At 64.6% G+C, this 57671-nt stretch carries 51 protein-coding genes and 1 riboswitch (2 of these 52 cut by a window edge); of the genes, 23 read left to right on the top strand and 28 right to left on the bottom strand.

Annotation, left to right across the window (positions count from 1 at the left end; all coding sequences use genetic code 11):
• The 4 genes from HHA01_RS06965 to HHA01_RS06945 form a co-directional block, all read right to left on the bottom strand.
• Positions 1-437, bottom strand: partial view of a sensor histidine kinase gene (locus HHA01_RS06965; RefSeq protein ID WP_141319080.1) — the 5' portion only. The gene continues 1042 nt to the left of window position 1, outside the view; only the first 437 of its 1479 coding nucleotides appear in the window; it begins with the start codon at positions 435-437; the stop codon falls past the left edge of the window.
• A 911-nt stretch (positions 438-1348) separates the two neighbouring features.
• Positions 1349-2662, bottom strand: coding sequence for an amino-acid N-acetyltransferase (argA, locus tag HHA01_RS06960; protein WP_141319078.1), 1314 nt, complete (start codon positions 2660-2662; stop codon positions 1349-1351).
• Between the two features lie 247 nt (positions 2663-2909).
• The gene (locus tag HHA01_RS06950; protein WP_141319076.1) at positions 2910-4175 is read right to left on the bottom strand and encodes an inorganic phosphate transporter; all 1266 of its coding nucleotides are present in this window, start codon (positions 4173-4175) and stop codon (positions 2910-2912) included.
• Between the two features lie 46 nt (positions 4176-4221).
• The gene (locus tag HHA01_RS06945) at positions 4222-4902 is read right to left on the bottom strand and encodes a TIGR00153 family protein (RefSeq protein ID WP_141319074.1); all 681 of its coding nucleotides are present in this window, start codon (positions 4900-4902) and stop codon (positions 4222-4224) included.
• A 117-nt stretch (positions 4903-5019) separates the two neighbouring features.
• Between HHA01_RS06945 and HHA01_RS06940 the strand changes: the two genes are divergently transcribed.
• Both HHA01_RS06940 and HHA01_RS06935 read left to right on the top strand, forming a co-directional pair.
• Positions 5020-5886 (top strand): CYTH domain-containing protein, encoded by an 867-nt coding sequence (locus HHA01_RS06940; protein ID WP_141319072.1) that lies wholly within the window; start codon positions 5020-5022, stop codon positions 5884-5886.
• Positions 5870-6787 (top strand): ion transporter, encoded by a 918-nt coding sequence (locus HHA01_RS06935; protein ID WP_373862938.1) that lies wholly within the window; start codon positions 5870-5872, stop codon positions 6785-6787. The genes HHA01_RS06940 and HHA01_RS06935 overlap by 17 nt, the downstream gene beginning before the upstream one ends.
• Positions 6788-6813: 26 nt before the next feature.
• Here the strand turns inward: HHA01_RS06935 and HHA01_RS06930 are convergent, their stop codons facing one another.
• The 4 genes from HHA01_RS06930 to HHA01_RS06915 all read right to left on the bottom strand — a co-directional run bounded on the left by HHA01_RS06930 (position 6814) and on the right by HHA01_RS06915 (position 10938).
• Positions 6814-7374 (bottom strand): DUF192 domain-containing protein, encoded by a 561-nt coding sequence (locus tag HHA01_RS06930; protein WP_307725345.1) that lies wholly within the window; start codon positions 7372-7374, stop codon positions 6814-6816.
• A complete protein-coding gene (gene pyk / locus HHA01_RS06925) occupies positions 7346-8833 on the bottom strand; it encodes a pyruvate kinase (protein ID WP_141319068.1) in 1488 nt (495 codons plus the stop codon). The genes HHA01_RS06930 and pyk overlap by 29 nt, the downstream gene beginning before the upstream one ends.
• Complete coding sequence (locus HHA01_RS06920) at positions 8830-10155, bottom strand: glycerate kinase type-2 family protein (protein ID WP_141319066.1); 1326 nt, start codon at positions 10153-10155, stop codon at positions 8830-8832. The genes pyk and HHA01_RS06920 overlap by 4 nt, the downstream gene beginning before the upstream one ends.
• Positions 10156-10230: 75 nt before the next feature.
• Complete coding sequence (locus HHA01_RS06915; protein ID WP_141319064.1) at positions 10231-10938, bottom strand: glutathione S-transferase N-terminal domain-containing protein; 708 nt, start codon at positions 10936-10938, stop codon at positions 10231-10233.
• 127 nt (positions 10939-11065) lie between these two features.
• On the opposite strand from HHA01_RS06915, the gene HHA01_RS06910 reads away from it, so the two are divergent.
• From HHA01_RS06910 to HHA01_RS06885, 6 genes are all read left to right on the top strand, one after another.
• Positions 11066-11467, top strand: a complete 402-nt coding sequence (locus HHA01_RS06910) for a GlcG/HbpS family heme-binding protein (RefSeq protein ID WP_141319062.1) — start codon at positions 11066-11068, stop codon at positions 11465-11467.
• Positions 11468-11548: 81 nt separating this feature from the next.
• Positions 11549-11815, top strand: coding sequence for a DksA/TraR family C4-type zinc finger protein (locus HHA01_RS06905; protein WP_141319060.1), 267 nt, complete (start codon positions 11549-11551; stop codon positions 11813-11815).
• A gap of 223 nt (positions 11816-12038) precedes the next feature.
• On the top strand, positions 12039-13682 hold the full coding sequence (locus tag HHA01_RS06900; protein ID WP_170214842.1) for a BCCT family transporter: 1644 nt from the start codon (positions 12039-12041) through the stop codon (positions 13680-13682).
• Positions 13683-13769: 87 nt separating this feature from the next.
• On the top strand, positions 13770-14678 hold the full coding sequence (locus HHA01_RS06895) for a DMT family transporter (protein ID WP_141319058.1): 909 nt from the start codon (positions 13770-13772) through the stop codon (positions 14676-14678).
• A gap of 77 nt (positions 14679-14755) precedes the next feature.
• Positions 14756-16333, top strand: coding sequence for a bifunctional GNAT family N-acetyltransferase/carbon-nitrogen hydrolase family protein (locus tag HHA01_RS06890; RefSeq protein WP_141319056.1), 1578 nt, complete (start codon positions 14756-14758; stop codon positions 16331-16333).
• Positions 16334-16337: 4 nt separating this feature from the next.
• Positions 16338-17144 (top strand): M90 family metallopeptidase, encoded by an 807-nt coding sequence (locus HHA01_RS06885; RefSeq protein ID WP_141319054.1) that lies wholly within the window; start codon positions 16338-16340, stop codon positions 17142-17144.
• 12 nt (positions 17145-17156) lie between these two features.
• Here HHA01_RS06885 and HHA01_RS06880 read toward each other — a convergent pair whose 3' ends face one another.
• The gene (locus tag HHA01_RS06880; RefSeq protein ID WP_141319052.1) at positions 17157-18023 is read right to left on the bottom strand and encodes a LysR substrate-binding domain-containing protein; all 867 of its coding nucleotides are present in this window, start codon (positions 18021-18023) and stop codon (positions 17157-17159) included.
• Positions 18024-18148: 125 nt separating this feature from the next.
• Between HHA01_RS06880 and HHA01_RS06875 the strand changes: the two genes are divergently transcribed.
• From HHA01_RS06875 to HHA01_RS06865, 3 genes are all read left to right on the top strand, one after another.
• Positions 18149-19330, top strand: a complete 1182-nt coding sequence (locus HHA01_RS06875) for a TauD/TfdA family dioxygenase (RefSeq protein ID WP_246053837.1) — start codon at positions 18149-18151, stop codon at positions 19328-19330.
• A 91-nt stretch (positions 19331-19421) separates the two neighbouring features.
• Positions 19422-20369, top strand: a complete 948-nt coding sequence (locus tag HHA01_RS06870) for an ABC transporter substrate-binding protein (RefSeq protein WP_141319050.1) — start codon at positions 19422-19424, stop codon at positions 20367-20369.
• An 89-nt stretch (positions 20370-20458) separates the two neighbouring features.
• Complete coding sequence (locus HHA01_RS06865) at positions 20459-21139, top strand: TVP38/TMEM64 family protein (protein ID WP_141319048.1); 681 nt, start codon at positions 20459-20461, stop codon at positions 21137-21139.
• Here the strand turns inward: HHA01_RS06865 and HHA01_RS06860 are convergent, their stop codons facing one another.
• Positions 21140-22462 carry a glycosyltransferase gene (locus HHA01_RS06860; RefSeq protein ID WP_141319046.1) on the bottom strand — a complete coding sequence of 441 codons (1323 nt, stop codon included), beginning with the start codon at positions 22460-22462 and terminating at the stop codon, positions 21140-21142.
• Positions 22463-22745: 283 nt separating this feature from the next.
• Between HHA01_RS06860 and HHA01_RS06855 the strand changes: the two genes are divergently transcribed.
• The 6 genes from HHA01_RS06855 (at position 22746) to HHA01_RS06830 (ending at position 27855) form a co-directional block, all read left to right on the top strand.
• The gene (locus tag HHA01_RS06855; protein WP_141319044.1) at positions 22746-23297 is read left to right on the top strand and encodes a lipocalin family protein; all 552 of its coding nucleotides are present in this window, start codon (positions 22746-22748) and stop codon (positions 23295-23297) included.
• Between the two features lie 195 nt (positions 23298-23492).
• Entirely contained in the window at positions 23493-24485 is a 993-nt protein-coding gene (locus tag HHA01_RS06850) for a succinylglutamate desuccinylase (RefSeq protein WP_141319041.1), read from the top strand.
• 225 nt (positions 24486-24710) lie between these two features.
• Entirely contained in the window at positions 24711-25481 is a 771-nt protein-coding gene (locus tag HHA01_RS06845) for an ABC transporter ATP-binding protein (protein WP_141319040.1), read from the top strand.
• Between the two features lie 24 nt (positions 25482-25505).
• Positions 25506-26210 (top strand): ABC transporter permease, encoded by a 705-nt coding sequence (locus HHA01_RS06840; RefSeq protein WP_141319038.1) that lies wholly within the window; start codon positions 25506-25508, stop codon positions 26208-26210.
• Positions 26210-26941, top strand: coding sequence for an ABC transporter permease (locus HHA01_RS06835; RefSeq protein ID WP_141319036.1), 732 nt, complete (start codon positions 26210-26212; stop codon positions 26939-26941). The genes HHA01_RS06840 and HHA01_RS06835 overlap by 1 nt, the downstream gene beginning before the upstream one ends.
• A gap of 146 nt (positions 26942-27087) precedes the next feature.
• Positions 27088-27855, top strand: a complete 768-nt coding sequence (locus HHA01_RS06830) for a transporter substrate-binding domain-containing protein (protein WP_141319034.1) — start codon at positions 27088-27090, stop codon at positions 27853-27855.
• Positions 27856-27980: 125 nt separating this feature from the next.
• On the opposite strand, the gene cadR is transcribed toward HHA01_RS06830, so the two are convergent.
• The gene (gene cadR / locus HHA01_RS06825; protein WP_141319132.1) at positions 27981-28433 is read right to left on the bottom strand and encodes a Cd(II)/Pb(II)-responsive transcriptional regulator; all 453 of its coding nucleotides are present in this window, start codon (positions 28431-28433) and stop codon (positions 27981-27983) included.
• Positions 28434-28529: 96 nt separating this feature from the next.
• On the opposite strand from cadR, the gene HHA01_RS06820 reads away from it, so the two are divergent.
• A complete protein-coding gene (locus HHA01_RS06820; RefSeq protein ID WP_141319032.1) occupies positions 28530-30734 on the top strand; it encodes a heavy metal translocating P-type ATPase in 2205 nt (734 codons plus the stop codon).
• A 31-nt stretch (positions 30735-30765) separates the two neighbouring features.
• Here HHA01_RS06820 and HHA01_RS06815 read toward each other — a convergent pair whose 3' ends face one another.
• Both HHA01_RS06815 and purE read right to left on the bottom strand, forming a co-directional pair.
• Complete coding sequence (locus HHA01_RS06815; RefSeq protein WP_141319030.1) at positions 30766-31878, bottom strand: 5-(carboxyamino)imidazole ribonucleotide synthase; 1113 nt, start codon at positions 31876-31878, stop codon at positions 30766-30768.
• Positions 31879-31899: 21 nt separating this feature from the next.
• Positions 31900-32409: a 5-(carboxyamino)imidazole ribonucleotide mutase gene (gene purE / locus HHA01_RS06810; protein ID WP_141319028.1), complete on the bottom strand. Its 510-nt coding sequence runs from the start codon at positions 32407-32409 to the stop codon at positions 31900-31902.
• 264 nt (positions 32410-32673) lie between these two features.
• Here purE and HHA01_RS06805 point away from each other — a divergent pair, with 264 nt between their 5' ends.
• Positions 32674-33372: a YbaY family lipoprotein gene (locus tag HHA01_RS06805; RefSeq protein WP_218023785.1), complete on the top strand. Its 699-nt coding sequence runs from the start codon at positions 32674-32676 to the stop codon at positions 33370-33372.
• A 113-nt stretch (positions 33373-33485) separates the two neighbouring features.
• On the opposite strand, the gene HHA01_RS06800 is transcribed toward HHA01_RS06805, so the two are convergent.
• From HHA01_RS06800 to HHA01_RS06790, 3 genes are all read right to left on the bottom strand, one after another.
• Positions 33486-35489, bottom strand: coding sequence for a TRAP transporter permease (locus HHA01_RS06800; RefSeq protein ID WP_141319026.1), 2004 nt, complete (start codon positions 35487-35489; stop codon positions 33486-33488).
• Positions 35490-35554: 65 nt separating this feature from the next.
• Positions 35555-36160: a DUF1850 domain-containing protein gene (locus HHA01_RS06795; RefSeq protein ID WP_141319024.1), complete on the bottom strand. Its 606-nt coding sequence runs from the start codon at positions 36158-36160 to the stop codon at positions 35555-35557.
• Positions 36160-37122, bottom strand: a complete 963-nt coding sequence (locus tag HHA01_RS06790) for a TAXI family TRAP transporter solute-binding subunit (protein ID WP_141319022.1) — start codon at positions 37120-37122, stop codon at positions 36160-36162. Before HHA01_RS06790 ends, HHA01_RS06795 begins: the two co-directional genes overlap by 1 nt.
• Before the next feature lie 275 nt (positions 37123-37397).
• Between HHA01_RS06790 and HHA01_RS15000 the strand changes: the two genes are divergently transcribed.
• Both HHA01_RS15000 and HHA01_RS06780 read left to right on the top strand, forming a co-directional pair.
• Positions 37398-37679: an XRE family transcriptional regulator gene (locus tag HHA01_RS15000; RefSeq protein ID WP_141319020.1), complete on the top strand. Its 282-nt coding sequence runs from the start codon at positions 37398-37400 to the stop codon at positions 37677-37679.
• A gap of 70 nt (positions 37680-37749) precedes the next feature.
• Positions 37750-38433: a hypothetical protein gene (locus HHA01_RS06780; protein ID WP_141319018.1), complete on the top strand. Its 684-nt coding sequence runs from the start codon at positions 37750-37752 to the stop codon at positions 38431-38433.
• Between the two features lie 88 nt (positions 38434-38521).
• Here the strand turns inward: HHA01_RS06780 and ilvD are convergent, their stop codons facing one another.
• The 3 genes from ilvD to HHA01_RS06765 form a co-directional block, all read right to left on the bottom strand.
• Entirely contained in the window at positions 38522-40210 is a 1689-nt protein-coding gene (gene ilvD / locus HHA01_RS06775; protein ID WP_141319016.1) for a dihydroxy-acid dehydratase, read from the bottom strand.
• Positions 40211-40339: 129 nt separating this feature from the next.
• Positions 40340-41044 (bottom strand): TenA family protein, encoded by a 705-nt coding sequence (locus tag HHA01_RS06770; protein ID WP_141319014.1) that lies wholly within the window; start codon positions 41042-41044, stop codon positions 40340-40342.
• Positions 41041-42447: an SLC5/6 family protein gene (locus HHA01_RS06765; protein ID WP_141319012.1), complete on the bottom strand. Its 1407-nt coding sequence runs from the start codon at positions 42445-42447 to the stop codon at positions 41041-41043. Before HHA01_RS06765 ends, HHA01_RS06770 begins: the two co-directional genes overlap by 4 nt.
• A riboswitch (TPP riboswitch) is annotated at positions 42437-42549 on the bottom strand. Its footprint overlaps the gene before it by 11 nt.
• 357 nt (positions 42550-42906) lie before the next feature.
• Between HHA01_RS06765 and HHA01_RS06760 the strand changes: the two genes are divergently transcribed.
• Positions 42907-43344 carry a hypothetical protein gene (locus tag HHA01_RS06760; protein ID WP_141319010.1) on the top strand — a complete coding sequence of 146 codons (438 nt, stop codon included), beginning with the start codon at positions 42907-42909 and terminating at the stop codon, positions 43342-43344.
• Between the two features lie 190 nt (positions 43345-43534).
• Here the strand turns inward: HHA01_RS06760 and HHA01_RS06755 are convergent, their stop codons facing one another.
• Positions 43535-44746 (bottom strand): amino acid deaminase, encoded by a 1212-nt coding sequence (locus HHA01_RS06755; RefSeq protein WP_141319008.1) that lies wholly within the window; start codon positions 44744-44746, stop codon positions 43535-43537.
• A gap of 37 nt (positions 44747-44783) precedes the next feature.
• Positions 44784-46283, bottom strand: coding sequence for a CoA-acylating methylmalonate-semialdehyde dehydrogenase (locus tag HHA01_RS06750; protein ID WP_141319006.1), 1500 nt, complete (start codon positions 46281-46283; stop codon positions 44784-44786).
• 371 nt (positions 46284-46654) lie between these two features.
• Here HHA01_RS06750 and katG point away from each other — a divergent pair, with 371 nt between their 5' ends.
• Positions 46655-48874, top strand: a complete 2220-nt coding sequence (gene katG / locus HHA01_RS06745) for a catalase/peroxidase HPI (RefSeq protein WP_141319004.1) — start codon at positions 46655-46657, stop codon at positions 48872-48874.
• A 99-nt stretch (positions 48875-48973) separates the two neighbouring features.
• Here the strand turns inward: katG and HHA01_RS06740 are convergent, their stop codons facing one another.
• From HHA01_RS06740 to kynU, 7 genes are all read right to left on the bottom strand, one after another.
• The gene (locus HHA01_RS06740) at positions 48974-50731 is read right to left on the bottom strand and encodes a SulP family inorganic anion transporter (protein WP_141319002.1); all 1758 of its coding nucleotides are present in this window, start codon (positions 50729-50731) and stop codon (positions 48974-48976) included.
• A 35-nt stretch (positions 50732-50766) separates the two neighbouring features.
• Positions 50767-51636, bottom strand: a complete 870-nt coding sequence (locus HHA01_RS06735; protein WP_141319000.1) for an MBL fold metallo-hydrolase — start codon at positions 51634-51636, stop codon at positions 50767-50769.
• A gap of 229 nt (positions 51637-51865) precedes the next feature.
• Positions 51866-53344: a protein adenylyltransferase SelO gene (locus HHA01_RS06730; RefSeq protein ID WP_141318999.1), complete on the bottom strand. Its 1479-nt coding sequence runs from the start codon at positions 53342-53344 to the stop codon at positions 51866-51868.
• 100 nt (positions 53345-53444) lie between these two features.
• Positions 53445-54773, bottom strand: a complete 1329-nt coding sequence (locus HHA01_RS06725; protein WP_141318997.1) for a DUF2252 domain-containing protein — start codon at positions 54771-54773, stop codon at positions 53445-53447.
• A gap of 104 nt (positions 54774-54877) precedes the next feature.
• Positions 54878-55738, bottom strand: coding sequence for a tryptophan 2,3-dioxygenase (gene kynA, locus HHA01_RS06720; RefSeq protein WP_141318995.1), 861 nt, complete (start codon positions 55736-55738; stop codon positions 54878-54880).
• The gene (locus tag HHA01_RS06715) at positions 55735-56577 is read right to left on the bottom strand and encodes an alpha/beta hydrolase (RefSeq protein WP_141318993.1); all 843 of its coding nucleotides are present in this window, start codon (positions 56575-56577) and stop codon (positions 55735-55737) included. The genes kynA and HHA01_RS06715 overlap by 4 nt, the downstream gene beginning before the upstream one ends.
• Positions 56577-57671, bottom strand: partial view of a kynureninase gene (gene kynU, locus HHA01_RS06710; protein ID WP_141318991.1) — the 3' portion only. Its footprint extends 147 nt past the window's final position; the window shows 1095 of its 1242 coding nt (coding positions 148-1242); its start codon lies off the right edge, out of view — the gene reads right to left on this strand; the stop codon is at positions 56577-56579. The genes HHA01_RS06715 and kynU overlap by 1 nt, the downstream gene beginning before the upstream one ends.

Here is a 57671-nt window from a genome sequence, read left to right as displayed (position 1 = left end):
GCAAAGGGCAGGAAGGCGGCCAGGCGCTCCTCGAACGCCTCCAGAGGCAGGTCGGGCAGTTCGGCCAATTCATCCAGCTGCTCGCCCAACGCCGCCACATTCGGGTCATCGGGCAGCAGTTGACGCTGAATGGCCAGCAGGCTGCGAAATTCCGACAGCCGCTGGTCGTAGATCTCGAGCAAGCTCTCGTCCTCGACCACCGCATACTGACGAGCGGCGCGTTCCATTTTCAGCGCCAGTGCTCCCAGCGTCCGGGCTCGGCGGGTTTCCTCGACCGCCTGACGCGCACTCACATCGGCGAGCCGCGACAACTCGGAAAGCGCCTGCCCGGCCTGAAACATCAATACGGCCAACGGCAGCATCACCATGAGGAAGGCCAGCAGCACCAGCTGCAACAGGGAACGCGGTCGCCAACGACGGGAAACAACTGAGGGCATGGTTAGTGTACTTTGCAAGATGGTAATGATGGACACTATCGCAACCGCCCGAGGATACCAAAGATACGCGGGTTCGCCTGCCAGCTGGCACGCGGCAACACAGTAAAAAAAAGGCCGGCAGAGCCGGCCCAATACGCAGGGAACTGAAGGGTTGGAAAGCACCAGCCAGATGGACCTGGCTCCACAATCTGCTGGCTCACTTTCACGGGCCCCTAAAAGGCCCTCGAAGCCGCCTGAATCCCATTGCCACCAGGGGCTGGCTTCAAGCGTCAAGGCAGCGGACTGCCTTGCTTCGATCCAGAGGTATCGCCGCCAGGCGAATACCTGATTGACTCTTGCCCCGAAGTCGGGGGTTGGCATCCATGCCAGAGCTTCCGTGCTCTTCTCGGTACGCTTCCATGACGCAAGTCGGTACCGTCTCATCGCAACCTAAAGTCACACATCGCTGGAGCAGACAATGACCACATCAAGGCAGGGCACACAGGGCAGTGATTTATCTTACCTTGCTGCAGCCGGAAAACGATTCGAGCCGTAAGAATCATTTCCTGTCGCTCACTAAAATACTTGCCAACTTCATGCCATAAAACAAAAAAACCATTTAATTCAATGGATTAAATAAAAGCAACTGCAAGGGGCGCGACACGACAGAGCAATCCAGGCGGGACACACGACGAATTCTGTCGCCATAAAGCGACGTGGAACCAGAAAAAAAACGATAAACACTTTTATTACAATGATTTACAACGTCTCATAAAGGCAACACCGGGTGCCGAAACCCGCCCCGGCGCTGCCTGAAAAGCCGACCACGGAAGGGTGAACAAGGCGCAAATCTGCGAAAAAGCGAGGGTTGGCAGAAAGTAAAAGCGCAGCCTGAGCGGACTTGCAACACCGTATGGTCGAGCAGCGGAGGGTCAGCGGATCGACTTGACCAGCACCTTGGACTGCCGGGCGTGATTATAGGTATCACGCTTGAGAGGGGGCAGATCCGCGAGTTCTGCAGTGCGGAAGCCGTGCTCGAAGAACCAGTGCGCCGTATGCGTCGTCAGCGCGAACAGCGAGCCGAGCCCCTGATGCCTGGCGCGCTTCTCCACCTCGGTGAGCAGCAGGTCGCCGCGCGCGCCTCCGCGATAGTCGACATGCACCGCCACACAGGCGAGTTCACCCATGCCGGCCGCCTGAAAGACATGCAGGGCGGCACAACCGATGACCATGCCATCCCGCTCGATCACTACATAGTCATCAATTTCGTATTCCAGGCGTTCGCGCGAGCGCGGCACCAGCATGCCGCGCTGCTCGAGCGGCTCGAGCAGCTCCAGCAGGCCCGCCACGTCACCCACCTGAGCGGCCCTTAACTGCTCATACTGATGGCGCGAGATCATGGTGCCCACGCCATCCCGGGTGAACAACTCGCCCAGCAGCGCATCATGGTCGCGCCAGGACAGCAGATGCGTGCGCGACACCCCATGGCGCGCGGCCGCACTGGCCGACTTGAGATGACGATGCAGCTCTTCCCCCGGCGCCGTATCCTCGAGCCAGTCACGCGCCTCGTCCGGGGTCAACTGACGCTGCAGTTCGCCCCGGCCATCCACCAGGCCACTGGCCTCCCCCAGCAGGATCAGCTTGTCGGCGGTCAATGCTGTCGCCACTTTCTGGGCGACCTCGGCGGCATCCAGATCGAACACCTCGCCGGTGCTCGAATAGCCAAGGGGCGGCAACAGGACCAGCGAGCCCTGCTCCAGCAATCCACTGATGGCCGTGTCGCGCACGCGACGCACCTCGCCGCTGCGCGCGAAATCGACCCCCTCGCGGACCCCCAGCGGCTTGGCCATGACCAGATTGCCCGACACCACCGTCATTTCCACGCCATGCAAGGGCGAATTGGGCAGCCCCAGGGACAAGCGCGACTCCAGCCACAGCCGCTGTTCGGCTGCCACCCGCTCGACGCGCGCCATGACAGCCTCATCCGCGACCCAGCGCCCATGATGGCGCGCCGGCGTGACATTCGCTGTCTCGAGCGCCTGGTTCACCTGGGGACGAATGCCCTGCACCACCACCAGGCGCACGCCCAGGGTATGCAGCAACGCCAGATCCTGAATGAGCTGCTCGCCCCGGCCCTCCGCGACCGCCTCACCCTCGATCAGGATGACAAAGGTACGACCTCGGTGGGCATTGATGTACGGCGAGGAATTGCGAAACCAGTCGACGAAGGGAAAGCGAGTGTCCAAGGCCGCGCTCCGGCAGCAGGTGAAAGAAAGCACGTGCTTGAACTATACCAGACGGACGAAAACGGCGGCACTATCACGAGACACGAGCCGCGAGCCGCGAGCCGCGAGCCGCGAGCCGCGAGCCGCGAGCCGCGAGCCGCGAGCCGCGAGCCGCGAGCGGGATGGTGCCACCGCCCTCTAATCCGTCAACCCTTCAGCTCGTAGCTCGTAGCTCGTAGCTCGTAGCTCGTAGCTCGTAGCTCGGCGCTTAGCCGAACATCCCCTTGAACATGAAGAAGAACATGATCGCCAGGGTGGCGCCGGCCGGCAGGGTGATCAACCACGACATCACGATGGTGCCGATGACGCGCATGTTGAGGGCGGCCATGCCGCGGGCCAGGCCGACGCCCAGCACCGCGCCGACCAGGGTCTGCGTGGTCGAGATCGGCAGGCCGGTGCCGGAGGCCAGCACGACGGTGGTAGCGGCAGCGAGGGTCGCGGCGAAGCCACGGCTGGGGGTCAACTCGGTGATGCCGGTGCCCACCGTGGCGATCACGCGATGACCGTATGTCACCAGGCCGATGACGATGCCGCCGCCACCGAGTACCAGCACCCACCAGGGCACCAGGGCTTCGCCGCCGATGGTCCCGCCGCTTTCCACGACACTGATCACCGCGGCCAGCGGACCGACGGCATTGGCCACATCATTGGAGCCATGCGCAAAGGCCATGGCGCAGGCGGTAAACAGCATCAACACGCCGAAGACGCGCTCCACCCCGCCGAAGCCGAAGGCATCATCCTGGCGCTTTCCGGCACCGACCCGGCGCTCACGCCACACACCCAGCGCCATCAGCAGGCCACCTACCAGGATGGAATACAGCAGACTGGCCCCGAAGCCCAGATCCAAGCCGACATGCTTGAGTCCCTTGGTAAAGGTCACCATGGCCACGATAAAGCCCACCAGGAAGACATACATGGGCACGTAGCGCTTGGCCGCCGCGAAGGGGTCGTGGTTCTCGAAGATCAGATGCTGCACGGAACGGAACAGCATGAAGGCGATGGAGCCCGCCATCAGCGGCGAGACCACCCAGCTGGCGGCAATCTGGCCAACCTTGACCCAGCCAATGGCATCCAGCCCCAGACCGGCCATGGCAAAGCCGACGATGGCGCCGACGATGGAATGCGTGGTCGATACCGGCCAGCCCCGCATCGAGGCGATCAGCAACCAGGTCGCCGCCGCCAGCAGGGCCGCCAGCATGCCGTAGACCAGCAACTGCGGATCATCCTGCAGTGCCGTCGGGTCGATGATCCCCTTGCGAATGGTGTTGGTCACCTCGCCGCCAGCCAGCCAGGCGCCGAGAAATTCGAAGACGACGGCGATCAGGATCGCCTGCTTGATGGTAATGGCCTTGGAGCCCACCGAGGTGCCCATGGCATTGGCCACATCGTTGGCGCCGACTCCCCAGGCCATGAAGAGGCCGAATGCACAGGCCATGAGGATGAAGATGTCGCCGTGTTGCGCGATGATCGACATTGGACGCTGTCCTTCTGCGGTCAGTTTGGTAGCGGGGAATTCCCGATCAGTTGGCCGTCATGATCTGCAGACGACTGCCGACACGTTCGGCGAGATCGGAAAGCTCGCCCACCCAGTCGATGATCTTGTAGAGGAACATCACCTCCACCGGCGGCAGGCTCTCTTCCAGCGTGAAAAGCTGGCGACGAATATCCACCTGCTGGGCATCGGTCTGCTGCTCGAGGGTGTGAAGTTCGCGGATCAGGTTCTGCATGACATCGGACACATTGCGCCCGAAGCCGGACTCCAGCAGATCCTTGAGTTCCTCCAGCGCCTGGCGCGCCTGGCCCACACAGGCCACGGAGGTCTGCATGTAATGGCGCATGGACTCGGCCAGCGGTTCCGGCATCTGCATGCTGCGGCCCAGCATGATGCCGGTGATGTCACGCACCTTGTTGGCGATCTTGTCCTGGACGCTGATCAGGTCCAGCAGATCGGAGCGCGAGACCGGCAGAAACATGGTATTGGGGAGGTTGAGACGCAGCTCTGTCTTGAGCTCATCCGCCTCATGCTCGAGGCGCGTGATCGTCTCGCGATGGGTACCGGCAGCCTGCCAGTCGCCATTGAGCGAGTCCTCGAAGAACGGCAGCAGCTGGTCAGCGCAGTCATTGACCTTGACGATGTGTGCCAGCAACGGCTGGAATGGCGAGCGGCCAAACATCGCGGAGAAGGGATTGGATGTCACCATGAGCATCTAACACTTGGAAAATGGCGGCGTCAGTATAGTGACTGGCCGTGGCGACGTCATGAAAAATTCACCCAAAATTCACGCAAATTTCATCCAGACGACACAGGGCACCCGGCCATGGCAAGTGAAATCGAACTCAAGCTGGCACTCGGCGACGCCGCGCCGGACTCTCTTCCCCGCCACCCCAGCCTCGCCTCGCTGACGCCACGGGTCAGCCGGCTGGGCAATACTTATTACGATACCCCCGAGGGCGACCTGGAATCGGCTCGCAGCGCCCTGCGCCTGCGCCGGGACGGCGAACGCCTGCTGCAGACCGTCAAGACTCGTGGCCATGGCGGCGGCGGCCTGTCGAGCCGTGGCGAATGGGAATGGCCTGTCACGGGTCCCGGGCTCGACCTCGACGGGCTCGGCGAGATCCCGCCCATGGCCGCCCTGGGTCAGGATGTCATCGCCCGTCTCGAGCCGCGCTTCGCGACCGATTTCACGCGCCGGACCTGGTGGGTGACCAGCGAAGCCGCGGAGATCGAAGTCGCCCTGGACAGCGGAGAGATTCGCGCCGGCGACGCCCGGGTGACGATCCGCGAGCTGGAGCTGGAATTGAAGGACGGCGAGCCGAGCGCCCTGCATGAACTGGCCAGCCGTCTGGCCGAAGGGGTGGCGCTGCGTCCTTCGGACACCAGCAAGGCGGCCCGTGGCGGCGCGCTGCTGCTCGGCCGCTGGCAACTGCCCGAGGGTGGCAGCCCGGCCGCCTGGTTCCATCGGGCCAATGTCGCGCTGGATGCCCTGGCCGACACCGGCGACCCGGTATGGCGCCACCAGGCTCGCGAGGCCTTTCAACAACTGGCTCGCCTGAGCGAAGATACAGCCGAGAATGCCCGCTGGCTGGCCGGGGCGCTGGAAGGCCCCGACTGGTTCGATGCGGCCTTTGGCGCCCACGCGCTGGCACTGTCGCGCCGCCTGCCCGGGGATGCCCAGCTCGGCTGACCCACGACCACAAGGACGCCCCCTCGTGAGCCACTTGAAACCCGCTGCGGAAGGCCTGCGCACGCGCATCTTCCAGATCATTTTCGAGTCCGACACGCCGGCCGCCAAGGCCTTCGATATCGCCCTGATCGGCCTGATCCTGTGCAGTGTGCTGGTAGTCATGCTGGAAAGCGTGGTCAGCCTGCAGGAGCGCCACGGCGACATTTTTCACACGCTCGAGTGGGGCTTCACGATCCTCTTCACGGCCGAGCTGGCCGTGCGACTCTACTGCCTGGACCGGCCCTGGCAGTACCTGCGCAGCTTCTATGGGGTCATTGATCTGCTGGCCATTCTGCCCACCTGGCTGGCCCTGATCGTGCCGGGCACCCAGTCGCTGGTGGTGGTCCGGCTGCTGCGGACGCTGCGCATCTTTCGCGTATTGCGCCTGATGGAATTCGTCGGTGAAGGCCGATTACTGATCGATGCCCTGAAACGCAGCTCCCATCAGATCTTCCTGTTTCTGTTCACCGTCTGCATGCTGATCACCATCTTCGCCTCGCTGGTCTATCTGATCGAACCCGCCGAGGCCGGCTTTACCAGCATTCCCACCTCGATCTACTGGGCGGCGGTGACGCTGACCACGGTCGGCTATGGTGACATCGCGCCGGTCACGCCGCTCGGTCAGGCCATTTCGGTGATGATGATGCTGATCGGCTACTCGATCATCGCCGTGCCCACCGGCGTCTTCTCCGCCGAGGTCATCCGCTCGATTCGAGCCGACCGCTATTCCGAGGAAGCCTGCCCCGGCTGCGGCCACGACCGCCACGACCAGAAGGCCTATTACTGCCTGCGCTGCGGCACCTGGCTGGACGAGGAGACCCCGGACCCGCGGGCCGAGCACGACAGCAGCGCGCAAGACTAGCGGCGCCGAGGCAACAGAACGGTGGATCAGCGGCAGGCCCCGCCGTCCTGCGCCGGCCAGCTGACGCAGTCGCCCGGCTGGATATCCCGGGCTTCGAAGTACCCCGCATTGACCTCCAGGGCCGCATGATACGGCGCCTCGGCCCGTGTCACCGGACAGTCGCTCGGCGAGGCAGCGCGACACGGCTGCATGCGATGGATCTCGTTGATACGCCCCTCGGCATCCAGGAAGGCAATGTCCAGCGGAATCCGCGTGCGATACATCCAGAAGCCGCTACGCGCGGGCTGGGCCACGTCATAGAGGAACAGCATGCCGGCATCCCGGGCGAGGGATTCGCGCTCCATCAGCCCCTGGCTGCGTTCCGACGAGCTGTTAGCCACCTCGACCGTCAGTCGGTGCGGGCCCTGGCGGCTGTGAATGGTCAGGGGGCTGGTCGGCAGCAGGGCCGCCCAGGCCAGCGGCTGCCACCCGAGCGCCAGTGGCGCCACCAGCATGCCTTTCAGCAAGCGGCGGCGTGTCGGGTTCGGCGTGTGCGTACGCCGCCTGCTGGTCAGCTTCTCAGCGATGCCCATGCTGTGGACCCACATCGAGAATCTTCAGGGTATTGGTGCCGCCATGCGCATTCATGTGATCCCCGCGGGTCAGGATGACATGGTCCCCCGGCTCGGCAATGCTGTGACGGACCAGCACATCCATGGCGCGGTCGTTGAGTTCGTCGGCCGTCATCGCGCTGGTATCGAAGGGCAGCGACACCACGCCCCGATACAGCGCCATGCGACGCTGGGCGACCGGGTTGTGCGCCAGACCGACGATCGGCAGCCCCGAACGAATCCGCGAGGCAATCAGCGGTGTGTAACCGGTGGAGGTCATGCACACGATGGCGGCCACGCCGGCCAGGTGGTTGGCGGCATACATGGCCGACAGGGCGATGGTCTCGTCGATGCGCGAGAAACCCTCATGGATGCGATGGCCGGAGGCCTGGGCCACCCGTTCACGCTCGGCACCCAGGCAGACACGCGCCATGGCCTCGATGGTTTCCACCGGATAGTCGCCGGCGGCGGTCTCGGCGGACAGCATCACCGCGTCGGTGGCGTCCAGCACCGCATTGGCCACGTCGAACACCTCGGCCCGGGTGGGCAGCGGCGACTCGATCATCGACTCCATCATCTGGGTGGCGGTGATCACCGCCCGGTTCAGGGTGCGCGCGTGCTTGATGATGCGCTTCTGGGTGCCGATCAGCTGCTCGTCGCCGATTTCCACGCCCAGATCGCCGCGGGCCACCATCACCGCCTGGCTGGCCTCGATGATGCCGTCCAGCGTGTCATCATCGGCCACCGCCTCGGCGCGTTCCAGCTTGGCCACCAGGCCGATATCGGCACCGGCCTCGCCGAGCAGCTCGCGGGCTTCGTGCATGTCGGCGGCGCTGCGCGGAAAGGACACCGCCAGGTAGTCGACGCCGATCTCCATGGCGGTCTTCAGGTCGGTCTTGTCCTTGTCGGTCAGGGCCGGGGCGGAGAGCCCGCCGCCCTGCTTGTTGATGCCCTTGTTGTTGGACAGCTTGCCGCCCTGTTCCACGGTGGTGTGGATCTGCGTGCCGTCCACGCGCGCCACGTCCAGCACCAGCCGGCCGTCGTCGAGCAGCAGGCGGTCACCGGCCACCACATCATCGGCCAGCGCCTTGTAGTCACAGCCCACCCGGTTGGCGTCGCCGGCCTCGCTGTCCAGGGCCACGTCGATCACGAAGGCCTGGCCGTCCTCGAGCTCCACCGGGCCGTCGCGAAAACGCGCGATGCGAATCTTGGGGCCCTGCAGGTCACCCAGCACGGCGACGCTGCGCCCCAGTCGAGCGGCCGCCTCGCGTACCTCGGTGAGGCGGCGGCGATGATCCTCGGGCGCGCCGTGGGAGAAGTTGAGGCGTACCACGTCGACGCCGGCGGCGATCATCTGCTCGAGCACGTCGGGCCGGTCGCTGGCCGGGCCGAGGGTGGCAACAATCTTGGTGCGGCGAATCGGCTCGTGGATCGGAGCATGGGGGGGCAGCGTCATGAAGTCCTCGGTAAAACCAGAATGGCTCGAAAGTCGTTGACATTGGTGCGCGTCGGGCCCGTCACGATCAGGTCGCCCAGGGCGGCAAAGAAAGTATACGCATCATTACGTGACAGATATTCGTCAGGATCAAGGTCGAGCCTTCCACGCTCCTGCCAGCAGCCCGGTCCGAAGATGGCTCCGGCGTTGTCTTCCGAACCATCGATACCATCGGTGTCGATGGCCAGGGCATGGATGCCCGGCGCCCCCTTCAGGGTAGTGAAGAGCCCGAGCAGATACTCGACATTACGGCCACCGCGGCCATCTCCCTGCATGGTCACGCTGGTCTCGCCGCCGGACAGCAGCAGGCACGGCCACGCAGCGTCACGCTGGGTGTCCAGCGCCAGCTGCGCCTGGGCCCGCCCGAGTTCACGCGCCTCGCCTTCCAGATCATCGCCCAGCAACCGTACCTCGAGGCCTTCGGCGGCGGCGACATCGCGCGCCGCCTCCAGGGCATCACGCGCCCGCGCCAGCACCAGGTGTCGGTCACGCCGGAACTCGGCATCAGCCTCGCCGGGTGCCTGCCGGGTCGTGCTCAGGTGTCGGCGAACGCTCGGCGATATCTCGATTTGATAGTGCTCGAGGATCGCCAGGGCATCGGCCGGTGTGCTGGCATCGGGCAGAGTGGGCCCGGACGCGATCAGCGACGGCTCATCGCCGGGCACATCCGAGATCAGCCAGGTCAGCACGCGGGCCGGATGCGCCGCCACCGCCAGCCGTCCACCCTTGATGGCCGACAGATGACGCCGCACGGTATTGATCTCGCTGATCGGCGCCCCGCAGCGCAACAGCGCCTGGTTGAGGGCCTGTTTCTCGGCCAGCTCGATGCCCGGTGCCGGCAGGGTCATCAGTGCCGACCCACCCCCCGAGATCAGGGCAATCACCAGGTCCTGCTCGCCCAGCCCGTCCAGCGACTCGAGCATGCGGCGCGCCGCCCGTTCGCCGAGGTCATCCGGCATCGGGTGCGCGGCCTCCAGCACCTCGATGTTCGCGCAGGCCTCCGCGTCGCCCTGAGGCCCATGGCCGTAGCGGGTGACGACCAGACCGCTCAGCGGCGCATCGGGATACTGCGTCTGCCAGGCACGCTCGAGCGCCGCCGCCATGGCCGCTGCCGCCTTGCCGGCGCCCACCACCAGGGTGCGTCCCGCCGGGGCCTCGGGCAACTTGTCGCAGACCAGCGCCTGCGGGTGCACCGCCGCAACCGCCGTGTGACCGAGCTGAACCAGCCAACGACGCACGGCCTCGGGGTCGGCCGGGTCGAAGGGCAAGGCCTGATCCGTCATGGGAGACTCCTCAACGCCGAAAATCGCTATCGGTCAGCATACGCAACTTGTCGGTCACACGCTCTGCACGAGCGTTCAGCGATAGGCGTCCTGAATATCGGTAATCCGGGTTGCCTGGCGGCCCAGGCCGTCATGCAGGTCGAGCATGCGCTCCAGCCAGGCATGGACCGGATCGGCATTGGAGACCAGGTCGGCGGTGGAGACGCAGCGCGCCCACATGAAGTTGCCGAAGACGAGGTAGTCGGCCGCGCCCGGGGCATCGCCGTCCAGGAAGGGAGCTTCCTCGAGGCGGCCGCGCAAGGGAGCCAGCGCGGTGTCGAGCTGGCTCAGCCCTCTCACCGGCGAATGCACTTCCTCGAGGGTGCGACCGAAGCGCTTTTCGCGGGTCTCGCGGAAGTAGGCACGATCATCCGGATGGATGGCATTGAGCAGGTCCATGATGATGATCGCCATAATCGGAGGCGCCAGCGAGCGTTCGGCGTAATGCTTGAAGAAACGCGCCCGGGACTCGGCCAGCGCGTCGCCGACCAGCGGCGCCTCGGGATAGGTGCGATCGAGATAGCACAGAATGTCATAGCTCTCGGTGACCACCGTGTCACCATCGACCAGCACCGGCACCTTGTCGTGCTCGGCGAAGCTCAGGGCATCCTTCTCGGTGAAACGCCAGGGTCGGGTTTCGACATCCAGCCCCTTGTGCGCCAGCGCCATGCGCACCCGCCAGCAGAAGGGGGAAAAGCGTAGTGCTGTGTCGATACCGCACAGATCATAGAGTACTCGGGACATGCCGGCTCCTCGCATTCGGGACAAAGGCCCATGATACTGCCAAGAATCGGCGAGCCTGGCCACACGCCCCACCAGCTGCCCGCTCGATGCTAGAATCCGTGGCTCGAAGCCAATGCCAAGGAGCCACATGAAAACCAAAGCCATGCTAGAACTGGCCGATGTCAACGCCATCCTGGATGCCGCGCAGCGCGAAGCCGAGGCCAACCAGTGGGCCGTGACCATTGCCGTGGCCGATGACAGCGGCGAGTTGCTCGGCCTGCGACGCCTGGATGGGGCCGCCGCGACAAGCGCCATGATCGGCACCCGCAAGGCACGCACCGCCGCCCTCAGCGGCAAGGAAACCCGGGTCTTCGAGCACATGATCAACGAGGGGCGCACTGCTTTTCTGTCGGTGCCGCTGGAAGGGTTGCTGGAAGGCGGCATCCCCGTCATCGTCGATGGTCAGCCCATCGCGGCCATCGGCGTATCCGGCGTCAAGCCCGAACAGGATGCCCGGGTTGCCCGCGCCGGTCTCGCCGCCGTGGCTTGAGAGGTTGGCGCGCACCACCCTGCTCCGCTAGCCTTCAAAGGCGCAAGCCATCATTCTCGAGAGCATTGAGGACAACCGCACATGGCAGGAGGTTGGGCCAAGGACGGAAGCGTCCAGGAACAGATCGAAAGCACGGTCGAGGATGCCGTGGAGCGCTCGCGTAGCCGCCTTCCCGGCGGCGAGAGCCTCACGCATTGCGAGGAGTGCGATGAGCAGATCCCCGAAGCACGCCGCACGGCCGTGCCGGGTGTGCGCCTGTGCATCGAGTGCCAGGCCGAGCAGGACAAGCGTGACAGCGCCGGTGCAGGCTTCAATCGGCGGGCCAGCAAGGACAGTCAGTTACGCTAGCGTCCCCACTACTCTACTCCCTCTACTCCCCACTCCCTTCTCCGCTCGAAGATGTCCGCGCCACGCCCTGCGCAAGCGGCGTGACGACTCCCTGCGCCGGCTTTCAACGACGGCGCTCATGGTGAACGTTTAATCAGATAACGGTAATTCGTCGCGCGCTTGGGGATAGTGAACAAGAATCAAGCGTAAGCGAGTGAGTCTATCAACACAGGAAAGATCCCTTATGAACAGTCCGAATGATGCGTCAGCGCATCCCGAACCGGTCGACGACATGCAGACGGATTATGTCGTCGGCCAGGACAACATCGAAGGCAACCTGGGCCCCATCGGCTTCGATATCCACAACCGGGTCTTCATGATCTCTGCGGCGGCCTCCATCATCTTCATCCTGCTGACTCTGATGTTTCCGGAGACGGCCGGCAGCATGTTTCAGTCCATCGTGTCCTTTTCGACGGGCACGCTGGACTGGTACTTCATGATCGTGGTGGATTTCTTCATCCTGTTTTCGATCGCCCTGATCCTGTTGCCCCACGGCTCCATCCGGCTGGGCGGCCCCGATGCTAGACCCGAATATGGCTACCTCTCCTGGTTCGCCATGCTGTTTGCCGCCGGCATCGGCATCGGCCTGCTGTTCTTCGGCGTCCTCGAGCCGGTCTATCACGCCAATGTCTCCCTGCCGCTGGGCATCACCTCGCCCTTCGCCGATGGCGCCCTGAACGCCGATGCCGTGCCCGAGGCGACCGCCATGGGGCTGGCCGGTACCTACCTGCACTGGGGCATCCACGGCTGGGCGGTCTACGTGGTCATGGCCCTGGCCCTGGCGCTGTTCAGCTACAACAAGGGCATGCCGTTTTCCATTCGCTCTGCCTTCTTCCCGATCCTGGGAGAGCGGGTCTGGGGTTGGTGGGGCCATATCATCGACATCCTGGCGGTGTTCTCGACGCTGTTCGGTCTGGCCACTTCCCTCGGCCTCGGGGCACAGCAGGCCAACGCCGGCATGAATTTCGTGTTCGGCCTCGAGGTCAGCGTCACCGCCCAGATCATCATCATCCTGCTGGTGACCGCCGTGGCCCTGGTCTCCGTGTGGCGCGGCCTCGACGGCGGCGTGAAGCGGCTCTCCGAACTCAACATGCTAATGGCGGTATGCTTTTTCTTCTTCGTGCTATTCGCCGGGCCGACTCTGGCCGCCCTGACCGGCTTCTGGGACGGCATGGTGACCTATGCCACGGAGTTCGTCGCGCTCTCGGCCCCCTTCGGTCGCGAGGATGATGCCTACCGTCAGGCCTGGACCATCTTCTACTGGGCCTGGTGGGTCAGCTGGGCACCCTTCGTCGGCATGTTCATCGCCCGAGTATCGCGCGGCCGCACGGTTCGCGAGTTCGTCCTCGCCGTGCTGATCGTGCCCACCCTGTTCATCGCCATCTGGATGGGGGTCTTCGGCAGCACCGGGCTAGAGCAGCTCTATGCCAGCCCCGATACCAGCCTGGTCAAGCAATACGTGATCGATAACTACAGCCCCGAGCTGTCGCTGTTCGGCATGCTCAATGAACTGCCGTTGACCGGCCTGATGTCGACCCTGGGGATCATTCTGGCACTGATCTTCTTCGTCACGTCATCCGACTCGGGATCGCTGGTCATCGACACCATCACCGCCGGTGGCAAAATCGATGCACCGCGTCCCCAGCGTATGTTCTGGGCCACGGTGGAAGGGCTGATTGCCATCGTGCTGCTGATCGGGGGCGGTCTGTCGGCGCTTCAGGCCGGGGTGACGGCCACGGCCATTCCCTTCTCGGTGCTCATGCTGCTAATGTGCTACACCATCATGAAGGCACTGAACAGCGAGCTGCGACTGCTGCGCGCTCGGTGACCGCAACCGCCCCGCCTGAGCGGCGGGGACATCGACAGCCGGATTGTGAGCCCCGCCCATGCGGGGCTCGCGCATTTCGAGGCCACCATGCCACTGCTGCTTTTCCTGCCACCCCTTGGGGCCGTGCTGATCTGGTCCGGCAACATGACCATCAACCAGCTGACCGTGGGCGCCATCGCCCCGAGCAGCATTGCCTTCCTGCGCTGGCTGCTGGCACTGGCCGTGCTGACTCCCTGCGTGGCGCCCGCCGCCTGGCGCCATCGTGCCAGTCTGCGCCGCGAGTGGCCCAAGCTGGCGGTGCTGGGCATGCTCGGCATGGGGCTGTGGCAAGGGCTGGCCTATGTGGCCGCCGAGACGACCTCGGCCACCAACATGGGAATCCTGGCCGCCATGGTGCCGTTGCTCACCGTGCTGCTGAGTGCCCTCATCCTGCGCGAGCCGCCCAGCATGGGCGGCATCATCGGCGGGCTCTGCGCCTTCCTGGGCGTGAGCTTCCTGCTCGGCCGGGGCAACCCCCTGTCGTTGCTGGCACTCGAGATCTCGCGTGGCGACCTGTTGATGCTGCTGGCCGCGACCTGCTATGCCCTGTATGGCGTGATGCTCAAGCGCTGGCCGTTGGACCTGCCGCCCTGGGTGATGCTCTACGGGCAAGTGGTGTGCGCGGTGCTGCTTCTGCTGCCCTTCTACCTGGCCGGCCCCATGACGCCGGTGACCCCGGGCAATATCGGCTTGATCGCCTACGCCGGCATCCCCGCCTCCATCATCACCACCTACCTGTGGATGCGCGCCATTCGCCAGATCGGCGCCAGCCGTGCCAGCATCTTCATCAACCTGATGCCGCTATTCAGCGCCCTGATCGCCATGCTCGCCCTCGGCGAACAGGTGGCCGGCTTCCATCTGGTCGGCGGCGTCCTGATTCTCGCCGGGGTGATCATGGCCCAGACCTGGACGGCCCCCTGGCATGGCGGGGCATCCGCTGCGTTTAGACGCCGCTAATCAGTAGCACGGGCGCGCTTATAGCCGCGTGGTAAACTGGTCGGCATTCGAGGTCACATCAGTACAAAGGACGTCCCATGTCGCTAGACGATCTTCAGCTCAATCTGCGTAACCTGACACCGGAAGACTATCCCCAGCTCAAGCAGCTGATGGATGCCGTCTATGACGATCTGGGCGGCGCCTGGCCCAAGCACACCATGGAGCGCCTGATCCAGGAGTTTCCCGACGGTCAGATCGGCATCGAGGACGATGGGCGCCTGATCGGGGTGGCGCTGACCGTGCGCGTGGATTACGACGGCTTCTCCAACCCGCACAAGTACGATGACCTGATCGACCAGCGCGAAATCATCCTCAATGATCCCGATGGCGACGCCATGTACGGCCTCGATGTCCTGATCCATCCGGACTATCGCGGACACCGACTGGGCCGCCGGCTCTATGAAGCGCGTCGCGAACTGTGCCGCTCGATGAACCTGCGGGCCATCCTGGCGGGGGGGCGCATCCCCCAGTACCACCAGTACGCCGATGAGCTGACGCCCGCCGAGTACATCGATAAGGTGTCACGCAAGGAGATCCACGATCCCATCCTGTCGTTCCAGCTGGCCAACGACTTTCAGGTCAAGCGGCTGCTCAGCAAGTACCTGCCCGAGGACGAGAAGTCGCGCGGCTACGCCACCCTGCTGGAATGGAACAACATCCTCTTCGAGCCCGCCGAACGGGTGCTGGAGACACGCCGCACCCAGGTACGCGTCGGCGCGGTGCAGTGGCAGATGCGCGAATTCGCCTCGGTGGAGGCGGTACTGCAGCAGGTGGAATACTTCGTCGACGCCCTGGCCGACTACCAGAGCGACTTCGCGGTCTTCCCGGAGCTGTTCAACGCGCCGCTGATGGGCCTGCAGGACCGCGCCGCCCAGCAGGACCAGCTGGCCGCCATCCGCTTTCTGGCCGGCTTCACCGAGCGCTTCAAGACCGAGCTGTCACGCATGGCGGTCTCCTACAACATCAACATCATCGCCGGCTCCATGATCGAGGTCGGCGAGGAAGACCGGCTCTACAACGTCTCCTACCTGTGTCACCGCGACGGCTCGGTCGAGCGCCAGGCCAAGCTGCACATCACGCCCCAGGAGCGTCGCGACTGGATCGTCGAGGGCGGCGACGAGCTCCAGGTCTTCGAGACCGATGCCGGCCGGGTCGGCATCCAGATCTGCTACGACGTGGAGTTCCCCGAACTCTCCCGCCTGTTGGCCGATCAGGACATGGACATCCTGTTCGTGCCCTTCTGGACGGATACCAAGAACGGCTATCTGCGCGTGCGTCACTGCGCCCAGGCGCGTGCCATCGAAAATGAGTGCTATGTAGTGCTGTGCGGCAGCGTGGGCAATGTGCCGTCGATCGAGAACCTCGACATCCAGTACGCCCAGTCCTCGGTGTTCTCGCCCTCGGACTTTTCCTTCCCCCACGATGCCGTGCTCGCCGAGACCACGCCCAACACCGAGATGATCATGTTCTCGGACCTGGACCTGAGCCGCCTCAAGGTAGTGCGCAACGAGGGCTCGGTGACCAACCTCAAGGACCGCCGTCAGGACCTGTTCGACCTGCGCTGGCGTGACTGGTCCTGGAAGTCCGGTGGCCGCATCGGTGCAGAGGATAACTGAGCGCTTGCTGGCCTTCCTGAACCGCTGGCGGATGGCGCGCTTCGAGGCCCGTCATCCCTTTCCCGAGGCCGACTGGCAGGTAGCTCGGGGGCGTGTACCCCTGCTCGGCGTGCTGCCCGACGACCCGGCCGGGCGGCTGGGTCGCCGGGCCTGGTACTTTCTGCACCACAAGCGAATCAGCCTGCATCCGGCACTGCGCGAGGAAGGCATCGAGTTCGACACAGCCGGCTATCTGGCACTGGCGGGACAGGCCTGCCTGCTGACGCTCGGCTGGCGGGATCGCGACCATCTCGATGCCTTCGCCAATGTCCACGAGATACTGGTCCTGCCCGAGGCCTTCCACCGGCGCGTCGAGGAAATGGATGAGTTCGGCGTAATGCATGAGTACGACGACCAGCGTGCCGGCGAGACCTCCCATCAGGGGCCGGTGGTGGTCGCCTATCCGGACCTGATGGCTAGCGGCGGGCTGGACGGTTTCAACGTGCTGATTCACGAGCTGTCGCACAAGCTCGACATGGGCAACTCGCTGGACGCCGATGGCTATCCGCCCTTGCCCGGCGACATGGATCCACGCCAGTGGTACCGCGTCTTCATGGCCGTCTGGGAGGACCTTCAGGCCCGGCTGGAGCGCGGTGACATCACACCCATCGACGATTACGCCGCCACCCACCCCGGAGAATGCTTCGCCGTGAACTGCGAGTATTTCTTCACCTCACCGCACACTCTGGTGGCCGCCTACCCCGAACTCTACACTCTGCTCACCCAGTATTTCCGGCAGGAGCCGGCCGGCTGGTTCGGCCCCCGAGCCTAAGGAAGTGCTTCCCTAAAGGCACTCCAGCAACCAGTCCCACAACCGCGCCGCCTCTTCATGGGGCTGTCGCTTCGCCGGGCGCACCAGCCAGAACTGCTCTTCGCTGGGAACTTCCAACGGCAAGGGCGCCACCAGGTCGTCGCGCTTCTCGAGCAGGCGACGATGCATCAAGGCCACTCCGCCGGACTGACTGGCCAGGGCCAGCGTCATCACCTGGTTGTCACAGGTCATCGCCGCGCAACGGTCTTCCAGGCCCGGCACGCCGGCCTGCTCCAGCCAGGTCGGCCAGCCCACGGCAAAGCCCACGGCATGCAGCAGGACCTGACCGGCCAGGTCCTCGGGCGTCTGGATCCGACGCGCCAGCGTCGGTGAGCAGGCCGGCAGCATGGCCTCCTCGCCGAGCGAGATGGCCTCCACCCCGGACCACTCGCCGCGGCCATAACGAATCTCGATATCCGCGCCCTCGGGACCGAAGTCGTCCGGCCAGATGGCGCTCACCACGCGGGCGCCGATCTGCGGGTTGTCGCGCTGAAACGCGGGCAAACGTGGCGCCAGCCAGTTCTGCTGAATGACCGGCGTGGTGCGCAGGGTGACCTGACGCTCCTGGCGCGTACCGCCAAAGACTTCGCTGGTGCCCTCGCCGAGTCGCACGAAGGCATCCTGGATGGAAGGCAGCCAGGCACGTCCCACGGGCGTCAGGCTCAGGCTGCGCGGATGCCGCACGAAAAGCTTCTGACCGAGCCGATCCTCCAGCAGGCGAATGCGCTGGCTGATCGCCGCCTGGGTGACCCCCAGTTCGTTCCCCGCTGCAGTGAAACTCAGGGTGCGCGCTGCCGCTTCGAAGGCCTGCATCCATCCCAGCGGCGGCAATCCTGTCATGATGGTACTCCCGGCATGGCTAATTACCTCATAAGTTTTTCTAGGGCATAGGGGCCAGATTAATCGTTTGCGCACTCATCGGGCAATCGTCACCCTGTATCGCACTACTGCAACAGGAGGCCAAGATGACTACCGACGCTGCCACCGTCACCTCACCCGACCGTATCACCTGGGCCATGAGCGAGCTGTTCAGCCACACCGGCGGCCCCGCTCTGATCGGTGCCACGACCGGCAGTTCGCGCGTCACCTTGACCTGGGAGGACCGCCAGCAAGCCGACTTCACCCTGAGCTGGCTGCGCGACCACTGCCCCTGCACGGAATGCCGTCACACCACGACGCGCGAGCGCCTCTACATCCCCCTCGAGCTGCCGGAAGCCGCGCCTGCCGCCCACCTCGAGGACGGCAACCTGGTGCTGACCTGGGCCGATGACCATGTCAGCCCCTTCGATGCCGGCTGGCTGCGCCAGCGTCAGGCCGGGCAGCCGACAGGCGATGCCGTGCCTGCCCGCCGGCCCTGGGCGGAGGACTTCGCCCCGGCCCGTGTGGCCCACGCCGACTTCGTTCAGGACGCCGCCGGAGAGCGCCAATGGCTGACCGCCCTGCTGCGTGACGGCCTGGTGCTGCTCGAGGATGGCCCGTTGGCGGACGAGGAAGTCAGCCGCCTGGCCGAACGCATCGGCCCTCTGCGCGCCACCAACTTCGGCGCCCGCTTCGATGTGCGTTCCAAGCCCAACCCCAACAATGCCGCCTACACGGCCATCGGTCTGCCCCTGCATACCGACCTGCCCAACTGGCGTCAGCCGCCGGACATCCAGCTGCTGTACTGCCTGGAAAACGGCGCCGAGGGTGGCGAGTCGACCTTCACCGACGGCTTTGCCGCCGCCGAGGCGCTGCGTGAACGCTCGCCGGAGGCCTTCCGCCTGCTCAGCGAGACCCCCATCGATTTTCGGTTCCAGGACGACACCCAGGATATCGCCTGGCGCGCCCCGATTCTGACACTGGACCATGACGGCCAGCTGCTCGAAGTCCGTTTCAACAACTGGATCCGCGACTCGCTGCGCCTGCCGCTGGATCAGGCCGATGCCTGGTACCGCGCCTATATCGAATTCTGGCACCTGGTCCATGACCCGAGCATGCGCCTCGAGTTTTCCCTGCAACCCGGCGAGATGATCGCCTTCGACAACCGCCGCGTGTTGCACGGGCGCAACGCCTTCAATCCCAACAGTGGCCGTCGCCACCTGCAGGGCACCTACCTGGATCTCGACCTGCTGGAATCGCGTCTACGCGTTCTGGCACGTAGCACCTGAGCCTGACGCGTGCCTCACCCGAGGCACTTTCACAGGCCTTTTCTTGGCACTCATGCCGGGTCTGCGGACCCGGCCATCAGGAGAGCAATCAATGCGAGTCTGTTCCAACTCGGCCCTATGGACGCTTCCCCTGGCGATGGGGCTGGCCGGCCCCGCCATGGCCGACGATGCCACCCTGGATTTCGGCGTTCCGGCCTGGCCGGGCATCACCGTCAAGACCGAAATCGCCGCGCAACTGATCGAGCCGCTCGGCTATGCCACACGCTCCGAGGAGCTCGGCATGCAGGTGGTCTACCAAGGCCTGGACAGCGGGGATCTGGATGTTTTCCTTGGCGGGTGGCTGCCGGCCCAGGACAGCATCTATTCGCCGCTGATCGACAGCGGTGCCATCACCCGTGTGGTCAACAATGTCGATGGTGCTCAGATGACCCTGGCAGTACCCGACTACCTGTATGACCAGGGCATCCAGAGCTTTGCCGACCTGGACGCACACCGCGATCGCTTCAATGGCGAAATCCACAGCTTCGGCGCCGGTTCGGCAGCCAGCGAGATCCTCAACGAGGCCATCGACAACGACACCTGGGGTCTGGGCGACTGGCAGTTGGTCGATACCAGCGTGGTCGGCATGCTCACCGCAGCCCGCGACGCCATCTCACGTGACGAACCCATTATCTGGGTCGGCTGGACGCCGCACTGGATGAACCTGGAACTGGACATGCGCTACCTGGAGGACTCCAAGGACCTGTTCGGCGACAACAACGGTGCCAGCGAAGTGCTGACCATCGCACGCAGCGACTATGCCGACGCTCACCCCAACCTGATGACATTCTTCGAACAGTTTACTTTCTCCGCCGAAGAGCAGAGCTGGATGATTCGCGAGTTCGGTCAGGAGGAGCGTGACGTGACCAGCGTCGCCCAGCAGTGGCTCAGCGAGCACCCAAAACGCGTAAAAGCCATGCTGAAAGGCGTGACCACGCGTGACGACCAGCCCGCCTGGCCGGTAATCGAAAGCCGGCTCGAGTCGTTCAGCGACGCCTGACCACCTGCCGCTCGCCCGCTGAGCACTTTGGCCAGCGGGCGATCTGCCGTATGCTGTCGCCAGACGTCAATCAGGAATCCCCAAGCTTCATGTCTCGGCCTCTCAGCATCCTTGCCTCCGTGCTGCTCGCGCTTGTCTCTCTCGGCCTGCTCTGGCAATGGCTGGCCATGCAGAACCTGCTGACCGTCGACAGCCTGATGAAGCTGGCCAGGGGGTCGTTCGCCTGGCGCGATGCCAGTTGGGCCGTGTTGGTGGTCATGGCCGCCTATGCCGCGGCCTCGCTGGTCATGTTTCCGCTGAGCCTGCTGGTGGCCCTGACCGGCCTGCTGTTCGGCCCCTGGTGGGGCTTCACCTATTCACTGGCCGGCACCCTGGCGGCCTCGGTGCTGACCTGGTGGGTCGGCCGCCGGCTAGGACGCGATGCCCTGATGCGCTATGGCGGCAAGCATCTGCATGGGTTATCGCGCTATCTCTCGGGTCGTGGCATCCGCACCATGACCGTCGTCAACCTGCTGCCGCTGGCTCCCTTCACCCTGACCAACATGATGGCCGGCGCCTTTCACCTGCGCTTTCGCGACTACATGATCGGCTCGACCCTGGGCATCGTACCGGGTCTGGCGGGGGTCACACTGCTGGGCAGTCAGTTGGGTGAACTGGTGACGGCAACCAGTACTCGGGAAGTGGTGTTATCCGTGCTGGGGCTGCTGTCCGGCGTGGGGGTGTTGTTTGCCCTCAAGCGCTGGTCACAGCGCCGACAGCGCCGCCGCTGATCACTCCGGGGGCACGCCCGGCTCGTCACGGCCGCCCGGCCACCAGTTGGGGCGTTCCTGATCCCACTCGCCCTGCACCATGTGACGCAGCAGACGGCCGCGATAACGCAGCATCTGCCACTCGGCGCCCAGACGCCCGCGCACGCGATCCCAGCCGCCATCGTCGGCATGCGTGAAAGGCCCGCCACGTGCGATGACTTCGCGATAGACCAGCAGACAACGGCCGGCGCAGCGTTGCTCGTCATAATCCGCGGCGGTCCACAGCGCCCCCTGCCTCAGGGGCTCCCGCGCCCGTTCATCGGCCAGCTCCTCGAGGGCCTCGGCCATCGCCGGGGCGTCGTCCTCCGGCAACAGGCGTCCGTTCTCGCCATCCTCGACCACTTCGACCACCCCGGGCGCCGCCACGGCCACCACCGGCAAGCCGGCGGCCATGGCCTCGGCCACGACCATGCCCTGGGTCTCGGTGTGCGACGCGAAGGCGAAGACATCCATGGCGTGATAGGCATCGATGAGGGCATCGCCATGCAGGCGACCGGTGAAGTGCACACGCGCCGCGACACCATGCTGCTCGGCGATGTCCTGCATGATCCCGCCGGCTTCGCCATCGCCCACGATCAGAAAGTGCGCCTCGGGCCGCCTGCTCAATGCCAGGGCCACCGCCTCGGTCAGAAACGACAGGTTCTTCTCCTGGGCCAGCCGTCCCAGGTGGCCGATGACATAGGCATCCGGCGGGATGCCGTGGCGTCGCCGACAGTCCTCACCATTGCCCAGGGAGAAACGCGCCGTATCGACGCCGCTGGGCACGACCCGCACCGCGGAATTGGCCTCACGCTCGATCAGCAGGTCGCGAATACTCTCGCTCGGCGCGATGACGCTGTCGCACAGCCAGCTGTACTGCGTGGCCAGAGCAATGGCAAAACGCTGCATGCGCGGCGAGTCCCCGGGCACGTAGTGGGTATAATGCTCATAGAGGGTATGGTGCGTGAACACCAGCGGCAGGCCATAGGTTTCGGCGGCCCTGGCCGCGGTATCGCCCAGCAGGAAGGGATGGTGGGAGTGCACGATATCCGGCTCGAAGTCCTCGATGGCTTCATAGAGCTGCCCCGGCATCGGCACCGGCAAGGAGAAGTCACTGCCATTGAAATGCTGAACGGCCGCCACCCGCACCACATCCGTCTCGTCGTCGGGCTGTCCTTCCAGACGCGGCGCCACGACCAGCACACGGTGTCCCGCCCGGCAAAGTTGATACTTGAGACGTTGTACCGACTCGCTGACCCCACCGACAATCGGGTGATAGGTATTGGTGAACATCAGCACATTCACTGAGGGAACTCTCCTGTAAGGATACAACGCGACACCGGCGACTATACCGAGCTTTCCTGCGTCTCATGATACGCGACTCACCCACCAAGGTGGAAAGCGGCGCCGATGATACACGGCATTGCAATTGCTCAGCCAGAGCGCCGTACCATGGCATGCTTGCCTGCTGATGGTAGCCTCCTCAAATGGCTGTCGGCTTTCCAGCGGGAAATGGCAGTATCATGATCCTGGCGGGCAAGCGTATCGTTTGCCGCCGAATCATTCATTCCCATTGAGCCTTGCCACCATGCTGATACCCCGCCGATACCTGTTGCCCCTGCTGGCAGCCGCCAGCCTGGGCCTGACCGCCTGCACCGGGATACCGGAGGGCGTGGAGCCCGTCGAAGACTTCCAGCTCGACCGCTACCTGGGCCAGTGGTACGAGATCGCGCGCCTCGATCACTCCTTCGAGCGCGGCCTGGACTGTGTCACCGCCGAGTACGCCATGCGCGAGGACGGTGGCGTCAGTGTCACCAACCGGGGCATCAACCTGCAGGAAGGCGAAGCCGATGTCGCCGAGGGCAAGGCCTACTTCATCGACTCGACCGATGTCGGCCGCCTCAAGGTCAGCTTCTTCGGCCCCTTCTACGGCGGTTACAACATCATGGCGCTCGACGCTGACTACCAATGGTCCCTGGTCGCCGGCCCGAACCGCGATTATCTATGGATCCTCTCACGGACCCCGACACTGCCCGACGCTACCTATCGCGACCTCGTGCAGCGCGCCGCCGAGCAAGGCTTCCCCAGCGACGAGCTGATCAAGGTCGAACAGGGTGGCGCCTGCCGCTCCTGGCAATGAGCTCGAATGATCCGGGTTTTCATTATCGCACCCCGGGCTTTCATCAAGTCGACGCCGGGTATTGAGCCGGCAGCCGACTCTGGTGAAGGTAACGCGACCGACAACAACACCAGACCGGGAGCAAGATGATCACCACGGCTTATCCGCGACGCCGGAATACCGCCAGCCGGCGCCAACATCGGCCGGAGTCCCGCCATGCTGGCTGATTGGCTGGAACAGAGCCTGAATGAGACCGCGTCGACTCCCCGGGGTGGCGAGATTCCCGGCGGCCGCTTTCGCGTGCCGGGCCCGGGGCTGCTGGAACTCACGCCCGTCAGTGCTGCGCCAGAGGCGCCCGCCGTGGTCTTGTCGGTGGGCATTCACGGCAATGAAACGGCCCCCATCGAGCTGCTGGGCGCCAGCCTGGCCCGGCTGGAAGCCGGCCTGATGACGCTCGGCAGTCCGGTGCTGGTGATCCTCGGCAACCTCGAAGCTATCCGCGCCGGTACGCGTTTCGTCGCGACCAATCTCAACCGCCTGTTTCACCGCGACCTGGCCGACACCGGCATGGAGGCGGACCGCGCCCGCGCCCTGATGCACGCCGTGGACGCCTTCTTCGAGCGTCATGCGACGCGCCGCCGACTACACTACGACCTGCACACCGCCATTCGCGGCAGCCAGTATCCACGTTTCGCGGTCGAACCCTACGCCGACGCCACCACCACACCGGAACAGTGGCAATGGCTGGCCGGTGCCGCCATTCAGGCAGTACTGCACCAGCACACGCACAGCTGGACATTTTCGCATTACAGCAAGCACTACCATGCTGCCCAGGCCTTCACGCTGGAGCTGGGTCGTGCCCTGCCCTTCGGCGACAATGGCCTCGCGCCCCTGGCCCCCATGGGCCGAATGCTCGACGCCCTGCTGGCAGGGCGCTCGCCCGCGACGGCTGAGGCGTCGCGCATAGCCTTCTTCCGCGTCGAGCACGAGCTGATGCGCCACGCCGAAGACTTCCGGCTATGCTTCGACGATGACACCCCCAACTTCACCGAGTTCGCCCCCGGCACCTGCCTCGCCGAGGATGCACAAGCAGGGAGCTTTACGGTGGGTGAAACCGCTCTGCGGGTTGTCTTTCCCAACGCCAACGTCGAACTCGGCGCCCGGGCGGCCCTGCTGGTCAGCGCCACGCAGGCGCCGCCCACCTCATGAAGCCGCGTTGGACGTTGTTTAAACGCTAAGAAACACCGCAGAATAACAACAAACTGGAGTCGTCATGCACCACATCATCACCGCAGGAACCCCGTACCGCCCGGCCACATGGCTGCCATGGCCTGCCGAGTGGCGCTCGGGCTGTTAGAATCGCTCACCTTTTCGCCGGCCCGCATCCCGTCCCGTGCCGACCCTGGCGACCTATCCCGAACTGGAGTCCGCTTCATGGCCGATACCCCGATTCCGCTGGAAGTGCGCAATATCACCAAGCGCTTCGGCGATACCGAAGTTCTCAAGGGCCTGTCCCTGCAGGCCAGCAAGGGCGATGTCATCACCCTCATCGGAGCCTCGGGCTCCGGCAAAAGCACCTTTCTGCGCTGCATGAACCTGCTCGAGCAGCCCGACCAGGGTGATCTGATCGTTCACGGCGAGACCATCCGCTTCAAGGAAACCAAGAAGGGGCGCGAGCCGGAGGACTGGAAACAGGTCGTCAATATGCGCGCCAAGCTGTCCATGGTCTTCCAGAGCTTCAATCTGTGGGCCCACATGACACTGCTGGAGAACGTCATCGAAGCCCCGGTGCATGTGCTCGGCAAGTCGAAGCAGGAAGCCACCCGGCATGCCCATGAGCTGCTGCAGCGTGTCGGCCTGGATGACCGGGCCTACTACTATCCGGCGCAGATGTCCGGTGGCCAGCAACAGCGCGGCGCCATTGCCCGGGCCCTGGCCATGGATCCGGAAGTCATGCTCTTCGATGAGCCGACCTCGGCCCTGGATCCGGAGCTGGTCGGCGACGTGCTCAAGGTGATGCGTGATCTCGCCGAGGAAGGCCGCACCATGATCGTGGTGACGCATGAAATGGCATTCGCCCGCGATGTTTCCACTCAGGTGATCTACCTGCACCAGGGCCAGGTCGAGGAAGCAGGCCCTCCCGACCAGGTTCTCGGCAACCCGAGTTCCGAACGCCTCAAGCAGTTCCTGGCGCCGAAGCACTGACATGGCCCGGATGAGGAGACTCACATGATCAACCTGCATGGCTATGGACCGCGCCTCATGGAAGGCGCCCTGGTCACCATCGAACTGGCGGTACTGTCGCTGATCCTGGCCATCGTGCTGGGCCTGGCCACCGCCAGCGCCAAGATGTCGCGCAGCTGGGCCTTGCACCGCTTCGCTACGCTCTACACGACCGTGATTCGCGGGGTCCCCGACCTGGTGCTGATGATGTTGCTGTTCTTTGGCGGCCAGATCGGCATCAACCAGGTCACCGATTGGCTCTACTACCAGTTCGATATCGACATCTTCATCAACGTCAACGAATTCGTCGCCGGTGTGGGCACTATCGGCCTGATCTTCGGCGCCTACATGGGCGAAACCTTCCGCGGCGCCTTCCTGGCCGTGGACAGCGGCCAGATCGAGGCCGGCCGGGCCTATGGCATGTCGCACAGCCTGGTATTCCGGCGCATTCGCTTCCCGCAAATGATGCGCCACGCCCTGCCCGGTCTGTCCAATAACTGGATGGTACTGCTCAAGACCACTGCCCTGGTCTCGGTGATCGGCCTTTCCGACATGGTGAAAATCGCCTCGGAGGCTTCCAAGGCGACTCGTGAACCCTTCACCTTCATGTTCATCGTCGCCGTGATCTACCTATTGATTGCCAGTGTCTCCGAATGGGGGTTCGCGCGCCTGCAGAAACGCTATGACGTCGGCTTCGAGGAGGTGGACTGATGGAAAGCCTGACAACCTGGCTGAAAAACCTGCTGGCCGACAACAGCATCTTTACCCTGCAGACGCTCTCCTTTTATGGCGAGGGGCTGGCCAACACGGTACAGCTGGTCTTCCTGTCGCTGATCATCGGCCTGTTGCTGGCCATACCGCTGGCCATTGCACGAGGCTCGAAGCGCGCCTGGATCCGTCTGCCGATCTTCTTCTACTGCTATGTGTTCCGCGGCACGCCCTTGTTGGTGCAACTCTATCTGATCTACTACGGCGTGGTCTTTGTTGAGGGCATTCAGGACACCTGGCTCTGGGTCATCCTCGAGGAGCCCTTTGTGCCGGCCCTGATCGCCTTCACGCTGAACACCGGCGCCTACACCACCGAAATCTTCCGTGGCGCCATCAAGTCGACGCCGCGAGGCGAGATCGAGGCGGCTCGGGCCTACGGCATGTCCTGGTCATTGATGCTGCGGCGTATCGTGCTGCCCAGTGCCTTCCGCCGCGCCCTGCCGGCCTACGGCAATGAGGTCATCTTCATGCTGCATGCCAGTGCCATCGCCAGCGTGGTCACCATCATGGACCTGACCGGAGCGGCGCGCTTCGTCTACGCACGCTTCTATGCGCCTTTCGATGCTTTCCTGTTCGTGGCGGCCATCTATCTATGCCTGACCTTCGGCATCATCTATCTGTTCCGTCATCTGGAAAAACGCCTGCTGGCCCACCTCAAGCCGGCCAGCGGTTAAGCGGCATGTGAAGGCGGAGAGGGCGGCGTCGAACAAACGTTGGTTCAAGGCTTCGACGCCCAGGCTTTCGAGCCACCCCGCCTTCGGCTATGGTAGGCAAGTGACCACCCAAGCGGTGAAACGATCAACAAGAAGGGATAACACCTATGAACTTCAGCAAGCTCCTGAGCATCGGCGTCCTCGGCGCCAGCATGATCGCCGGCGTCGCCAACGCCGAAGTCCGCGATATCCGTATCGGCGTCGACGTTCCCTACGAGCCCATGGAATACCGCACCCCCGACGGTGATCTGACCGGTTTCGACATCGAGCTGGGCAACGCCCTGTGTGCCGAGATCGGCATTCAGTGCGAGTGGGTCGTGCAGGGCTGGGACGGCATTATTCCGGGCCTCCAGGCACGCAAGTACGACGCCATCATGTCGTCCATGACCATCAACGAGCAGCGTCGCGAGCAGGTGCTGTTCTCCGAGCCCTACATCACCCCGCCCTCCGCCTGGTTCGCGCCGACCGATACCGAGATCACCAAACCGAGCAAGGAAAGCCTGGAAGGCAAGACCATTGGCGTGCAGCGCGGCACCCTGCAGGACAATTACGTGACCGACCTGTACGGCGACGTGGCCGACGTCAACCGCTACGCCACCGCCGACGACATGGTGCTGGACATGGACGCCGGTCGCCTCGACATTGTCTTCCTCGACTTCCCGATCGGCAAGTCCACCCTGCTCGAAAGCGAAGCCGGTGACTACCAGACCGTCGGCAAGAAGATCACCAAACCGAAGAAATACTTCGGCGAAGGCTTCGGCATCGCCTTCCGTCAGCGTGACAAGGAGCTGGCCAAGGCTTTCAACGAGGCCCTGGCCACCCTGAAGGACAACGGCACCTACGAAGAGATCCACACCAAGTACTTCGGTGAGTGATTCTCTATCGTGACGTCATCATGGCCTCTCGGCCGTGACCCTGCGGCCCCGCTTCGGCGGGGCCGTTCTATTGAAGCCCGATGGCCATCTTCGAGTATCGCCTTGCCCCATTAACGTTCGGCGCTTCAGACCCGCGGATGCGTACCGGGTACATGTTCGGTATCTTCACCCAGTGTCTCGTCTTCCAGTGGTTGCGCCAGGGCATGGAGAATGCCGCACTCAGCGGCCGGCCGTTGCCCCTGGCAACGCGCTCGCAGTGCCACCAATGAGGCCTCCAGGGCCTGAAGCTGAGCAATGCGGGCCTCGACATGCTGCAGGTGCTCGTCGACCAGGGCATCCGCCCGGTGGCAGGAATCAGCCGGATGGTCATGGCATTCCAGCAAGGCACGGATTTCATCCAGCGTCATGTCCAATGCCCGGCAGTGGCGAATGAAGGCCAGGCGCTCAACATGAGTCGCGCCGTAAAGACGATAATTGGCTTCGCTGCGTGCCGGCTCGGGCAACAAGCCTTCACGCTCGTAATAACGGATGGTAACCACTCGGCACCCAGTGCGAGTCGCCAGTTCTCCGATCTTCATCATCGACCTCTCTTTGACATCGACCTCAAGCGGCACTTGACCCTATATGGGCTATAGGGTGTGTGATAGCACAAGATATCACGAACGGAGCCCGAGATGTCCGATGACACCTCTCATCAACATGGCTGCTGCGGCCATCAAGCTGAACCTCGCGAGACCGTGACCGCCCCGGCTGACAGCGACACGCTGCGCTTGCGCATCCAGGAAATGGACTGCCCCACCGAGGAAGCCTTGCTGCGCAAGGCCCTGAACCCGGCACCCGGCGTCGCCGCCCTGGAGTTCGACCTGATGAGCCGAATTCTGAGCATTCATCATCACGACGCCGATACCGAGGCGCTACAGGCGCGCGTGCGCGACCTGGGCATGACGCCCCGTCCCCTGGATGATGAAAATGACACCGATGCAGCACCGGAGAGTGACGAGCCGAACTGGGGGCGGCTGATACTGGCGGGGCTGCTGGCATTCGGGGCGGAAGTCGTTGGCTGGACACCCTGGCCCTGGACGATCTGGCTTTCCCCGTTTCTCGCACTCCTGGCCATCGCACTGGTGGGCCTGCCGACCTGGCGCAAGGGCTGGGTGGCCATTCGTCACCGCACCCTCAACATCAACGCGCTGATGAGCGTGGCAGTGACCGGGGCGGTGCTGATCGGCCACTGGTCGGAAGCGGCCATGGTGATGGTACTGTTCACGCTTGCGGAACACCTGGAATCCCGCTCTCTGACCCGTGCCCGTCGCGCCATCCGCGACCTGCTCGACAGCGCGCCCCGTCAGGCTCGGCGGCGCACGGAAGCAGGCGAATGGGAGACCGTGGCCGCCGAAGACGTGGCCATCGGCGAGATAGTGCGCATCCTTCCCGGTGAGCGTCTACCGCTGGACGGCGAGGTCGTGCGTGGCAACCCCAGCCTCGATGAGTCGCCGATCACCGGCGAAAGCCTGCCAATCGACAAGTCCCCGGGTGACTCGGTCTTCGCCGGTGCCATCAACCACGACGGCGACTTCGACATCCGCACTACCAAGGCGGCCAACGACACCACCCTGGCACGCATCATTCACGCTGTGGAACAAGCCCAGGCCAGTCAGGCGCCTACCCAGCGCTTCATCGACCGCTTCGCCGCCGTCTACACACCCGTGGTCTTTGTTCTGGCCATACTCACCGCCCTGGCCTGGCCCTGGGTCGCTGGTGGCGCCTGGCTGGACGGCGTCTACCGCGCCCTGGTGCTATTGGTGATTGCCTGCCCCTGCGCCTTGGTCATTTCCACGCCGGTGACCATCGTCAGTGGCCTATCGGCTGCCGCCCGAGCCGGCATCCTGATCAAGGGTGGCCGCTTCCTGGAGCAAGGCAAGCGCCTGAGCTGGGTAGCGCTCGACAAGACCGGCACCCTGACCCAGGGCAAGCCGACGCTGGAGCATTGGGAAGCGCTTGGCACACACTCGGAGGAGCAACAACACAGCCTGTCGCGGCAGGCCGCGTTACTGGCCGGACGCTCGACCCACCCCGTATCTGCTGCCATTCATCATGCCCTCGCCTCGGCGGCCGACGATGCCAGCAGCGACGACTCCCTTGAACACTTCCGCGAACAACCGGGACAAGGCGTCGAAGGCCAGCTAGATGGCCAGGCGCTATGGCTCGGCAACCGCCGGCTGGCCGATGCCCATGGCCTGCTCGACGCAACACTCACCGAGCGCATCGAGGCGCTGGAGCGGCGCGGCGCCAGCGTCGTGGCACTCGGCTCAGCCGATCGGGTACTGGCCTTGTTCGCCGTGCGCGACCCGCTCAAGCCGACCAGCCTGGCCGCCATCAAGGCCCTCCATGGCCTGGGGGTGAAGACCCTGATGCTCTCCGGCGACAACCGACACGCGGTGGCCGCCATCGCCGAGGAAGCCGGCATCGACAGCGCGCGAGGAGAGTTGCTGCCCGAGGACAAGCTCACCATCATCGAGGAGCAAAGCCGCCACGGTGTGACCGGCATGGTCGGCGACGGCATCAATGATGCGCCAGCCCTGGCACGTGCCGATATTGGCTTTGCCATGGGCGCGGCCGGCAGCGACGTGGCCATCGAAACCGCCGACGTGGCACTGATGGACGACGACCTCGGCAAGCTGCCGACCTTCCTGCGCCTGTCACGCACCACCCACGCCGTGCTGATCCAGAACATCGTGCTGGCACTCGGCATCAAGGCCGTCTTCATGGTGCTGGCCTTCACCGGTCACGCCACCCTGTGGATGGCGGTGTTCGCCGACCTGGGCTCCAGCCTACTGGTCATCGGCAACGGCTTGCGGCTGTTGCGTCAACCGTCCTGAGCCACCCGGGCAGGCTACCCGGGGGTCAGCGTCACTCGAAACTGAAACGCGGCGCCGGGGCGCCGGGCAACAGGGCCGCGCAGGCCCTTACCTTCTCCACCAGAGCCTCGTGGGTCGGTGCCATCAGGTTGACGTGGGCCAGCTTGCGGCCGGGGCGCTCGCCCTTGCCGTAACGATGCAGATGCGCATCCTCGATCTCGAGCAGGCGCGCCGGTTCGCCTTCCTGGCCGATCACATTGACCATGCAGGACGGCATGCGGGCCGCCGTGTCGCCCAGTGGCAGTCCCTGGATGGCACGCAGATGATTTTCGAACTGGCTGGTCACCGCGCCGTCCATGGTCCAGTGGCCGGAGTTGTGCACGCGCGGCGCCATCTCGTTGGCCAGCAGGCTACCGTCACGCGCCTGGAAGAGCTCCAGGGTCAGAACGCCGACATAGTCGAGCTCGTCGAGCAGGGCGCGAATGTACTCATCAGCGGTTTGCTGGACAGCCGCGTCCAGGTCCGGCATGGGCGCCAGCGAATAGCGCAGGATGCCGTCGACGTGCAGATTCTCGGCCATCGGATAGAAGACCACCTGGCCATCGCGGCCGCGCACGGCAATGATCGATACCTCGCGCACGAAGTCGACGAAGGCTTCGACGATCAGCCGCGGATGGTTGATCGAGCGCCAGGCCTCGGCGGCGTTGGCCGGGTCCTTGATGACCGCCTGGCCCTTGCCGTCATAACCATCGGTCACCGACTTGGCGACCACCGGGGTGCCCAGTTCGCGCACCGCCGCCTCGAGCGCCTCGGCACTCTCGACCAGACGATAGGCCGGCGTGGGAATGGCGAGCCGATCGAACAGTGCCTTTTCCTCGGCGCGGTTCTGGCAGACGCGGATCGCCTCACTGGAGGGATGCACCGGCTTGTGTTCCTCGATGGCCTGCACCAGCGGCACCGGCAAGTGCTCGAACTCGTAGGTCACCAGATCGACCTTGGACAGAAACTCCGTCAGGTGCTGCTGGTCGGTATCCACCATGACATCACCGATCCCGGCACTCGGGTTGCCGGTGGTATCCAGGAAGGTGAAGCGATTGCCCAGTGGATAGCCCGCCAGGGCCAGCATGCGACCCAATTGGCCAGCACCCAGTACACCGATATTCATGCTTGGTTTACCTCGCTGAGATCACTCTGAATGGGGACGCGGGTCGGGGTTGTCCAGCACCTTGTCGGTCTGTTCGGCACGGAAGCTCTCCACCGCCCGGCGCACCGCGGCATCCTGCAGGGCGACGATCTGCGCCGCCAGCAGGCCGGCATTGATGGCGCCCGGCTTGCCGATGGCCAGCGTGCCCACGGCCACACCGCCGGGCATCTGGGCAATGGAGAGCAGCGAGTCCATCCCCTTGAGGGACTTGGACTCCACCGGCACCCCGAGTACCGGCAGTGCCGTCTGGGACGCCACCATGCCCGGAAGGTGTGCCGCACCGCCGGCACCGGCGATAATCACCTGCAGGCCGCGCTCGGCAGCCGACTTGGCGTAATCGAACAGCAGGTCCGGCGTACGGTGGGCCGACACCACCCGCGTCTCGTACGCGACCCCGAGGCGTTCGAGCATATCGACGGCATGCTCCATGACGGGCCAGTCGGACTGGGATCCCATGATGACGCCGACGCGCGGCGAGTCGTTAGCTGGCATTCAAGGCTCCTCGCGAAACAGGCTTCACCCAACACTGATGACACCGCATGCAAGACGCATCGGTGCCCGGACAAGTCGAAATCGGGCATTCTAGCAGAGCCACGCCATGCCTACCTTACCCGAATGCCGTTCCCAGCCATGATCCCCCGGCCATGCCAGGGATGCGCACCCGACACCGACGGAATGCATGCCGATCGCGAACTAGATTGTTAATATCTGGTCACATATCGAGTCCCTGCACCCACGCCGTTATGGAGTATGCTCATGAAACGTCACCTGCTAATGATCGCCGCCCTCACCGGGACACTCGCCCTGGCGGGCTGCGATGATGCCAAGCAGGCACAGCAGGATAATGCCGAGCCCCCTTCCTCGGAGCAGGACACAACACAGGCCGACGCAGCGTCGGACGCCGGTGATGAGCAGAACGGCTCGGCAGGCGAGTCCGTGACACGCCGTATCGAGGGTGTGCTGGAGTTCTCCGCCACGGACATCCCACTGCCCGAGGGCGCCAGTGTCACTATCAGCCTGCGCGATATCTCGCGTGCCGATGCCCCGGCGACCACCATCGCCGAAACCGAGGTGGCACCCGGCAACCAGGTACCGGCCGAATTCAGCCTCGACTACACCACCGGCGAGGTGAATCCCGAGCATACCCATACCTTGCGCGCCGCCCTGCACGGCGACGAGGGCGAGCTGCTGTGGACCACCACATCGCGGCATGTCGTCCGGGTCGGGGCCGAAGCCGAAACGGGAACCGTGACCCTGGTTCTGGAACCCGTCAATGCCACCCCGGATGGCAGCAGTCTGCAGGAAGCGCAGCAGGAAATGCTCCAGGAAGAAGCCGCAAACGCCGAGGGACAGGGTGAAACGGCCGACTCACTGGGCGAGGTCAACGAGCAGGCCACCGACATGCAGGAACCCACGCCGGACGCTTCCACCGACTCCGAACAACCGGCTCAGTGAACGGCCGCCCCTGAGAGCCCGGGCCCCGCCAGACAGCAATCATGTGCCGGGCGGGGCCCGGGGTCAGAATGACACTGACTCGCGCCCCGTCACGCCCATGCAACGGCGGGCGCTCACGCCACCGCCGCCTCGCGCCGACTGACCAGCCAGTTGCCGACGATCAGCCCCAGCATCACCGCCGCGCCCACTACCTCGGCCATCAGGCTCGGGTAGAAGACGGCGATCACCGCTGGTACCAGCACCAGGCGTACGGGTAACGACATGCGTGTAAACAGGTAGCCCTCCAGGACCGCAGCGAAAGCACCCAGTGCCAGAAAGCCGGTCAATGCCGTCCACACCAGCAACCACCACGGTCCGCCGACGATAATCTCCGGGTTATAGACCATGAACAGCGGAATCAGGTAGAGCCCCTTGGCAAATTTCCAGGCCTGGAAGCTGGTATCCATGGGTTTGGCCCCGGCGATCGCCGCGCCGGCAAAGCCGGCCAGGGCAATCGGTGGCGTGACATTGGAATCCTGGGAGTACCAGAACACCACCAGGTGCGCGATCAGCAGCGGCACACCGAACTCGGCAGTCAATGCCGGCCCCACCAGCACGATCAGCACAATATAGCTGGCCGTCACCGGCAGGCCCATACCCAGCACCAGGCTGGCCAGCAGTACCATCACCAGGGCCAGCAGCAGATGGCCGTTGGAGAAGGCCATCATCATCGACGAGAACTTCAAGCCGAGCCCCGTCAGCCCCACCACCCCGACGATGATGCCGGCCACCGCACAGGCCATGGACACCGCCACGGCATTGCGTGCACCAAGCTCCAAGCCCTCGATCACCTTGAGCGCCCCATTGCGCAGCGCCAGCATGACGGCACTCAGCGTGACCGGCTGGCCCTGCCTGGGGCCCACGAAGACCATCCAGATGATAAAACGCAGAGCCGTCACCAGCAGAATGGTCAGGATAGCGTAGTAACCCACCCGCGAGGGCGACAGGTTCATTGCCAGCAACCAGATAAGTACCGCCAGGGGCAGCAGAAAATGCCAGCCAGTGCCCATGACATCGCGTACCTTCGGCAGTTCGTCCTGACTCATGCCCTGCATGCCCTGCTTGAGCGCAATGATGTGCACCAACAGATAGACGGTGCCGAAATACATGACCGCCGGCAGGATGCTGACCTTGACCACCTCCAGGTAGGGCATACGCGTGTATTCGGCGATCAGGAAGGCCCCCGCGCCCATCAACGGCGGCATGATCTGCCCGCCGGTGGATGCGGCGGCCTCGATGCCGCCCGCCTGATGCGGGCGATAGCCCAGGCGTTTCATCAGCGGGATGGTAAAGGCCCCGGTGGTCACCACATTGGCGATGGCGCTGCCCGAGATCGAGCCCATACCGGCCGAGGCGATGACCGCGGCCTTGGCCGGCCCACCACGCTGCTTGCCGGTGGCCGCATAGGCCAGGTCGATGAAGAACTTGCCGGCGCCGGTAATTTCCAGGAAGGCGCCAAACAGCACAAAGGTGAAGATATAGGTGGCCGCCACTCCGATTGGCAAGCCGAAAATGCCCTCCTGCCCCAGATAGAGCTGACCCGACAGGCGGTACAGATCGTAGCCCCGGTGTTCGAGAATGCCGGGCAGGAACTGGCCCAGCCAGGGCAGCTCGCCCTCGGGACCGGCGAAGGCATAGAGGATGGCAACCAGACCGATGATCGTCATACCCAGGCCGACCGCCCGACGGCTCGCTTCGAGAACGGTGACGGTGGCGATGCAGCCGATGAAGATATCGGTCTGATTCCAGAAACCGGCGCGGTTGATAATCTCGTCAAGGAACAGCGTCAAATAGCTACCGGTCACCAATGCCCCAGCGAAGAATGCCAGGTCGATCAACCCGCCGACCATGCCCCGCTTGCGCCGAGGCCCGAATACCGGAAACATCAGAAAGGCCAGCATCATGATCAGCATCAGGTGAAGGCTGCGCTGGTAGAAGAGCCCCAGGGGTTCGATACCGGCGGAATAAAGCTGGAACAGCGACAGTGCCACGGCCACCAGGGTGATCAGCCACAACACGGGCCGCGAGTGCTGGGCCTGGCTACCGGGAATAATGGGGGAATTGCCCGATTCGCTCATGAATAGTCTCTCGCAACAGCGAATTGAAGCGCCGCCAAGGCTCGATGCCGAGGCGGCGAAGTGTCTCAAGGTGTGGGGTACAACCCTAACGTTACGGCTTGATTAGCGGCCCTTTCGCTCAGGCTGATCACCACCGGTGGCTTACCGACCGCCGGATAGTGATCGCCAGCGCCGCAGTCACGGGCATCTTCCAGCAGCGACGCAAGGCTCGCCCCCCGGGGGCGGCTGACCAGGCGGTGGTCGACCCGCATTCCCCCGACCCGAAGCCGGTAGGCATCGCCGGGCACTGGCTCGTCGATATCCTCGATCCAGTAACCGCCCTGGCCGTCCGAGACCTGACGACCGCGGCCAGGAATATGGCCGAGGCCGGCGGCAAAGTCCGGGAGATGGCTTCGCTCGAGCACCATGCGCCCATCGCGATTGCGGTAGCAATCATGCACGGCGAAGCCTTCCACCGAGTGATTCCAGGCCAGGCACCAGCCAGCCCCTGGCGGCATGGGCAGAGTCACCAGAGTGCGTCCCCCGGCATCACTGACACGCAGCTGGTAAGCCGCGCAATCGGCAATAGCCGGGCCAGATATCAGTGCGCTTCCCAGGGCGACGACCGGCCAGCACCGGCCCGGCCGCAGGAGACGCTTCGCCAGGCCGGGCAACAAGGTGCGCCAGCGCATCAGGGGCGCTGGTGATCGGCGATTTCGACACCCTGCTCTTCGTAATAGCGCAGCGCGCCCGGATGAAAGGCAATCGGCGTGGAATCGACACTGAATTTCACGGTGGTGTCATTGGCCGCCGGGTGGATGGCGATCAGCTGATCCGTGTGTTCGAACAGCGTCTTGGTGACCTGATAGGCCAGCTCCTCGTCCATCTCGGCACTGGTCGCCAGGATATTGGGAATGCCGATGGTCTGGACCGGCTCTTCCATACCCTCGTAGAGCCCGGCTCGGAGCTGATAGGGCGCAAATACCGGAGACGCCTCGCGAGCATTGGCGACTTCCTCGTCCGTCAGGCCAATCAGGCGAATGTCGCGGGTGGTGGCCAGGTTCATGATCGAGCTGGTGGGTGGGCCCACGCTCCAGAAGCCGGCATCGATATCACCATCACGCAAGGCATCGGCGGTTTCATTGAAATTGAATCGGCGTTCTTCGATTTCGTCATAGGTGATGCCGTTGGATTCCAGCACCGCCCGAGCATTGAGTTCGGTACCGCTGCCGGGAGCGCCCACCGAGACGGTCTTGCCCTCGAGATCCGAGAGCGAGTCAATACCGGAATCCGCCATGGTCACGATCTGCACCGCATTCGGGTAGACGGAGGCCAGAGCACGAATGTTTTCCAGTTGGCGACCCTCGAAGTCACCGGTGCCGTTATAGGCCTGATAGACGGTATCAGCCAGCGCCAGCGCCATATCGGAATCACCGCGCCAGACCAGGCCCATGTTTTCCACCGAGGCACCAGTCACTTCGGCCACGGCATCATAGCCTTCGACGTGCTCATTGATCAGCTCGGCCAGGCCGCCGCCGTAGGGGTAATAGGTGCCACCGGTACCACCGGTCGCAATGGACAGCTGTTGCTGGGCGACGGCCGCCGGTGCAGCCACCAGTAGTGAAGCCGCGAGAGCGTAATTGATAGCGCGCATGAATAACCTCCGTTGCGGTACATTCGCTGCGATCGGGTCAGATCACATCTTGTTGTCGTGTTATCGATGACAGCCTCGGCTGCCCTGCAAACGCTAGCAGCCCCGTGCGGCGGGGGCCAGCCAGGAATTCCACGTTTGCCCCCCGGGAGCAAAGGCCTGCTTGCCGCCTCGCCCACGCTACCCATCGCCGACTTGCGCGACAAGCTTGCACAAGACTGGCGAACGTGTGAAAAAGGCGTCATGCTGTCCCTGTCGATCCGTCCAACTGGAGCCACATGAGTACGGTAAGTCACACCTGCGATTCGGATCCCAGCGATCCTCCTCCACGAAGTTGCCCTGACCTCGATGTCAGGGACCTGGAGCAACGCACGCGCTTGATGCGCATCATCACCCGGCTGATCGCCGTTTCCGATCTGGGTAGCCGCGACATCGCCCGTCGCGCCGGCCTGCCCCTGCAAAAGGTCAGTGACCTGCTGTCCGGTCGCCTGGAACAACTCTCGCTTGAGGACCTGCAGATCCTGCGAGAGACCATTGACCATGAACTTTCGACGTCCTGACCGCCTGGCCGAGCGTCTTGTACGCCGGGGGATCACCACGCCACGAACTGCTTCAAGAGGAAGACGCGCCATGCGATATCTCGCCACCAGCCTGATCGCCTGCGGCCTGAGCCTGGCCGTTGCCACTCCTGCACTGGCCGATGGTCAGGCTACCCTGCAGGCTCATTCCAATCAGGACAGCGTCAACATGAAGGTCCGCTGGGCCGGCGACAAGCTGCGCATGGATTTTCCCGATCAGTCCCAGGCCGGTTTCATGCTGTTGCGTAACGGCAAGGGCTACATGGTCACCCAGATGCAGGGGCAGACCATGATCATGGACATGGCCAAGATGAAGAAAATGGCCGAACGCATGGGCGGCGGCCAGGCCGAAACCATGACCGGCAAGCAAGCGCAGAAGGTGGACTCATTGGAGGCCACAGGCGGAACCGAAACCATCGCCGGACTTGAAGGTGACGTCTACAACCTTCAGTGGACCGACAAGAGCGGCACCTTCCATGACGACGAACTCGTCCTGACGGATGACGCTCAGGTCCGCGAACTGATGGCGGCCTTCCATGACTACCAGCGCACCATGACCGGCGAGCCGGACCCCATCGCCATGGAGCTGCAGGAGCGTGGGCTCGGGATGTTGCGTTTCGGCGACCGTTTCCAGCTCGCCGAACTGTCGGATACCACACCCGACGCAGCCATTTTTGAGCTGCCCGAAAACGCCAAGTCCTTGGAGGACATGATGCGCTCCGCCGTCTCGGAGTAAGCGCCCCGCGCGCGCCCGGCACCCGGCAATCACAAAAAAGGGCCCGCTCATCGGGCCCTTTTTGTGTTTCATGGCGCGTTCTACCGGTTCAATCCAGGCGGTCGGTCACCGCACCCATGGAAGCCGAGCTGACCACCTTGGCATACTTGGCCAGGGCGCCACGGGTATAACGCGGCTCGGGGCGCTGCCAGGCCGCACGACGCCGCTTCAGCTCCGCGTCATCCAGGCTCACATCGATGGTGTTGGCCTCGGCATCGATGGTGATGGTATCGCCATCCTCCACCAGCGCCAGCGGGCCGCCATCGAAGGCCTCCGGCGTCACATGGCCGACCACGAAGCCATGGCTGCCGCCCGAGAAGCGACCGTCGGTGATCAGGGCCACCTGATCGCCCAGGCCGCGCCCCATGATCGCCGAGGTCGGCGTCAGCATCTCGCGCATGCCCGGACCGCCCCGCGGCCCCTCGTAGCGAATGACCACGACGTCCCCGGCGACCACCACGCCATCATTGATGCGCGCCTGCGCCTCTTCCTCGGAGCCGAATACCCTCGCCGTGCCGGTGAAGTGGGTGCCCTCCTTGCCGGTAATCTTGGCCACGGCCCCTTCCGGCGCCAGATTGCCGTAGAGAATGCGCAGGTGGCTCTCGTTCTTGAGCGGGGCGTCGAGCGGCGCGATGATCGACTGATCTACCGGGTACGGCGCCACGTCCGCCAGGTTCTCGGCCAGGGTCCTGCCGGTCACCGTCAGGCAGTCGCCATGCAGCATGCCGGCCTCGAGCAGCATCTTCATCAACGGCAGAATGCCGCCGATGGCGACCAGCTCGCTCATCATGTAATGACCACTGGGGCGCAGATCGGCCAGCACCGGCACCCGGCGGCCAATCTCGGTGAAGTCCTCGAGGCTCAGCGACACGCCGATGGTGTCGGCCATGGCAATCAAGTGCAGCACGGCATTGGTCGAGCCGCCGAGCGCGATGACCACCGTGATGGCGTTCTCGAAGGCCTCGCGGGTCATGATGTCCGACGGCTTGATGTCCTTGTCGAGCAGGTTCAGCACCGCCTCGCCGGCTGCATGGCTGTCCGCCCGCTTGTCGTCCGAGACGGCATTCTGCGCCGAACTGCCCGGCAGGCTCATGCCCAGCGCCTCGATCGCCGAGGCCATGGTATTGGCGGTGTACATGCCGCCGCAGGAGCCGGGGCCGGGAATCGCCGTTTCCTCGATCTGCTTGACGTCGATCAGGTCCATGTCGCCGCGGCTGTGCGCTCCCATGGCCTCGAACACCGACACCAGATCGGTATGGTTGGCACCGGGCATGATGGTGCCGCCATAGACGAAGACACCCGGGCGATTCAGACGCGCCAGTCCCATCACGCAGCCCGGCATGTTCTTGTCGCAGCCGCCCAGGGCCACCACGCCGTCGAACCCTTCGCAGCCCGCCACGGCTTCGATGGAGTCAGCGATCAGCTCCCGCGACACCAGGGAATACTTCATGCCCTCGGTGCCGTTGGCGATACCATCGGAAATGGTGATGGTGTTGAAGATCACGCCCTTGCCACCGGCGGCATCGGCGCCTTGGCTGGCTTGCTCCGCCAGCTCGGCAATATGGCTGTTGCACGGCGTCACCTGGCTCCAGGTCGAGGCCACCCCGACCTGGGGCTTGGTGAAGTCTTCATCGGAAAAGCCAACCGCGCGCAGCATCGCGCGACTGGCCGACTTGCCGACACCATCGACCACCGGGGCGGAATGCCGGCGGCGTGGATCACTTGGAGTATTGCTCATGCTGAGGCCCTTTTCGGATTGCTAGTCAGGCTTTAAAGGGTGACTGGCCGCGGTCTGCCTGGCAACCCGTAAACAGCGCATTTGCCGCGCACCGATGCCGCCGATTGGGCCATACAGCGCGCCGCCACTTCAGTCAGCGTGATAAACGGCATCGTGAAAAGCGCGCTCACAAGCCACCGTTTCGCGAAATCGTTTTACCACACCCACGAACGCCTCATCCTCCAGCCGGGACATTTCTTCCTCCAGGCGCCGCCGCAACCAGGCAACGAAAGTTCGGAACTCAGGATTGTCATGCAGATCGATCCACTCTTCCATCAATGGCTGCAGCCCCTCCGCGCGCTCGACACGCGTGGCCCACTCCAGGTACAGCCACTCGGTGACCACCAACACGGCCAGCATTTCGGCATAGCGCGTACTCCGAGCGCCCTCCTGATGCAGGGCGGTATCCTTCAACAGCTGTCGAAAATCACGCGTGGCCGGCAGATACTCGGCCTCGGCCGACACACCGTAGGCCTCGAAGGTACGCTGGAAGGTGCTGTTCTCGTCACTGGTCAGCATGCCCATGAACTGCCCGAGCACGACCCGATCCTGCATACAGGGAGCGTGACCGATCGCCTGTCCGAGCAAAGCGGTAAAGGGGTCGACGAAGCCATAGTCCTGCACCATGTAGGCGGCGAACTCCTGGTCTGTCAGTCGCCTGGCGGCCAGCGCATCGAATAACGGGTGGTGCACGGTCCGCGACCAGTCCGGCTCGCTGAGTTCCCGCAACCACTCAGTCAGGCGCGGCGACGCCTGACGCTCGGCCCACTGCGTCCATTCGGCAATACTACTCATGCATCGCCTCCGTCGCTTGTCAGGGAAGCACGCGGAGCCGGCCAGGCCATGGCGATGACCACGCTGACCAGCGCCGACGCCAGCAGGGCCCCGACAAAGGGCGCGAGCGCCGGAATGCCACCCGGAAAGCTCGCCGCCTGAATGCCCGCCAGCAGGCTGCCCTGGGCCCACCAACCGGGCACAACAGCACCCACCAGACCCGCCATGCCGCCGACCATTGCCGCCAGCGAGCCCATGCGTCGCCAGACGCCGAGCAGCACCGGCACGATGGTCGCGGCGCACAACAGGTCGGCAATCAGGAACAGGCGCAGTACCGACAGTTCCTGCAACGCAATGACCACCACGGGCAACATCAGGCCCACGGTCACCAGGCGCGCCGCGCCGACGGACAGGCCGCTGCGGCCGGAACCGGCCACCACCAGCGAGGCAATGGCCGTCTGCAGGGTGTCGACACTCGAGGCGACCAGCGTCACGGCCAGCACCAGCGCCGGAATGGCCAGCCAGCCCGGCGCTTCGGACAGCAGGGCAAAGAACGGCATGGGCGGCTCACCGAGCGGCAACCCATGCATGACCGCGAGCATGCCCAGGCCACCGATGGCCATGATGACCAACAGCACCCCGACACCACCCAGCAGGGCGCCACGCCCCAGGGCACGCTGGTCCTCGGCGGCCCACACCCGCTGCCAGTAGCCCTGATGAAAGAGCTCGGCGGAGGTCACGGCGATGACCAGGGTCAGGGCCACCGCGAGGGCATCCACCGGCGGTGTCTGCGGCAGGGACGCCTGCTCGGGCATGGGCGGCAGCACCCAGAGCACGACCCCCGTCACCAGGATCAGTAACGCCAGCAGCAACCAGCCCTGCCAACGATCCGTGGCCAGGCTGGCACGCAGCCCGCCGACCGCCGTGTAGGTCAGGGTAACGAGGGCCACCCCGATGACCACGGCACTCGACGGCACTTCGGAGAGCAGCGATGCAATGGCACCGATGGCGGTCAGCTCGGCCGCCAGAAAACAGCCCATGTAGAGAATCGACACCAGGGTGACCCAGCGGCGCACCCCGGCGCCATAGCAGGCTTCGGCAAACTCGCCGATGCTGCGTCCCTCGGGCAGGTAGCGCCGGATCACCGGCCCATACAGGCTGAGCACGACCAGCGGCAGGGCCGACCCCAACGCATAACCGAGCAGCGCCAATGGCCCCACCATGGCGCCGATCTCGGGCGGGGCGAAGAGAATCCAGGCCCCCATGCCGGAGGCCAGAAAGGAAATACCCAACGAACGCGCACTCTGTGAGTTACGCGCCGTCACATAGTCATCGAGGGGGCCTTCGGCCCGGCGGGCCCGCAGGCCCAGAAAGGCAAAACACAACAGTGCCGCGCCCAGCACGGCTGACGTCAGGTAAGGCATGTCGCTCTTCCTCCGCCGGTACAAACCGGATCAGGTTCCAGGGTCAGCGTCGGACGCTCTCTCAGCCCCGGCATAGCGGGTGGGGCTCCCCTGGCGACAGTGAATTGAATTGTGAGGCGCTGAGCGGATCGGCCATGACATGGCGACCCTGCCATCAACGCGTGCCCATGATGCCACATCATCGGCCCGATGCTAACTCTGGTTCCAGTCCATCGACCCGAGGATGCTGGCCCCGGTACAGCAAGCCCTGCGGCGAACCCGGGCCCCACCTTCCTGGCTCACCCCTATCTCATAAAAGCATGATTATAATCTACAAATCATGCCATCATCGAATTAGCACAATAAAACCATTTATTACTACTTGTGTCATACTCTAAATGAACTATTGTTAATAGACACAGCTCAGGAGAGATTCACACAGGAGCTGTATTCAATGCCCAAGCTTCATGGGAGGTCAAAATGACTACCCTCATTCGCCATCGCCAACACAAGGTCGCTACGGCCAGCGAAGGCCCTGAAGCTGTCGAGCGCATTGAGCAAGGCAAACTGAAACACCAGCGGAAGGCACATTTCGGTCGCTCGATGTGGATGGCAGCTGGTACCTGCCTGGTGGCAGGCTTAATGATCACGACACAGGCCATCGCCGCAGGCAGCACTATCAGGTTTCAGGGTGCTATTTCAGAGCCGGGCTGCGAAACGCAGATGCAGACCACCAACTCGCTGCCGCGCACAGAGTGCTACATCAGTGAGCAGGGTGTATCTCGAGAGGTCACGGCAACCAACACGGCTGAACAAAGCTGGCACACACTGGACGGTGAGCGCCTGACAGGCGGGGAAGGCCAGATCATGCAGTACCTGCAGCAATCACCGGGGTACATGCGCCTGACCTACCGCTGATATGCCTCACCCGACTTCATCTGGAGCATGAGACATCATCACCAAGGCGGCAGTAGACACAGGCTCGACGAAACCACTACTTGATCCATCAGCGAGGTGTTCACTCATTACCACGAACCTCTGGAGCAGACAGCGCAGTACCTTCCCTTGATCAGGCCATAACCGGGACGTCATGGCCTTTTTTTGTTGCTCAGAAAGCAGTGTCCATGACCTCCGTGACGTCCAGCCGCTCATCGACCCGGCAGATCCGCCGCCACTTGTCGAAGGTCAGGCAGGGATGCGAGGCGCCGAAGGCCACCACATCACCGATGCGCACATCGTCGGCCGAGTCCGGCAGGTGGATGAAGGCATGCTGGTCCATCAGCCTGGTGATCTCCCAACCCTCGACGCTCAGCACCTCGTCTACCGCGCCGGCCTCACGATAGCGGCGCAATGGCTCGGGCAACTGATCGGCGCCGATATCGCGCTTGCCGAGCGCAGCGATCGCCAGGCCGGGTTCCGGCAATGATTGCACCTGGGCGAAGACCTCGAGCGCCGGGCGCAGGCCTGCGTGCAGATCGGGGCGGCGTGACAGCACACCCTGCTGGGCCTGGCGGTAGATGCCGTGATCATGCACCACATAGCAGCCGGGACGAATCACCGGCGTGAAGCGTCGACGCAGCTCGGCCGTATCGAAGGCCTCGGCGATCAGGTCGTACCAGGCCGACCCCGACGCGGTGATGATGGGCAGGTCCACGGCGAACCGCCCCTCGTCGTCGAGGCAACGCGCCGCCTCGACCAGCCGCGTGGCATAATCGCGAATCGCCGGTACCGGATCCTCGGCATGCACCACGCCCTCGTAGCCCTCCATGCCGGCCAGGGCCAGGCCCGGCTCGGCATCGACGACCCGCGCCAGCGCCTTGACCGACTCGACGGAGCGGCAACCGGTACGGCCGCCCGCGACGCCCAGCTCGATCAGCACCTTGAGCGTCAGGTCGCGCTGGGCGAAAAAGTGCCCGAGTTCCCGGGCGTTGTCCTCACTATCGACCACGCAATGGAAGTCAGCGCCCGCCTCGAGCAATTCGGCGATGATTGCCATGTTGGCTTGGCCCACCAGCTGGTTGGCCATCAGTACGCGCACGACGCCACTGGCGAAGGCCGCGCGACACTGTGGCGCGGTGGCCAGGGTGATGCCCCAGGCCCCCGCCTCGAGCTGGCGACGGAACAGCGCCGGCGTCATGGTGGTCTTGCCGTGCGGTGCCAGCCGGGCGCCATGCGACTCGGCGAAACGCTGCATCCACGCCAGATTATGCGCCAGCGCCGCCTCATGCAGCACCGCCGCCGGCAGGCTCACTCCGCCCAGCAATGATGGCCCGAGTTCCGGTGTGCCCTTGTGGCCCAGCTTCGATAACGAATCCTGCATGCAACCTCTCTTGGCTGACGAATCATGACGCGCCGAATCAACTCAGCGATATGGTGCTGTTGATGCCGCTGGAAACGTTTTCGGGCTCGAACCAGCGGGCGGTAACGGTCTTGGTCTGCGTCCAGAAGGCAACGGCCTGCTTGCCGTTGGGGCCCATGTCGCCTAGCTTCGACCCTCGCGAGCCGGTGAAACTGAAATAGGCCACCGGCACCGGAATCGGCACATTGATGCCCACCTGGCCGACGTCGATGTCGGACTCGAAGCGCCGCGCGACCCAGCCGGAGTTGGTGAAGATCGAGGTGCCGTTGCCATTGGGGTTGGCATTGATGAAGTCGATGGCCTCATCCAGCGTCTCCACCGCCACCACACAGAGTACCGGGCCGAAGACCTCCTCGCGATAGATCGTCATCTCCGGCGTGACATCGCTGAACAGTGTCGGGCCGACGAAGTTGCCATCCGGATACCCGTCCACCTGGCAGCCGCGACCGTCGACCAGCAGCGTGGCTCCTTCGCGCTCACCCACGCCAATCAGCTCCTCCACCCGTGCCTTGGCCGCCGGCGAGACCAGGGGCCCGAGGTCGGCATCGCGCTGGGTGCCGGGCCCTACTACCATGCGGCGCGCGCCCTCGGCCAGATCCGCCAGCCACTCGCGGGCCTCGCCCACCAATACCACCACCGAGTTGGCCATGCAGCGCTGCCCGGCGGCGCCGAAGGCCGAGCCCAGCAGGTTGTTGATGGCCTGGCTGCGATTGGCATCCGGCATGACGACACAATGGTTCTTGGCGCCCATCATCGCCTGGGCGCGTTTGCCGGCCTCGCTGGCACGCCGATACAGCTGGGTGCCGACATGAGTCGAACCGATGAACGACATCGCCTTGATGTCCGGATGGTCACACAGCCGATTGGCGACCTCCGGCCCACCATGCACCACATTCAGCACGCCCGCCGGCACTCCCGCCTCATGGGCCAGCTCGACCAGCCGCATGGTGGCACTCGGGTCCTGCTCGGACGGCTTGAGCACGAAGGTATTGCCGGTGGCGATGGCCAGCGGGAACATGAAACAGGGCAGCATGATCGGGAAGTTGAACGCCGTGATGCCGGCCCCGACGCCCAACGGCTGGTTGAGCGTATAGACATCCACCTCGCTGGCGGCATTCTCGGCCAGCTCGCCAAGCTGCAGGGAGGTGATGGAGCAGGCATGTTCGACCACTTCCAGGCCACGCCCCACCTCGCCGGCGGCATCCGGCAGCGTCTTGCCGTGCTCCTCGGTGATCAGCGCGGCCAGCTCCTCGCTGTGCTCGCGAATCAACGCCTGCAGCTCAAGCATGATGCGCTGACGGCGGGCCAGCGGCACCTTGCGCCAGCTCCTGAAGGCCTGCCTGGCACTGGCCACGGCGCGGTCGACGTCCTCCACCGAGCAGAAAGGCACACTGGCCACCACTTCCTGGGTAGCCGGATTGACCACATCGCGCTTATCCTGACTCTGAGAGAGGACAGCCTGGCCATCGATATACATCGGGATTTCGCGCACGGACATGAGCATGCTCCTGTAACGAAGGGAAAACGCGCCAGGGCACGTCAGGCGGAGTATCACGCCGCGCTCTGACAGGCCCCTGATGACGTCGAGTCTAGCCAGACGGCGTGTCGCGCCACAACGCGCCAATAGTCGGTACCGCGTCCGCCCGTCTCGGGTGAGCGTCGAGCCGGCACCGCCACAGCGCCATAAAACGTCACTATCACGATGGTTGGCAAAGGCAGTTGGTCACGTCCCGGCAACACGGCATAAATTGATAATGAAAAGGCACGCTGCGAAAACCGCGATTTCTTCGGGAAAGACCCGGTTTTCGGCATCAGGTTCTTTAACTGCGGCGTCACATCCAGGACCGTCAGCAATCGAGGAGATACACCATGAGCGAACATCACAACAGCGGGTCCGCCGGTCAGTGCCCCGTCATGCACGGCAGTAATACCAATGTTCGGGGCCAAGGCACGGAAAACCGTGACTGGTGGCCCAACCAGCTCAACATCGGCATCCTCCATCAGCACACCGGCAGCTCCAATCCGCTGGGTGAGGACTTCAACTACGCCGAGGAATTCAAGAAACTCGATCTTGCCGCGGTCAAGCAGGACCTCACCCGACTGATGACCGATTCCCAGGACTGGTGGCCGGCCGACTTCGGCCACTATGGTGGCCTGATGATTCGCATGGCCTGGCACAGTGCCGGCACCTACCGCATGGGAGATGGCCGTGGCGGGGCCGGTGGCGGCCAGCAACGCTTCGCGCCGCTCAACAGCTGGCCCGACAACGTCAACCTCGACAAGGCGCGTCGCCTACTCTGGCCGATCAAGCAGAAGTACGGTAACAAAATCTCCTGGGCCGACCTCTATGTACTGGCCGGCAATGTGGCCCTGGAATCCATGGGGCTCAAGACCTTCGGCTTCGCCGGCGGCCGCGAGGACACCTGGGAACCCGAGGACGACATCTACTGGGGCGCCGAAAAGGAATGGCTCGGCAGTGACGAGCGCATCGTCGACAAGCAGGAGCGGGAACTCGAAAACCCGCTCGGCGCCACCCACATGGGCCTGATCTATGTGAACCCCGAGGGCCCCGAAGGCGAGCCCGACCCGGTCAAGGCCGCCCACGACATCCGCGAAACCTTCGCGCGCATGGCCATGGACGACGAAGAGACCGTAGCCCTGATCGCCGGCGGCCACACCTTCGGCAAGACCCATGGCGCGGGCACCGAGGAGCAGGTCGAGGCCGAACCGGAAGCCGCGCCCATCGAACAGATGGGGCTGGGCTGGAAGAGCCGCCACGGCAAGGGCATGGGCGAAGACACCATGGGCGGCGGTCCCGAGGTCATCTGGTCCCAGACGCCTACCCAGTGGAGCAACTACTTCTTCGACAACCTCTTCGGCTATGAATGGGAGCTGACCAAGAGTCCGGCCGGCGCCTACCAGTTCATCGCCAAGGACGCGCGGGGCGATGAAATGCCCGGGCCCGAGCCCGACTCCCCGCGTCGCGCGCCGACCATGCTGGTCACCGACCTGTCGCTGCGTTACGACCCGGCCTACGAGAAGATCTCGCGGCGTTTCCACGAAAATCCGGAAGCCTTCGCCGATGCCTTCGCCCGGGCCTGGTTCAAGCTGACGCACCGCGACATGGGCCCCAAGGACCGCTACCTGGGCCCCGAAGTGCCCAGTGAAGACCTGATCTGGCAGGACCCGGTACCGCCCGTGGATCATGAGCTGGTCGATGCCCAGGATGTCGCGGAACTCAAGCGCAAGCTGCTGGGGTCCGGTCTCACGGTCAGCGAGCTGGTCTATACCGCCTGGTCCTCCGCCAGCACCTTCCGTGGCTCCGACATGCGCGGCGGCGCCAACGGCGCCCGCATCCGCCTGGCGCCGCAGAAGGACTGGGAGGTCAACCAGCCGCAGCAGCTGGCCAAGGTGCTCGAGACCCTCGAAGGCATCCAGGACGACTTCAATGCCGCCCAGGCCGGCAACAAGCGAATCTCGCTGGCCGACCTGATCGTGCTCGGCGGCGCCGCCGCCATCGAGAAGGCCGCCCGCGAGGCCGGTCACGACATCGAAGTGCCCTTCTCGCCGGGTCGCACCGACGCCACCGATGCACAGACCGATGCCGACTCCTTCGAGGTGCTGCGTCCCGAGGCCGATGCCTTCCGCAATTATCGCCGCACCAGGTTCGCCATTCGTGACGAGGAAATGATGCTCGACCGCGCCCAGCTGCTGGGCCTCAGCGCCCCCGAGATGACAGTGCTGATGGGCGGCATGCGAGCGTTGGGCGCCAACTACGGTGACGTCAAGCACGGCATCCTGACGGACCGCCCCGGCAGTCTGACCAACGACTACTTCGTCAACCTGACCGACATGGCAACCGACTGGCAGGCGGTCTCCGACGAAGAAGACGTCTTTGAGGGCCGCGACCGCAAGACCGGTGAGATCAAGTGGAGCGCCACCCGGATCGATCTGGTCTTTGGTGCCAATGCGCAGCTGCGGGCGCTGAGCGAAGTCTATGCCCAGGACGATGCCAAGCAGAAGTTCGTCAAGGATTTCGTCGCCGCCTGGAACAAGGTCATGAACGCCGACCGCTTCGACCTCGGCTGATCGCCACAGCGTCCGCCGGCCGGACTGAAACCACCGCAAGCCGCCTCGCCACCCCGAGGCGGCTTTTTTGGGTCCGGCGTTCGGCTCGCGCGCGTGCGCTCAGGGGTCGAATCCAGTCGCCGCCACCGACCCGCCATGGGCCGGCTGGCTACCTTCATGCAGCGCACTCCAGGCCTCATAGGTGCTCAGGAAGACCTGCCCCGTCAGCTCATGACGAAAATCGGTCTGCTCCAGGCGATCCATGACCGGCCCCTTGACCTCGGCGAGATGCAGCGTCACCCCGGCATCCCGGAGACGACTGTTGATGGCTTCCAGGCTCTCCAGTGCCGAGGCATCGATCAGATTGACTGCCTGACAGGCCAGCACGACATGCGAGATTCCAGGTTGCCGGGCGACCAGAGCCATCACGGTATCCTCGAGGTAGCGCGCATTGGCGAAATACAGGCTCTCGTCGACCCGCAGAATGCTCAACCGCTCATCGGTTTCGACCTCATGGCGGCGCACATTGCGAAAGTGCTCGGTACCCGGCACGCGCCCCACCACGGCACTGTGCGGCTGACTGGTGCGATACAGATGCAGGCCCAGCGACAGGGCCACGCCCGCCAGGATGCCGCCCTCCACGCCGTGAAAGAGCGTCAGCAGCAGCGTCGCCAGCATGGCGACGCCGTCGGCCCGCGAGTAGGCACAGGTGCGCTTGATCGCCGGCAGATCGATCAGGGTGGAGACCGCCACGATGATGGTCGCGGCCAGCGTCGCCCTGGGCAGAAAGGCCAGCGGCTCGGTCAGGGTCAGGGCCGCCACGCCAATACCCAGCGCCGTCAAGGCACCCGCCAGGGGGGTTACCGCCCCGGCCTCGAAGTTGACCACCGAACGCGAAAAGCCTCCGGAAACCGGGGCCCCACCGCTGACACCGGCCCCCAGGTTGGCCATGCCCAGGGCGATCAATTCCTGATTGGGGTCGATGCGCTGGCGTCGCTTGGCCGCCAGGGTCTGGGCCACCGACACCGACTCGACGAAGCCCACCAGGCTGATCAGCACGGCCGCCGGCAACAGAGTCGACCACAGGTCCGACTCCAGTGAGGGCATCGCCAGCGCGGGCAGGCCGCCGGGCACCTCGCCCACCAGCGCGACCCCGCGTTCCCCCAGGTTGAGCCCCCAGGCCAGCAGAGTGGTGACGATGACCGCCGAGACCGGCGCCGCCCTGGTCAGCAGACCGGCGACAGCGTTCGTCAGCCCGAGACGGATCAGCCCGGACTTCAGGTAACGTCGACTCAACAGCAGATAGGCCCAGACCCCAAGGCCCATCACCAGCGTGACCCCGTTGAGGGTATCCCGTTGCTCGAACAGTGACGTCGCCATCTCCAGGAGATTATGCCCGGACGCCTCGATCCCGAGGATATGCCCCAGCTGGCTGGCGGCGATGAGCAGGCCGGAGGCCGTGACGAACCCGGAAATCACCGGGTGGCTGAGGAAGTTGGCCAGAAAGCCCAGTCGCAGCACTCCCATGCCGACCAGCATCAGGCCGGACAGCGCGGCCAGTACCAGCGCCGCGCCGACATACTCGGCGCTGCCCGGCTCGGCAACGCCGGCCAGCGCCGACGCCGTCATCAGTGAGGCGACCGCCACCGGGCCCACCGCCAGAATGGCACTGGTGCCAAGCAAGGCATACAACACCAGTGGCAGCATGCTGGCATAGAGCCCCACCTCCGGCGGCAGGCCGGCCAGCAATGCATACGCCAGCGCCTGCGGCACCAGCATCAGGGTCACGATCACGGCCGCCAGGCCATCCCGGGCCAGGGTCTCGGCGCGATAGCCCTTGAGCCAACCCAGCAGCGGTATCCATCGTTCGAGTGTCATCCAGCGAGCGCCTTGTGTCAGATCTCGGCCAGGCATCAAAACAGGTTCAGCGGCACCTTGAGATAGACCTGACCATTATCCTCGGCAGGCGGCATCCGGCCGGCACGCATGTTGACCTGCACGGCGGGCAGAATCAGGCGCGGCATGTTCAGGGTCGCATCTCGCTCGGTACGCATCCTGACGAACGCCTCCTCGCTGACGCCCTCGTGCACATGGATGTTGTGCTCGCGCTGCTCGGCGACGGTGGTGGAATGCCGGAACTCGTCCCGACCCGATGTCGGGTAGTCATGACACAGGAAAAGACGCGTCTCGTCCGGCAGCGACAACACCTTTTGAATCGAGCGGTAGAGGGTCCGGGCATCGCCGCCGGGGAAATCGCAGCGCGCCGTGCCATAGTCGGTCATGAACAGGGTATCGCCGACAAAGGCAGCATCACCGATCACATAGGTCAAACAGGCCGGTGTGTGCCCCGGCGTATGCAGCACGCGCCCTTCCAGTTGACCGATGGCAAGGGTATCGCCTTCCTCGAAGAGGCGGTCGAACTGACTGCCATCACGCTGAAACGCAGTGCCGGCGTTGAACGCCTTGCCGAAGACTTCCTGCACCAGGGTGATATTGGCCCCGATGCCCGTGCGACCGCCGAGCCGTTCATGCAGGTAGGGCGCCGCCGAAAGATGATCGGCGTGCACATGGGTCTCGAGAACCCACTCCACCTGCAAGCCGTGGCTCTCGACAAAGGCAATGATCTCGTTGGCCGAGCGCACATCGGTACGCCCCGCCGCATAATCGAAATCCAGCACCGAGTCGAGAATGGCACAGGCATGGCTGTCGGGATCCTGAACCACGTAGCTGAAGGTATTCGTGGGATCATCAAAAAAGGCGGTGACGATGGGCTGTCGGGACATGCGATCCACTCCTCTTTGCGGCCACGACCAGAGTGTCGTGAGGCGGGCCGTCAGGCTGTCGTGACATCATAACCCAACTTTTCAATCTAAGCTTAGACCGATTTTATATTAAAAATACACCGCATCATGGCAGTCTGCTTGACTCACCGATGCTGCATGACACAACGCCCGACTTCCCAGGGGGCATCGGGCGCTGAGAGGACCCTATCAGGCACCGCTGGTAGGGCTATCAAGTACCGCAGAAGGTGCGCAGCACGCGCTCTTCGTCGCGCGGTGGGCGGGTGTAGTCCACCTCGCCGGCGGGCATCGTGTAGGGATCGGTGACCACGGCCAGCAACGCCTCGAAGGGCCCGAAGTCGTCCTGCTCGGCGGCGGCAATGGCCTCGGCGACGCGGTGATTGCGCGGCACCACGGCGGGATTGGTGGCCTGCAGGCGCGCCACGATGTCGGCGTGCGACACGCCTTCACGCCCCAGGCGTTCGCGCCAGCGCGGCAGCCAGGCATCCAGCGCCTCGCGCTGCTCGAATTCGCCGCCGAGCCGGGCCGCTTCGCCGCCTGCCTCCACGGCATCGGCCAGATAGCGAAAGCTCAGATGAAAGTCGGCACGCCCCTGCTGCATGGCATCCAGCAGCTCCTGGGCCAGCTCGCCATCGCCGTCTTCCTCGGTGGCAAGCCCCAGCTTGGCGCGCATGACTTGGCGCCAGCTGGCCTCATAGCGCTCGGCGAGGTCGCGAATGATCGGCGTGGCACGCTCCACGGCGCGATCACTGTCGCTGTCGATCAGCGGCACCAGGGTCTCGGCGAAACGTGCCAGGTTCCACTGCAGGACCACCGGCTGATTGACGTAGGCGTAGCGTCCCTGCTCGTCGATGGAGCTGAAGACGGTGCGCGGATTGAACCTGTCCATGAAGGCACAGGGGCCATAGTCGATGGTTTCCCCGGAAATGGCGGTGTTATCGGTGTTCATGACGCCATGAATGAAACCGACGCCCATCCAGCGCGCCACCAGATCGGCCTGACGCTCGGCCACGGCATCCAGCAGCGCCAGATAGCGTTCGCCATCATCGGTCAGCGCCTGCAGATGCGGGTAGTGGCGCTCGATGGCTTCATCGGCCAGCAGGCGCAGCGCCTCGGTATCGCCACGCGCGGCGAAGTACTGGAAGGTGCCGACCCGCAGGTGACTGGCGGCGACCCGCGTCAGAACCGCCCCCGGCTCCGGCATACCGCGCACCACGCGTTCGCCGGTGGTCACCGCCGCCAATGCCCGACTGGTCGGTACGCCCAGCGCATGCATGGCCTCGCTGACCAGGTACTCACGCAGCACCGGCCCCAGTGGCGAGCGGCCATCGCCACCACGCGAAAAGGGCGTGCGCCCACTGCCCTTGAGCTGGATATCTCGATACCGCCCGTGCTGATCGACCACTTCGCCCAGCAGCAGTGCACGACCGTCGCCCAGTTGCGGCACGAAGTTGGCGAACTGGTGGCCGGCATAGGCCATGGCCACCGGCTCGGCGCCCTCCGGGGTGCGATTGCCCGAGAACACCTGGGTGGCCTGCTCGTCATCATAGCCCTGAAGGTCGAAACCGAGCTCTTCGGCAAGCGGCCGGTTGAAGGCGAACAGCCGCGGCGACGCCACCGGCGTCGGCTGGCTGAGCGCACGCATGTGATCGGGAAAGCGCGCGTAACGCAGGGAAAAGCTCGGGAACATGACGCCTCCAGTGCAGCAGGGCTCAACAGCTTGAGCATGGGGCCGGCCACCCTACCACTCGCCGGCGGGCTCGGAAACGCCAGCCGCCGTCTCCGAGGCGTCAGTCCTGGGGCGTCCCGGCTGGCTCGGCCAGGCTATCGACGAAGGTACGGTAGTCCTGGGCGACGCACTGGGCATAGCTGACGGCCAGGGTGGCGATCATGTCGGCAAAGTGCTCTTCCTGGCCCTCGATCAGCGCGCAGACGTTACGCGCGAAGCAGCCCGAGTCTTCCGGGTACAAGGCCTGGGCACCGCGCAGATGCTCACGGGCCAGGATCCGCCCCCAGCGCTTGACCAGCTTGCGGTAGTCCTTGCTGCTGTCCAGCTTGTGGGTCGGGAAGTCGTCCTTGAAGGGCGAGCGCTCACGCACCGAGAAGACGGTGTCGCCCAGGTGCAACCAGCCGAGGTACGGGTCGGGATGCTCGGCAATGGCACGGAAGGCGGCCGCATGGCGGGCCCCTTCGTGGGGGAAGGTACGCCGCCAGGTGCGTTTCTCGGCGGCACTCAGCAGGCGCCAGCCCTCCGGCGCGGTCTGCTGCTTGACGTCGAGAATCACGTCATCGTGTTCATGATCGCGCCCGCCCTCGATCAGCACATAAAAGCGGTCCAGACCCAGCGAGCCGGTGCCGGCATCCAGGCGACGCGCCATGTCCTTGATGGTGAAGTGCGAGGCATCGGCCTCGGCATGTTCGCTCTGCAGGGTCTGGCAGTATTCCTCCTCGATGGCCTTGCGCAACTGGCTGGCCAGATGCGCCGGCAGACTGGCCAGCTTCTCCGGGCGGTCCGCAAAGCGCCGCCCCTCATCGGTCTGCTGCGTCCACTTGTCGAGCATCTTGGCCCGGCTGCGCTTCTTTGCCACCTTCTTGAGGAAAGGCTCCACCGGCCCCTTGGCCGTCTCCAGGGTCACGCCGTCCGGCGATTCGCCATTCTGGTGCTTGTCGAGCTCATCGTGATAACTCTCGGTCAGGGCCGCCAGGGCCTTGTAGATATCCTTGGGCGACAGGCCGACATTTTCCCGCGCATCCAGCACCAGGCTGGCGGCCAGGCGCCAGAGGTCGTACTGGTAATCGCCGATCATGGCGTCATCGAAATCGTCCATGCCATAACGCACATTATCGTCATGGCTGCCGTAGGCCCCGAAGTTGTAGGCATGCGCATCGCCCTGCAACCAGGTCTGGGTCTCCGGCAGGCCGCCATACAGGGCGAAGCGCCAGTCGTGCCAGACATCATCCCAGTAGAGATGGTTGGTACCCCGGAAGAAGCTGTAGGGCGACTCGGCCATCTTGAGATACTTGGCCTCGCGATCCGCCTCGGCCAGCTCGGCATTGGCCGATTTCACGGCATCCAGCACCTGACGGGGGCGGTTGTGACGGGTAAGAGGTTGCGGCATCTGACATCTCCGTATGATCGGCTACGGCCGAAGTGGCATCATTACAGTCAAGCAAGCCGTGGGCCACCAGGCAAGTCGCCGAGCGAAATCCCTGCAAAGCCGAGCTACAGGGAAGTTCGCACCGACCAGAGTTCGGGGAAGAACGTCAACTCGAGCGCCTTCTGCAGATAGCCCACTCCAGAGGTGCCGCCGGTGCCGCTCTTGTGGCCGATAATCCGCTCCACGGTTTTCATGTGGCTGAAGCGCCACTTGTGGAAGTTGTACTCGGTATCGATGAGCTTTTCCGCCAGCTCGTACAGCTCCCAGTAGCCTTCCGTATCGGCGTAAATCTCCGCCCAGACGGCCTCCACGGCGGCCGAGGCGCTATAGGGCTGCGACCAGTCGCGCTCCAGTACCGCGTCCGGCAGATCGAAGCCGCGCCGCGCCAGCAACTGCAGGCTGACATCATACAGGCTCGGCGCGTTCAGCACGGCCGCAAGCCGTTCGAAGCGGGCCGGATGCGCCCGATGCGCGCGCAGCATGCCCGGGTGCTTGTTGCCCAATAGAAACTCCAGCTCGCGATACTGATAGGACTGGAACCCGGAGCTCTGACCGAGACTGTCGCGGAAGCTCGCATAATCGCTGGGTGTCATGGTGACCAGCACCTCCCAGGCCTGAATCATCTGCTCCTGGATGCGCGCCACCCGGCTGAGCATCTTGAACGCCGGCCTGAGCTGGTCCGCCGCAATGTGCCGCGCCGCCGCATGCGCCTCGTGGAGACACTGCTTGAGCCACAGCTCGGAGACCTGATGAATGACCACGAACAGCATCTCATCATGCGCGCCGGACAGTGGCTGCTGACAGGCCAGCAGGGGCTCGAGCTGCAGGTACTCGCCGTAACTCATGTCCTGATCCCAGTGAACGCGGGTCTCGTCCTCCAGGTTCACGGCGCTCCGCGGTGTCGGGCGCTCGTCGGAATGACTCATGCGACTCCTCCTGATGCCGGGCATGACGGCCCGGCTGTCGGTATGACGGGGGGCAAGCGGTGCGGCTCATCCGCGAGCCGTTCCAGAATGTCGAAGTGGTCACAGCCCTCGCGCAGTCCGAGCCGACAGGGCAGGTCCGCCGCCCTGGCCTGTTGCACGAGGCACTCGCTCTGGGCGCGAAAGGCCGGCGGATCATGTTCGCCGCACAGCAGGCGCAGCGGCGGCAGCCCCTGAAGCGACCGGCACAGCGGGCTCAGCTGCGCGGCGCGCGCGTGATCCAGCCCCAGGGGCGCATTGATACAGGTATCCACCAGCGGCCGCAGGTCGTAAACGCCGCTGATCAACCACAACGAGTCGATCGCGGTAAGTCGCGGCTCGTCCAGGCAGCTCATCAGCGCCAGGTGGGCGCCGGCGCTGTGACCGCCGAGATGGACCCGTATGCCGGGATAGCGGACACTCAGGGCGTCCTCCAGCCGGGTCACCGCGCGCTGCACGGCCTCCACCATGGCCTCGATGGAAGCCCCGGGCGCCAGCGGATAATCCACGGACGCAAAGGCCCAGCCAGCCGCCAGCCAGGGCTCGGCCAGAAAGTCGGTTGCCGAGGCATCCAGCTCCTGCCAGTAACCGCCATGCAGGAAGATCATCAGCGCCCGGGGCGAGCCCGCCGGCGGCACAAAAAGATTGATCCCCTCCCCGGCCCCCGCTCCATGGCACAAAGGCTGTGGTGGGTGGCGTTCACGCAGGCGGACTCCCAGTTCGGCCTGGCGTGCCAGGGTGGCCTGCGGATCACGCGCCCAACGGCTCGGCAAATAGGCCTGCTCCCGCTCGGCGCCCGCCATCAGGTCACCTCCGAGCGCACCTGAAAGCGCTCTGCCCGATACTCGCCGCTCTCCACCACCTCACGGAAGTGCCGCGCGGCCTGCCAGACATCCTCGTGGCTCAGGTAGAGCGGCGCAAAACCGAAGCGCATCAAGCCCGGCTCGCGATAATCGCCGATCACCCCGCGGGCAATCAGCGCCTGAACGATGGCAAAGCCGTGCTCGCCGGCCACCAGCGAGACCTGGCTGCCCCGGGCCTCGGGCGCCGGGGTGATGTCCTCGATGCCGTGGGCCGCGAAGACATCGGCCAGGCAGGCCCGGAACAGCTCGGTCAGCGCCAGGCTCTTGTCGCGCAGCGCCGCCATGTCGACCCGCGCCCACATCGCCAGCGAAGCCTCCAGCGCACTATAGGCCAGCGCCGAGTGGGTGCCGGTGCGAAAGCGGGTCAGATCGGCCGCCGGCGCATAGTCCGGCGCGAAGGCGAACGGCGCGGCATGGCCGTGCCAGCCCGACAGCGGCTGCCAGCCGCGGCTCTGATAATCGCGCCGCACATGCACGAAGCCCGGCGCCCCCGGCCCGCCATTCAGATACTTGTAGGTACAACCGACCGCATAGCGCACATCACAGGCGTTGAGTGCCACCGGCAGCGCCCCGGCCGAGTGGGCCAGGTCCCAGATGACCTCCGCGCCATGGTCGTGCACCAGCCGCGTGGTGGCCGCCATGTCGCGCAGGGCCCCGGTGCGATAGTTGACCTGACTGAGCACCACCACATCGACGCCCTCGAGGTGCGACTCCAGCGGCTCGCCCTCCGGCAGCACCCGGTGCTCATGAGCGGCCAGATGGCTGAACCCTTCGGCGATGTAGCCATCGGCCGGAAAGTTGCCGCCCTCGCTCAACACCACGCCACGGCCGGCCTGGCTGCTCTCGCCCCCCGGCCCGAGGATGTAGCCCAGCAGCTTGAAGAGGTTGAGGGTAATGTTGTCGGTGACCAGCACCTCGTCTTCGCCGGCGCCCAGCACGGGCGCGAGCAGCCGCCCGAGTCGCTCCGGCGCATCGAACCAGCCCTGATTCCAGCCGCCGATCAGCTCGTCGCGCCATTGATCCAGGGTCCCGGC

The sequence above is a fragment of the Halomonas halmophila genome (genome assembly GCF_006540005.1).
Taxonomy (GTDB): Bacteria; Pseudomonadota; Gammaproteobacteria; order Pseudomonadales; family Halomonadaceae; genus Halomonas; species Halomonas halmophila.
Note: the sequence above shows the minus strand (reverse complement) of the source record. Positions and strands in the feature narration are given on the sequence as shown.

Bases quoted from the DNA above. Each gene is read 5' to 3' on its own strand.
- HHA01_RS06795 (WP_141319024.1), bottom strand. From the start codon at position 36,160: ATGCGCTGGCGCACCTTGTTGCCCGGCCTGGCGAAGCGTCTCCTGCGG.
- HHA01_RS06830 (WP_141319034.1), top strand. From the start codon at position 27,088: ATGAACTTCAGCAAGCTCCTGAGCATCGGCGTCCTCGGCGCCAGCATG.
- HHA01_RS06880 (WP_141319052.1), bottom strand. From the start codon at position 18,023: ATGACAGGATTGCCGCCGCTGGGATGGATGCAGGCCTTCGAAGCGGCA.
- HHA01_RS06800 (WP_141319026.1), bottom strand. From the start codon at position 35,489: ATGAGCGAATCGGGCAATTCCCCCATTATTCCCGGTAGCCAGGCCCAG.
- HHA01_RS06815 (WP_141319030.1), bottom strand. From the start codon at position 31,878: ATGAATATCGGTGTACTGGGTGCTGGCCAATTGGGTCGCATGCTGGCC.
- HHA01_RS06895 (WP_141319058.1), top strand. From the start codon at position 13,770: ATGCCACTGCTGCTTTTCCTGCCACCCCTTGGGGCCGTGCTGATCTGG.
- HHA01_RS06805 (WP_218023785.1), top strand. From the start codon at position 32,674: ATGAAACGTCACCTGCTAATGATCGCCGCCCTCACCGGGACACTCGCC.
- HHA01_RS06740 (WP_141319002.1), bottom strand. From the start codon at position 50,731: ATGACACTCGAACGATGGATACCGCTGCTGGGTTGGCTCAAGGGCTAT.
- HHA01_RS06875 (WP_246053837.1), top strand. From the start codon at position 18,149: ATGACTACCGACGCTGCCACCGTCACCTCACCCGACCGTATCACCTGG.
- HHA01_RS06930 (WP_307725345.1), bottom strand. From the start codon at position 7,374: ATGTGGGTCCACAGCATGGGCATCGCTGAGAAGCTGACCAGCAGGCGG.
- HHA01_RS06835 (WP_141319036.1), top strand. From the start codon at position 26,210: ATGGAAAGCCTGACAACCTGGCTGAAAAACCTGCTGGCCGACAACAGC.
- HHA01_RS15000 (WP_141319020.1), top strand. From the start codon at position 37,398: ATGAGTACGGTAAGTCACACCTGCGATTCGGATCCCAGCGATCCTCCT.
- HHA01_RS06855 (WP_141319044.1), top strand. From the start codon at position 22,746: ATGCTGATACCCCGCCGATACCTGTTGCCCCTGCTGGCAGCCGCCAGC.
- HHA01_RS06790 (WP_141319022.1), bottom strand. From the start codon at position 37,122: ATGCGCGCTATCAATTACGCTCTCGCGGCTTCACTACTGGTGGCTGCA.
- HHA01_RS06850 (WP_141319041.1), top strand. From the start codon at position 23,493: ATGCTGGCTGATTGGCTGGAACAGAGCCTGAATGAGACCGCGTCGACT.
- HHA01_RS06935 (WP_373862938.1), top strand. From the start codon at position 5,870: ATGCCCAGCTCGGCTGACCCACGACCACAAGGACGCCCCCTCGTGAGC.
- purE (WP_141319028.1), bottom strand. From the start codon at position 32,409: ATGCCAGCTAACGACTCGCCGCGCGTCGGCGTCATCATGGGATCCCAG.
- HHA01_RS06735 (WP_141319000.1), bottom strand. From the start codon at position 51,636: ATGTCCCGACAGCCCATCGTCACCGCCTTTTTTGATGATCCCACGAAT.
- katG (WP_141319004.1), top strand. From the start codon at position 46,655: ATGAGCGAACATCACAACAGCGGGTCCGCCGGTCAGTGCCCCGTCATG.
- HHA01_RS06715 (WP_141318993.1), bottom strand. From the start codon at position 56,577: ATGGCGGGCGCCGAGCGGGAGCAGGCCTATTTGCCGAGCCGTTGGGCG.
- HHA01_RS06820 (WP_141319032.1), top strand. From the start codon at position 28,530: ATGTCCGATGACACCTCTCATCAACATGGCTGCTGCGGCCATCAAGCT.
- HHA01_RS06905 (WP_141319060.1), top strand. From the start codon at position 11,549: ATGGCAGGAGGTTGGGCCAAGGACGGAAGCGTCCAGGAACAGATCGAA.
- HHA01_RS06945 (WP_141319074.1), bottom strand. From the start codon at position 4,902: ATGGTGACATCCAATCCCTTCTCCGCGATGTTTGGCCGCTCGCCATTC.
- HHA01_RS06750 (WP_141319006.1), bottom strand. From the start codon at position 46,283: ATGTCCGTGCGCGAAATCCCGATGTATATCGATGGCCAGGCTGTCCTC.
- kynA (WP_141318995.1), bottom strand. From the start codon at position 55,738: ATGAGTCATTCCGACGAGCGCCCGACACCGCGGAGCGCCGTGAACCTG.
- HHA01_RS06870 (WP_141319050.1), top strand. From the start codon at position 19,422: ATGCGAGTCTGTTCCAACTCGGCCCTATGGACGCTTCCCCTGGCGATG.
- HHA01_RS06770 (WP_141319014.1), bottom strand. From the start codon at position 41,044: ATGAGTAGTATTGCCGAATGGACGCAGTGGGCCGAGCGTCAGGCGTCG.
- HHA01_RS06900 (WP_170214842.1), top strand. From the start codon at position 12,039: ATGAACAGTCCGAATGATGCGTCAGCGCATCCCGAACCGGTCGACGAC.
- pyk (WP_141319068.1), bottom strand. From the start codon at position 8,833: ATGACGCTGCCCCCCCATGCTCCGATCCACGAGCCGATTCGCCGCACC.
- HHA01_RS06840 (WP_141319038.1), top strand. From the start codon at position 25,506: ATGATCAACCTGCATGGCTATGGACCGCGCCTCATGGAAGGCGCCCTG.
- HHA01_RS06865 (WP_141319048.1), top strand. From the start codon at position 20,459: ATGTCTCGGCCTCTCAGCATCCTTGCCTCCGTGCTGCTCGCGCTTGTC.
- HHA01_RS06730 (WP_141318999.1), bottom strand. From the start codon at position 53,344: ATGTTCCCGAGCTTTTCCCTGCGTTACGCGCGCTTTCCCGATCACATG.
- HHA01_RS06780 (WP_141319018.1), top strand. From the start codon at position 37,750: ATGCGATATCTCGCCACCAGCCTGATCGCCTGCGGCCTGAGCCTGGCC.
- HHA01_RS06765 (WP_141319012.1), bottom strand. From the start codon at position 42,447: ATGCCTTACCTGACGTCAGCCGTGCTGGGCGCGGCACTGTTGTGTTTT.
- HHA01_RS06755 (WP_141319008.1), bottom strand. From the start codon at position 44,746: ATGCAGGATTCGTTATCGAAGCTGGGCCACAAGGGCACACCGGAACTC.
- HHA01_RS06915 (WP_141319064.1), bottom strand. From the start codon at position 10,938: ATGTCCCGAGTACTCTATGATCTGTGCGGTATCGACACAGCACTACGC.
- HHA01_RS06725 (WP_141318997.1), bottom strand. From the start codon at position 54,773: ATGCCGCAACCTCTTACCCGTCACAACCGCCCCCGTCAGGTGCTGGAT.
- HHA01_RS06760 (WP_141319010.1), top strand. From the start codon at position 42,907: ATGACTACCCTCATTCGCCATCGCCAACACAAGGTCGCTACGGCCAGC.
- HHA01_RS06890 (WP_141319056.1), top strand. From the start codon at position 14,756: ATGTCGCTAGACGATCTTCAGCTCAATCTGCGTAACCTGACACCGGAA.
- HHA01_RS06845 (WP_141319040.1), top strand. From the start codon at position 24,711: ATGGCCGATACCCCGATTCCGCTGGAAGTGCGCAATATCACCAAGCGC.
- HHA01_RS06950 (WP_141319076.1), bottom strand. From the start codon at position 4,175: ATGTCGATCATCGCGCAACACGGCGACATCTTCATCCTCATGGCCTGT.
- cadR (WP_141319132.1), bottom strand. From the start codon at position 28,433: ATGAAGATCGGAGAACTGGCGACTCGCACTGGGTGCCGAGTGGTTACC.
- ilvD (WP_141319016.1), bottom strand. From the start codon at position 40,210: ATGAGCAATACTCCAAGTGATCCACGCCGCCGGCATTCCGCCCCGGTG.
- HHA01_RS06910 (WP_141319062.1), top strand. From the start codon at position 11,066: ATGAAAACCAAAGCCATGCTAGAACTGGCCGATGTCAACGCCATCCTG.
- HHA01_RS06920 (WP_141319066.1), bottom strand. From the start codon at position 10,155: ATGACGGATCAGGCCTTGCCCTTCGACCCGGCCGACCCCGAGGCCGTG.
- HHA01_RS06940 (WP_141319072.1), top strand. From the start codon at position 5,020: ATGGCAAGTGAAATCGAACTCAAGCTGGCACTCGGCGACGCCGCGCCG.